Consider the following 56,321-nt stretch of genomic DNA (forward strand, 5'->3'; position numbering starts at 1 on the left):
CCCGCGGCCGCCCCGGCGAATCGCGCACCCCGCGGCGCGCGGGCGGGCTCGCCCGCGGACCGCGCCGCTTCGCGCGGCACGGACACCGGCCGCTCGTCCGTGTCCCCGTGCGCGGGCGCCCCGGCGAACCGGGCGCCCCTCGGCCGCGGTGCGGGTGCCGCGTCCGCGTCCGTACCGCCCGGCGGCTCGGTGGCCGGGAGCACCGCGCCCAGCCGGGCGTGCAGGGCGGTCCGGCGGGCGACGGCCCGTTCCAGGTCGTCCCGGGTCCAGGCGAGGAAGCCCGCGCGGGAGGTGCTCGGCTGCCGGGCGTGCGCGCGGGCGGCGTCGCGGGCGCGGGCTGCGGCGGCTTCGTGCGCGCGTTCGGCGGCGGCGAGCCGCGCGTACAGGCGGGCCCCGGCACCGGGGCGGGCGTCCTCCGCCGCGACGGCGGCGGCGTGCAGGGTGTGGACGCGCCCGACGTCGGCGGGACCGGCGTCGGAGGCCCCGGCGTTGCGTGCGAGATCGCGCAGGATCGTGCGGACGACGTCCCAGGGCGGCACCTCGTGCCCCGTCTCGTGCGCGCGGGCCGCGTCGGGGTCGCGCCGCGCGTACTCCGCGTACCACCCGGGCCGCTCGCCGAGCGCGGCGAGCAGGGAGCGGAAGCAGTGCAGGAATTCCGGTGTCAACAGCTCCTCCGTCGGCCGCCGCGGGGCAATCGGACGCGGCGCGCGTGCCACGGGCCGCGTTCGGACGCAGCACCCGGCGCGCGCGTCGGACACGGCATTGGACACCCGCCGCGTTACGGCACTGCTACGTAGCGTTTTCGTGCGGCGACCGATCGCTCCGGCCGCCCGGACACGGCGCCTTCCGCCCTCACCCGACCAGCGGCGGCCACCGCCGGAAGAGCCCCGCACTCGACAGGCAAACTTGCAAGTTTTCCTGTGCTCCTCCTACCGTGGCCCCGTGAGCAGCCAAGGTGCCGAGACGGCGGACGAGCTGGCCACCGTCGTCGCACGGCTGGGGCGGCGGATGCGGGCGGTCTCCGCGGAGGCCGAGCTGACGCCGTCGCAGCAGTCGGTGATGGGGCGGCTGGCCGCCGAGGGGCCGACGACGACCGCCGCGCTGGCGCGCGGCGAGCTGGTGCGGCCGCAGTCGATGCGGATGACGCTCGCCGCGCTGGAGGAGCGCGGGCTCGTGGCCCGCGCACCGCACCCCACCGACGGCCGGCAGGTCGTCTTCTCGCTGACCGCGGGCGGCAGCGCCCTGCTCGGGTCGGGCCGCGCGGCCCGGCGCGGGTGGCTGGCGGAGGCGATCGACGGCCGGCTCACTCCCGGGGAGCACCGCGCGCTCGCGGCGGCGCTCCCGCTGCTCCGCCGCCTGGCGGAGACCCCGCACGACAGCAACCCCTCAGGAGATGTCCCGCAATGACCGCGACCACTCTCGACCCGCGTACCGCCCTGGTCGTCATCGACCTGCAGAGCGGCATCGTCGGGCTGCCGACCGCGCATCCCGCGGACGGTGTCGTCGCCCGCAGTGCCCGGCTGGCGGCCGGTTTCCGGAAGGCCGGGCTGCCGGTCGTCCTGGTGAACGTCACGGGCGTGGCGCCCGGCCGTACCGACGGCGGTCCGGCGACCGTCACGTCCTTCCCGGCGGAGTGGACGGAGCTGGTGCCCGAGCTGGACCGGCAGCCGGAGGACATCACCGTCTCCAAGCGCCAGTGGGGCGCCTTCTACGGCACCGGCCTGGACATGGAGCTGCGCCGCCGCGGGGTGACGCAGATCGTGCTGTGCGGCATCTCCACCAGCATCGGTGTGGAGTCCACCGCGCGGGACGCGTACGAGCACGGCTACCACGTCACGGTCGCGACCGACTCGGTCACCGACACCGACCTCGCCGCGCACGAGCGCTCGGTCGCGACGATCTTCCCGCGGCTGGGCGAGACGGGCACCGCCGACGAGATCCTGGCGCTGCTCCCCGCCTGACCCGCACGGCGACGGCCGACTACGGCCCGGTCCGGGCCGTAGTCGGCACCAGTCGAACAACGCTACGATGCCGCGCCATGAGCGACGACCTCCGGAACCTGGTCCTGGGCCTGCTCGCCGCCGCCGTGTGCGTCGCGGCCGGCTGGTACGCCCGTACCTATCTGTGGAAGCGCAGGCTGCGGCGCAAGCAGCGTTTCTTCGGGCTGCCGACGGACTCCGAGTGCCTGCTGGTGGTGCCGCGCGACCCGGGCTCGCGGAGCTGGAGCCTGGCCCGGCACGACGCGTTCGCGCTGCTGGAGCTGGCCGCCGTGATCCAGGAGTGCGGGGCGCACACGGAGGTGCTGGCGCACGACACGTCCTGGCAGGGCTTCGGCGCGCGCACCGAGTTCTGCGTCGGCGGGCCGGTGGAGAACTCCCGGCTGGCCGCGCATCTGCGCTCGATGCTGCCCGGTGTGGAGGTCAACACCGACCCCGCGCCCGGCCCCCTGCAAGGGGCGATCACCATCGGCGGCAGCGCGTACGAGATGGAGAAGGGCGCGGTCGAGTACGTGCTCCTGGCGCGGCTCGCGGCGGCCGGTGACACCGGCAACGACCGTCCGGTCTTCCTCTTCTCGGGCCAGCGCGGCATCGCCACCCAGGCGGCGGCGCGCTACCTGGCCCGGCACCATGTCCGGCTGGCGCGCAAGCACGGGGTGGACGGCACTTTCTGCCTGCTGCTCAAGGTGGTGAATTCCCAGTCCTACGGCTCGGACGTCGTGGAGCTGGTGGCGGACGTGTCCAAGCAGGCGACGTCGTCCTCCCGGTCGGCCGCCCGCGCGGCGGCCAAGAAGCTCAGTCAGCGAGACCAATCACCAGCCACATGATGCCCGCCCCGGCGACGGTGCACAGCAGCGTGGAGCTGGAGGGGTGCGGGCTGTGCGCCTCGGGGAGGATGTCCGAGGTCGCCAGGTAGAGCAGGAAGCCCGCGAAGAAGCCCAGGTAGAGGCCGAGCACGCCGGACGGGATGGTGAAGGCCAGCGTCACCGCGGCGCCGACGACGGGGGCGAGCGCGTCCGCGCCGAGCAGCAGTTGGGCACGGCGCTGCCCGTTCCCGTACATCCGGGTGATCGTGTAGGTGTTGAAGCCGTCCGCGAAGTCGTGCGCGACGACGGCGATGGCCACGACGATGCCGACGGTGCTGCCCGCCTGGAAGGCGGCGCCGATCGCGAAGCCGTCCATGACGCTGTGGCCGACCAGGGCCGCGGCGGCGGTGACGCCGATGCCCTTGACGGGGTCGTGGGCGTGCCCGTGGCCGTGCGCGTGCGGGGCGTACTCGCCCTCGTGGGCGCGGTGGATGGCGACCGAGCGCTCGATGACGTGGAGCGCGAGGAAGCCCGCGACGAACATCAGCAGCGCCGCGGGCACCCCGTGGACGACCCGGCGCTGGGTCTCCAGCGCCTCGGGCAGCAGATCGAAACCGACGACACCGAGCATCAGTCCGGCGGCGAGTCCGAGGACGAGGTGGCGGCGGTCTCCGATGCGGTGGGCGACGACTCCGCCGACGAGTGTCATGGCGAAGGCGCACGCGGCTATCAGGACCGGCATGGGTCGATGATCCATGACGCCGCGCGCGCCCGCGACTCAGGGTCGCCTTACCTGCGGTCCAGGTCAGCGGCGGTGCCCGCGGCCGTCCAGGGTGTCCGACAGCGCGGCGGCCATCGCCTGCTCGCCGGCCGCGTTCGGATGCGCGGGAGCGGCGGGCGGAGCGGGGGTCAGCGGCTCGATCCAGCGGTCCGCGGGCGCCTGGCACATGTCGTGGCCGACGGTCGGGCCGTAGGTGTCGGTGTACGAGGCCCCGCCGAGCAGCGCCTCGACCCGCAGCATGGCGTTGAGCTTCTTCTCGGTGGAGCGCAGGTAGGGCACGTCACCGGCGGCGAAGGGCACCGCGGGGAAGCAGCCGGGGCCCTGGTCGGGCAGCAGGTCGGGGTAGCCGACCACGACGACCTTGGCGTGCGGGGCCTGCCGGTGGATCGCGCGCAGCACCTTGGCGACCTCGGGGGCGGTCCGCAGCACGGCGAGGGTGAGCTGGTCGGTGCCGCCCGCGCCGTAGTGGTCCTTGCAGGGGCTGCCGGCCGGGGCGGTGACGCTCAGGCCCGCGCAGGTGGCGATGATCGAGCCGAAGCCGACGTCGTTGCCGCCGATCTGCAGCGTGACCAGGTCGGTGTCGCGGGTGACGGCGGTGAGCTGGGCCGGGTTGGTGCCCTGGGCCTGCCACATCTGGGCGGTGGTGGCGCCGCCGCAGCTGACGTCGGTGAAGCCGCGGTAGTGCCGGGCGGCGGCGACGAGCGAGGGGTAGTTGTGGTCGGAGCGCACGCAGTTCGCGTCGATCTGGGCGGGCACGCCGGGGGCCGAGGTGTAGGAGTCGCCGAGGGCGACGTAGTCGACGGGGGGCGCGCTGTGGGCGGGCGGACGGCCGTGGTGGCCGTGGTGCGGGTCGCCGTGCGCGGCGGCGGGGCTGACGGCGGCGGCGGTGAGCGCGAGGGCCCCGCCGATCGCGGCGGCACCGAGGGCCGCGGCCCGCCGCCCCGAACGTCCGGAGCGTCCGGAACGTCCGGGGGACTCCTCCCCCGCCGTGTCCGCGCTGCCCCTGCCCGTACCGGATATCGCCGCCATGCGGCCCCTCCCCTGCGTCGACGCTGACGTCGAGCAAGGTTTCAGCCGCGCGCGGTGCGCTGTCAATGGGCACGACGCACTTACTCCATGCGGGCGTCACCCGGCGTTCGCAAGGGCCGGGCCCGTACGGGACGCGTACGGGCCCGGCCCTTCGGTCATGCGCTCAGGTCGTGACGAGCTTGCGGGCCGCGGCGGCGATGGAGGAGGCGTGGATGCCCGCGGCGTCGAGCTGCTCGGCGGGGGTCGCCGAGCCCGGCATGGTGAAGACGGCGAGCCGGGTGTGCCGGGGGGCGGGGAATCCGTTGCCGAAGGACTCCATCACGGCGTCGGCGAGGCCGCCCTCGGGGTGGTGGTCCTCGGCGATGACGAACCGCCCGGTGGCCTCGGCGGCGGTGCGCAGCGCCTGGGTGTCGACGGGCTTGACCGAGTAGAGGTCCAGCACGCGGGCCCGGATGCCGTCGGCGACGAGCTGGTCGGCGGCGGCCAGCGCCTCGTGCACGGTGACGCCCGCGCCGATCAGGGTGACCTGGTCGTCGGGGTGGGAGCGCAGCACCTTGCTGCCGCCGACCGGGAAGGCGTCGTCGGGGCCGTAGATGACGGGGGTGTCGCCGCGGGTGGCGCGCAGGTAGCTGATGCCGGGGCGGTCGGCCATGGCGGTCATGAGCTGCACGGTCTGGTTGGCGTCGCAGGGGTAGAGCACGGTGCTGCCGTGCAGCGAGCGCATCATGGCCAGGTCCTCCAGCGCCATCTGGGAGGGGCCGTCCTCGCCGATCGCGACGCCCGCGTGGGTGCCGACGACGTTGATCCGCGAGCGGCTGACCGCGGCCATCCGCAGGAAGTCGTGGGCGCGGGTGAGGAAGGCGGCGAAGGTCGCGGCGAAGGGCGTCCAGCCGCACACCCCGAAGCCGACGGCGGCGCCGATGAGCTGCTGCTCGGCGATGTAGCACTCGAAGTAGCGCTCGGGGTGGTCGGCGGCGAAGAGCTGGGCCTTGGTGGAGTCGCCGACCTCGCCGTCCAGCACCACGACGTCGTCGTGCAGCGAGCCGAGGGCGGCCAGCGTCTCGCCGAAGGCGGTGCGGGTGGCGACGGGCGAGCCGCCGGTGGGGTAGCGGGGCAGCGCGGTGTGCGGGTCGCCGCCGCCGCGCTCGGGCGGTGCGGTGTCCGACGGGGGCTGGACCTCGACCCGCAGGTCGCGGCGGCCGCCCAGCTCGCGGATCGCCTCGTCGGCGTCGGGCACCGGCTTGCCGTGCTTGCCCTCCTGGTTCTCGACGGCGGCCACCCCGCGGCCCTTGCGGGTCCGGGCGATGATCGCGGTGGGGGCGCCGCGGGTGTCCCGGGCCTTGGCCATGGCCTGGTCGATGGCGGCGATGTCGTGGCCGTCGATCTCGACGGTGTGCCAGCCGAAGGCGCGGATCCGCCGGGCGTACGCGTCGAGGTCCCAGCCGTGCCGGGTGGGCCCGCGCTGGCCGAGCCGGTTGACGTCGACGATCAGCGTGAGGTTGTCCAGGCCCTCCATGCCGGCGGCCTCCATGGCCTCCCACACCGAACCCTCGGCCATCTCGCTGTCCCCGCACAGCACCCAGGTGCGGTAGGGCGCCTTGTCCAGGCGGGCGCCCGCGAGGGCGACGCCGACGCCGATGGGCAGGCCCTGGCCGAGCGAGCCGGTGGCCACGTCGACCCAGGGCAGCCGGGGGGTGGGGTGGCCCTCCATGCGGCTGCCGCGCTTGCGGAAGGTCAGCAGCTCGTCGTCGCTGATGGCCCCGGCCGCCTTGTAGGCGGAGTACAGCAGCGGGGAGGCGTGGCCCTTGGAGAGGATCAGATGGTCGTTCCCCGGCCGGTCCGGGTGGGCGAAGTCGTAGTGCAGGTGCCGGGCGAGCAGGACGGCCATCAGGTCGGCGGCCGACATCGACGAGGTGGGGTGCCCGGACCCGGCGGCCGCGGCGGCCCTGACCGAGTCGACACGCAGCTGCTGGCCCAGCTCTGCGAGGTCGGTGTCACTCGTGACGGGGGTGTGGGTGATGGTGTCGTTCATGGCGCCGTCGTCCTCCTCGCGGGGTCGGTCCGTCCCTGCGATGCGGCTGCCCGGGACAGCCCGGGGCAAACCGGGAACGCGTACCGTGCGGCGGCGGCGACCGTGCGTGAGAACCGTCGGCGGCCTCAGATCCCCTGCGGCCTCAGATCTCCTGCGGCAGCTCGGTCCGTACGGGGACGGCCTCGGCCCTGGGGCTGCGCCGCTCGTGCCGGGCGAGCCGGTTGGCGCACCACGACAGCAGCATGCACATGCCGATGTAGATGGGCGCGATCACCATCACGACGGGGATGAAGGGCAGGTCGTAGTCGAGGTTGGTGGCGATGAGCTTCCCGGAGTAGAGGAACTCCTGGTAGGTGATCAGATAGCCGAGCGAGGTGTCCTTGAGGGCCACCACCAGCTGGCTGACGATCGCCGGCAGCATCGCGCGGGCCGCCTGCGGCACGAGGACGTAGGTCATGACCTGCGTCTTGCGCATGCCGAGCGCGTAGGCCGCCTCGCGCTGGCCACGCGGGACGGCGTTGACGCCGGAGCGGAAGACCTCGGCCAGCACCGAGCCGTTGTACAGGGTCAGGCCGATGACCAGCGCGATCATCGGGTCGAACTTCAGGGCGATGAAGATGAAGAAGATCATCACCAGCAGCGGCATGGCCCGGAAGAACTCCACCACCAGCGCGCTCACCCAGCGCACCGCCCGGTGGTCGGACAGCCGCCCGGCGGCGAAGACGACCCCGAAGACGAGCGAGGCCAGCGCCGCCCAGCCGAAGGCCTTGAGGGTGTTCTTCAGCCCCGTGAGCAGCAGCCGCTGGATGCCCTTGTACGTGAACGGCCGCCACTTCACCGCGGAGAACTGCCCGGTCTCGACCAGCTTGTACACGACGAAGCCGACGACCGCGGCCAGCAGCGCCGTGGTGATCCAGGCGTAGAGCCGGTGCCGGGCGAGCGCGCGCGGGCCGGGGATGTCGTAGAGGGCGCTGCTCCCGGACCCGGCGGTCATCGCGGCACCCCGAACTTCCGCTCCAGCACGGCGAAGACGCCCGCCAGCGCGAGGGTGACGACGAGGTAGCCGACCGCGATCCACACGAAGGTCCACACGATCCCGTAGCCCTGTTCGTTGAGCGGTTTGTAGGTGCCGAGCAGTTCGGTGACGGAGAAGGACCCGGCGATCGCGGAGTTCTTGGCCAGCGCGATCAGGGTGGAGCCGATCGGCGAGATCACCGAGCGGGCCGCCTGCGGCAGCACCACCAGCGCGAGGGTCTGGGTGAAGTTCATGCCGAGGCTGCGGGCCGCCTCGCCCTGGCCGAGCGGCACGGTGTTGATCCCGGACCGCACCGCCTCGCAGATGAAGGCCGAGGTGTAGGCGCCGAGCGCCAGGATCGCGAAGAGCTGGAAGGGCAGCACCACCCCGAACCGCGGCAGCCCCAGCAGCACGGCGAAGAACAGCAGCGTCAGCGGCGTGTTGCGCAGTACCGTCACCCACGCCGTGCCGAACGCCCGCAGCGCCTTGACCGGCGAGACCCGGCAGCCCGCGACGAGCACCCCCACCACGAGCGACAGCGCCCCGGCGAGCAGCGTGAGCTGGACGGTGCCCCACAGGCCCTTGCCGTACAGGGAGAAGTTCTGGGTCAGGACGTCCATCAGCCGCCCCCGGGGTAGCGGTCCACCGGTGGCGGCTTCGGCGCGGGCACGCCGGACAGGCCGAGCGTGGCGTCGTAGGCCCGCTTCCAGTCGCCGTTGCGCTCGTGCGCCACGATCGCGTCGTCCAGCGCGAGGCGCAGCGCGGTGTCGGAGCGGCTCACCCCGATCCCGTAGGGCTCCTGCGAGAAGGGCTTGCCGACGACCTTCATCTCCTTGGGCGCCTTGGCCGCGTAGCCCACCAGGATCGCGTCGTCGGTGGTCACCGCGTCGACCTGGAAGGTGAGCAGGTTGTCCACGCACACCGAGTAGGTGTCGTACGTGACCGGGGTGGCGTCCGGGTAGTCGGACTGGATGCGCTGGATGGAGCTGGAACCGGCCGCGGAGCAGACCTTCTTGCCCTTCAGGTCCTGCGGCCCGTGGATGTCGTTCTCGTCCGACCGCACCAGCAGGCTCTGCCCGGCCATGTAGTAGGGCCCGGCGAAGCCGACCTGGCGTTTGCGCAGCGGGTTGATGGTGTAGGTGCCGACGTACATGTCGATCTGGCCGTTGCTCAGTGAGGTCTCCCGGTTCGCGGACGCGATGGCCTTGAAGGTGATGCGGTTCGCCGGGAAGCCCAGGGAGGCGGCCGTCATCCTGGCGATCTCGATGTCGAAGCCCGAGTAGACGCCCGTGGCGGGGTCCTTCTCGCCGAGGTAGGGCTGGTCGTCCTTGACCCCGACGACGAGCCGGCCGCGGCTGTGGGCCCGCTTCCAGGTGGGCGAGGCGGGCAGCGAGAAGGAGCTGTCGACGCGGTAGGAGGGCAGGTCGCCGGGTTTGGGACCCTTGACGGGCGGGCTGCCGGACCGGCCGCAGCCGGCCAGCGGCGCGAGGACGGCGAGTGCGATCAGGACCAGCAGCAGCGGGGCGGCGGTCCGCGGGGTGCGGCGCGGCGTGGCTCTCACGTGACAGGGGTCCCGGCGGGTCGGCGGTGGCAGTGACGTCAGTGGTGTCAGTGGTGTCAGTGGTGGAGGATCTTGGACAGGAAGTCGCGGGCCCGGTCGGTGCGGGGGTCGGTGAAGAACTCCTCTGGCACCCGGTCCTCGACGATCCGCCCGTCGGCCATGAAGACCACGCGGTCCGCGGCCGACCGCGCGAAGCCCATCTCGTGGGTGACCACGACCATCGTCATGCCCTCCTCGGCGAGCTGCTGCATGACCGCCAGCACCTCGTTGATCATCTCCGGGTCGAGGGCGGAGGTCGGCTCGTCGAAGAGCATCACCTTGGGATCCATCGCGAGCGCGCGGGCGATCGCGACGCGCTGCTGCTGCCCGCCGGAGAGCTGGGCGGGCAGCTTGTCGGCGTGGTCCAGCAGGCCGACGCGGTCGAGGAGTTCACGGCCCCGGCGCACCGCGTCGGCCTTGGCGCGGCGGCGCACCTTGAGCGGTGCCAGCGTCACGTTGTCCAGCACGGTGCGGTGCGCGAAGAGGTTGAAGGACTGGAAGACCATGCCGACGTCGGCCCGCAGCCGGGCGAGCGCGCGGCCCTCGGCGGGCAGCGGGCTGCCGTCGACGGTGATGGTGCCGGACTGCACCGGCTCCAGCCGGTTGATCGCCCGGCACAGCGTGGACTTGCCCGAGCCGGAGGGGCCGATGACCACCACGACCTCGCCGCGCGCCACGGTCAGGTCGATGTCCTTGAGCACATGGAGCTGCCCGAAGTGCTTGTTGACGCCGTCGAGGACGATCAGCGGCTCTGCCGGCATACCGCGGGATCAGCCGAGCACGCGGTGGACGAGCGTGTCGCGCTCGGTCTGCGGGATGGCGGTCCACCGCATCCCGCGCAATGCGCCTTCGAGGGCCAGCAGGGTGTGGGTGCAGGCGTCTTCGGGCAGTTCCGGGCGGATCTTCTCGAAGGCCCGCCCGGAGCCCAGCCGGCGCAGTTCGCCCGCGTCGTCGACGCCCGCGCGGCGCAGGCGTTCGGCGAGCACCGCCCCGATGTTCGGCAGCTGCTGTAGGGAGTCCACGTGGTGCCTCCGGTTGCACGGCTGTGAGGTGGGTGTGGAGGAGAGTCGGATCAGGGAACGTGTGCCGCCATCATGCACATATGCCGTGCCGCAGCCGGTCGATCACGCCCTTGACACGCCCTGCCCGTCCCCCGCCACGCCGTGCACGCCACCGTTTCGAGTGACACCGCGGTCACCAGGTGGACGCCGGACGGCGGCCGGCCGTCAGCCGTCCGCCGCGGGCGCGTCCGCCGAGCGCAGCGCTGCGCAGCCGCCGTCCAGGAGGGCGTCGCCGTGCCCGAAGCAGACCACGGCCGCGTCGAGCGCGGCCAGCCGCCGGTAGGAGTCCAGGGCGCGGTCGGGGTCGGTGTGGAAGACGCCGGGCATGACGCGGCCGACGTTGGCGGCGGTGTCGCCGGTGAACAGCACGCCGGGGCCGGGCAGGTGGACGGCGATGCTGCCGTCGGTGTGGCCCGGGGTCCACAGCACCTCGGCGCCGCCGCCGAAGTCCAGGATGTCGCCGTCCTCCAGTTCACGGTCGACGGTGACGGGCGGGGCGGGCGGCAGCGCGGGAACGCTCGCGCGGATCGGCACCTCCCAGTCGCGCAGGACCGGGGGCGGGCCGGGGACGGCGCCGCTGACCACCGGTGCCTCCAGGCGGTGCGCGAGGACGGCGGCGCCGGTCGCCGCGCGCAGCTCGGCGGCGCCGCCGGTGTGGTCCTCGTGGAAGTGGGTGAGCACGATGCGCCGGATGTCGGCGGGGTCGCGGCCCAGTTCGCGGACGGCCGCGGTGATCTCGGCGGCGGCGCCCACGGCGCCGCTGTCGACGAGCGTCAACGCGTCGTCGTCGGACCACAGATAGGCGGATCCCACCGGAAACCGCAGCATGTGCAGGGAGGGGAGCAGCTCGATGACGTCCATGGCGGCGAACGTAACCGCGTCACCGGGCCGCCCGGCGCTTCTTTCGCCGAGAGCGCACGGCCGGTCCGGCGCGGGCCGCCCGGCTCAGACGTCGAGATCGACCACGACGGGCGCGTGGTCGGAGGCGCCCTTGCCCTTGCGCTCCTCGCGGTCGACATACGCGTCCGAGACGGCCTTGGCGAAGGGGGCGTTGCCGTAGACCAGGTCGATGCGCATGCCGCGGTTCTTCGGGAAGGCCAGCTGGCGGTAGTCCCAGTACGTGTACGGGTGGTCGTACTTGAGCGGGCGGGGCATCACGTCGGTCAGGCCCGTGCCGCGCAGGGCGGCCAGCGCCTCGCGCTCGGGGGCGGTGACATGCGTCTGGCCCTCGAAGGGGGCGGTGTCCCAGACGTCCTCGTCGGTGGGCGCCACGTTGTAGTCGCCGAGCACCGCGAAGGGCAGGTCGGCCGCGGCGCCGTCGGCCACGGCCGCGCGCAGCGCCTCGAACCACTCCAGCTTGTACGCGTAGTGCGCGTGGCCGATCTCGCGGCCGTTGGGCACGTAGACCGACCACACACGGACCGCGCCGCCGCAGGTCGCCGACACCGCGCGGGGCTCCTGCACCCCGTCGTAGCCGGGGCCGCCGGGCAGGCCCTTGACCACGTCGGCCAGGCCCACCCGGGAGATGACCGCCACTCCGTTCCACCGCCCGTCGGCGTTGACGGCCGCCTCGTACCCCAGCTCGCGCAGCTCGTCGTACGGGAACTGCGCGTCCGAGCACTTGGTCTCCTGGACGCACAGGACGTCCGTGCCGCTGCTCTCCAGCCAGCCGAGCAGGCGCGGCAGACGGGCGGTGATCGAGTTGATGTTCCAGGTCGCGATGCGCATGTCCCCAACCTAGCGGCTGGGTAGGACAGCCGGTCTCAGGCGCCGGTGTCCTCGCCGGACGCCAGCCGCAGGTGGTCGGCGCCGCTCAGGTTGCCGAGCTGCATGTCGTACATCGGCCGGGCCAGGTCGGCGAGCAGCGCGTCGTGCACGTCGACCGTGCGGCGCGGCTTGACCTCGCGGACGTAGTCGACGACCTCGGAGAGCTTGTTCCAGGGCGCCATGACCGGCAGCAGCAGCGTGTCCACCGGGTGGCCGGGCACGGTGAGGGCGTCGCCGGGGTGGAAGACGGCGCCGTCCACGAGGTAGCCGACGTTGGTGATGCGCGGGATGTCCGGGTGGATCACGGCGTGCAGCTCGCCGTGCACCTGGACGTCGAACCCGGCGGCGGTGAAGGTGTCGCCGTGGCCGACGGTGTGCACGCGCCCGGGGAAGGCCGCCGAGAGCTGGTCCGCGACGCTCGCGAGCGTCCACAGCTCGGCCGCCGGGTCGGCCTCCAGGGCGGCGTGCAGCTTCGCCGGGTCGAAGTGGTCGGGGTGCTCGTGGGTGACGAGGATGACGTCGGCGCCCGCCGCGGCGTCGTCCTCGCTGAAGACGCCGGGGTCGACGACGAGCGTGTGCCCGTCCTTGACCAGCCGGACGCAGGCGTGCCGTTTCTTGGTCAGCTTCACGGAATTCCCATCCTTGCCAGGACATGACGGCGGGACCTTCCGGTCCCTCGGACTCCCCGCCCGGTACGGGCCGGGTCGAACCGGCGGGGCCGCTCGCCGCGGCGCCCGCCTCTGTGCGGACTACGGATGCCCGCCGGTCTCCTCCTCGACGACCGTGCGGGCGGCGCTGATCGCGGCGCGCGCGGCGGGCAGCCCGCAGTAGACCGAGGCGTGCACGAGCACCTCCTCGATCTCGGCAGGGCTCAGCCCGATCCGCAGCGCGCCCCGGACGTGGTCGGCCAGCTCGCCGAGCTGGCCGGTCGCGGTCAGCGCGGTGAGCGTGACGCACGCCCGGGTGCGGCGGTCCAGGCCCGGCCGGGCCCATATCTCGCCCCACGCGTAACGGGTGGCGAAGGCGTCGAAGCCGCTGCCGAAGGCACCGGGGGCGGCGGGCGGCCGGTCGGTGGCCGCGCTGCCGCCGATGACCTCGCCGCGCATCCGCATGCCCGCCGCGAGCTGGTCGGGGGCGGGGGCCGCCGCCCGGGGCGCGGGCACCGGCGAGACGGGCGGCGGGGGCTGCGGCACAGCCGCGCCGGGTTCCTGCCACGCGGTGGCGAAGTGCGTCGCGAGCAGCTCGCCGACCGCGGCGGGCTCCTCGACGGGCGCCAGGTGGCCGGTGGCGGGCACGACGGCGAGCCGCGCGTCGGGGATGCCGGCGATGAGCGCGCGGGCGTCCGCGGGCGGCGTCTCGGTGTCGTCGGCGCCCGCCACGACCAGGGTCGGCACGCTGATGCTGCCGAGCGCGTCGCGGATGTCGAAGGCGGCGAGCGCCTCGCACGCGGCGACGTAGCAGGCCTGGTCGGTGGTGGCGACCATCCGCACGGCCCACTCGGTGATCGCCGGCTGGGTGGCGACGAAGGCCTCGGTGAACCAGCGCTGGAGGTTGGCCTGCGCGGTGCGCTCCAGTCCGTTGGCGCGCACCACGACACCGCGCTGCCGCCACATGTCGGCGGTGTTGAAGCGCGGCGAGGCCGACACCAGGGCGAGGGCCGCGACCCGGTCGGGGCGCAGCAGTGCCAGCCGGGCGCCGATGGCGGCGCCGAGCGCGCAGCCCGCGTAGCCGAAGGTGTCGATGCCCTCGTCGTCCAGGACCGCGAGCAGCCGCCGGGCCAGGTCGTCCACGGAGGACGCGGGCTCGGCGGGCGCGCCGCCGTGGCCGGGCAGCTCGTAGCGCAGCACCCGCCAGGTCTCGCTGAGCGCCGGCAGTTGCCGGTCCCACATGTGCCAGGTGGCGCCCAGGGCCGGCCCGAGGACGATCACGGGTCCGCTCTCGGGGCCGTCGAAGCGGTACTGCAACGGCGGGGCGTCCTCGTAGAGGTCGTCCATCTCTTCGTCCGCGGGCACGGACTCGGCCGGGAGGCCGCCCGCGTAGTCGGCTGCCGCGCCCACGGGCGCCTCGGTCGTCAGCTCGCTCATCGCTTCACGCTACCTACTCCGCCGCGCGCCGGAATCACCCGCCCCCGAAGCCGTGCTGGAAGTTGACGGTGGACACCACGTAGACCTTCGGGACGTCGGCGTTCGTGAGGTCCACGGTGATGTCGTGGTCGGGCTTGTCGCCGACCTGGTGGGTGGACATACCGGCCCAGTAGTGGTCCGGCACGTGGAAGTTCCAGCCGACCCGGGCGGCGTCCTTGTCGGACACCGACACCTTGCCGTCGTGCAGGGCCGCCCGGCTGGTGCCCAGCTGGGCGAGGAAGGTGTCCAGGCCGCCCGCGGTGGTCGTGAACTGGCAGAAGAACTGGCTGGTGTCCCAGGAGTTGGTCTCCAGGTAGCCGTCGTGCACGGTGCCGTCGGGGATCGGCACCTGGTAGATGCGGCGCTGCAGCTCGCTGGGGACGACCCAGGTCAGATGGCGGGCGGCGGCCTGCTTCTGGGAGTCGACGCCCGCGCCGCGGCTCTGCGCCGCGGAGATCAGCACGTAGCCGAGCGGCAGCACGATGAGCAGCGGCACGACGGTCCAGCGCATCCAGCGCGGGATCTCGCGCAGCGGCAGCGCGGTGCTGCCGGAGCCTCCGGGGCCGCCCGCCCCTCCGGAGCCGCCGGAGCCGCCGTCGCCGCTCTTGCCGCGGCCCGCTCCGGAGCCGTCGCCGGGAAGGGCGTCCGGGGCGCCGTCGGGGCCCGTGGCGGGCCCCGCCTCGCGTTCGGGGGTGGTGGTCACTGCTCGGCCTCCTGCCGGCCGTAGATCCGCCCGTAGCGCTCGTAGCGCTCGACGCGGCGGCGGTTGGTGCGGCGGAAGCGGCGGGCGACCAGCCGGGCGAGGTCGGCGGCGCCGACCATGCCGGCCTCCGGGCCCAGCTCGGCCTTGGCGATCCGCGCCTCGGGGCGGTAGCCGCGGCCGGTCAGGGTGCGCCGGAAGGCGTCCCTCGCGGGGGTGATGAGCAGGTCGTCGGCGGCGCTGACGCCACCGCCGATGACGAAGCAGGACGGGTCGAGCGCGGCGGCGAGGTTGGCGATGCCGACGCCCAGCCACTGGCCGATGTCCTGGAACAGCTCGACGCACATCGGGTCGCCGGACCGGGCCAGCTCGGTGATCAGCGGGCCGGTGATGTCGCCGATCGCGCCGCCGACCCGGTCGATGATCCCGTAGGCGACGGGCGAGTCCGCGGCGGCCAGCTCGCGGGCCTCGCGGACCAGGGCGTTTCCGGAGCTGTACTGCTCCCAGCAGCCGCGGTTGCCGCACGGGCAGCGGTGCCCGCCGGGCACCACCTGCATGTGGCCGAACTCCCCCGCGACACCGAAGCGGCCCCGCTTGACCTGGCCGTTCTCCAGGATCGCGCCGCCGATGCCGGTGCCCAGCGTGATCATGACGAGGTCGGCCTCGCCGCGTCCGGCGCCGAAGCGCCACTCGGCCCAGGCGGCGGTGTTGGCGTCGTTGTCGACCATGACCGGGACCAGCAGCCGGTCGGCGAGCCGCTCGCGCAGCGGCTCGTCGCGCCAGGACAGGTGCGGCGCGAAGAGGATGCGCGAGCGGTCGGCGTCGACCCATCCGGCGGCGCCGATGCCGACGGCGTGCACGTCGTGCCGCTCGGACAGGTCGAGCACCAGCTCGACGATGGTGTCCTCGACGACCTTGGGGCTCTTGGACTTGTCGGGCGTCTCGGTGCGCACCTGCTCCAGGATGGTGCCGTCGGCGTCGACGACACCGGCCATCACCTTGGTGCCGCCGATGTCGATGCCGACGGTCGGCACCCGCGGCGCGCTCAGGTGGCTGCGCCGCTCGCGGCGCTCGGCGCCGCTGACATTGCGCCACACGGTCGCTCTGGCGGCGCTGCCGCGGTACACACGTTCACGGTTGGCACTCAAGCGTCGGTCTCCGGGTCGGTGGCGTGCACCGGCTCCGGGGCCGCCGGGGCACGGCTCAGCTCATGCGTCAGCTCGTCCAGCTCGCTGCCCCCTGCCATCTCACGGGTCAGCGCGTCCAGGGTAATCGCCTGCTTGAGGTGGCTGCCGGACATCGCGCCGCGCTTGAGCAGGACGAAACGGTCTCCGACCAGGTAGGCGTGGTGCGGATTGTGCGTGATGAGCACCACACCGAGGCCCGCGTCGCGCGCGGCGGCGACGTAGCGCAGCACCATCCCGGACTGTTTGACGCCGAGCGCGGCGGTCGGTTCGTCCAGGACGAGCACCTTCGCCCCGAAATGCACCGCTCGGGCGATGGCCACGCACTGCCGTTCGCCACCCGACAGGGTGCCGATGGGCTGGTTGACGTCGCGCAGGTCGATGCCGAAGCGCAGCAGGGCCGCCCGGGTGGTGGCGCGCATCGCGGCGGCGTCCAGGCGGCGCAGCGGGCCGCGGCCCTTGGTGGGTTCGGAGCCGAGGAAGAAGTTCCGCCACACGGGCATCAGCGGCACCACGGCGAGGTCCTGGTAGACGGTCGCGATGCCGCGGTCCAGCGCCTGCCGCGGGGAGGTGTGCCGGACCGGCTCGCCCTCGATCTCGTAGCTGCCCGAGTCGTGCGGGTGCAGCCCGGCGATGATCTTGATGAGGGTGGACTTGCCGGCGCCGTTGTCGCCCAGGACGCAGGTGATCTCCCCGGCGTGCACCTCCAGCGAGACCTCGCGCAGTGCGCGCACGTTCCCGTAGGACTTGGAGACGCCGCCGAGGGACACCAGCGGGGCGCCGCCGCCCTCCTTGGTCATGGTGGTCATGCGGTGGCCTCCGCCCGCCTGCGGACCCAGGCGTTGAGCAGGGTGGCGAGCAGCAGCATCGCCCCGAGGAAGAACTTGAACCAGTCCGGGTTCCACTGCGCGTAGACGATGCCCTTGCTCGTCATGCCGAAGATGAACGCGCCGACCGCGGAGCCCACGGCGCTGCCGTAGCCGCCGGTCATCAGGCAGCCGCCGATGACGGCCGCGATGATGTAGAGGAACTCGTTGCCGACGCCCTCGCCGGACTGCACCACGTCGAACGAGAAGAGCAGGTGCTGGCCGGAGATCCAGGCGCAGAAGGCGACGGCCATGTACAGGCCGACCTTGGTGCGCGCCACCGGCACGCCGACCGCGCGGGCCGCGTCGGCGTTGCCGCCCGCCGCGAAGATCCAGTTCCCGGCGCGGGTGCGCAGCAGCACCCAGGTGGCCACGGCGACCAGGCCGAGCCACCACAGGATCGTCACCTGGAGATCGACGCCGCCGACCGTCCAGTGCGAGGCGAAGACGTCCCGGGCGGCCGGGAAGCCCTCCATGTCGCCGATCGACTTGGTGGCCACGGTGCCGCTGATGAGCTTGGTCAGGCCCAGGTTCAGGCCCGTGAGCATCAGGAAGGTGCCCAGCGTGATGATGAAGCTGGGCAGCTTGGTGCGTACCAGCATGATCCCGTTGAAGGCCCCGAGGGCGAGTGTGACCAGCAGCGAGACGCCGATGCCGACCCAGGTGTTGGCGGTCATCTGGTAGCTGACCATCGACGAGACCAGCGCGGAGCTGGTGACCATCACACCGGCCGACAGGTCGAACTCGCCGCCGATCATCAGCAGCGCGACCGGCACCGCCATGATGCCGATCGTCGAGGAGGCGTACAGCACGGTGCCCAGGCTCGACCAGTGCAGGAAGGGGTCGGCCGCGACCGCGAAGAACACGAAGACGGCCACCGCCCCCACGACCGCGCCCAGCTCCGGCCGCCCCAGCAGCCGTCCGGCCAGCGACCGCGGCGCGAGCCGCTCGTCGCCGGCGAGCGCGAGGTCACTCATCGCGTCCCCCGCTTGGCATAGGTCAGCAGCGCGTCCGCGTCGTCCTTGGTGACGATCTGCGGGCCGGTCAGGACCGGCCGGCCGCCGCCGAGGGTGTCGTTGTTGTAGCGGTACAGCCACAGCAGGTCGATCGCCTCGTAGCCCTGGAGGTAGGGCTGCTGGTCGACGGCGAAGCCGATCGTGCCGTTCTTGAGCGAGGTCGCGACCTGCGCGTTGAGGTCGAAGGTGTCGATCTCGGCCTTCGAGCCCGCCTGCTGTCTGGCCTTGGCGGCGGTGTCGGCGAAGGGGGCGCCGAGCGTCACGACGGAGTCGATGGACGTGTCGGACTGCAGCTTGGCCTGGATCGCGGACAGCACGTCGGGCATGTTGGTGCCGTTGACGTAGAGGTTGTCCATCGTGCCGTGGAAGGTGGACTTCGCGCCCGCGCAGCGCTGCTCCAGCCCGACGTTGCCCTGCTCGTGCAGGACGCACAGCGCGTGCTTCTTGCCGCGGGTGTTCAGCTCCTGGCCGACCGCGTTGCCGGCGATCTCCTCGTCCTGGCCGATGTGGGTGAGCGCGCCGAACTGCTGGGACTCGGCCGCCCCGGAGTTGATGGTGATCACCGGGATGCCGGCCTTGACCGCCTTGGCGACGGCCGCCTTCATCGCGTCGGGCTTGGCCAGGGTGACGACGAGGCCGTCCACGTGGCTGTCGATCGCGGCCTGCACCAGCTGCGCCTGCTGGTCGCCCTGGTCGCTGTTGGAGTAGACGAACTTGATGTTGTCCTTGGCGGCGGCCTGCTTCGCCCCGCTCTGCACGATGTCCCAGAACGTGTCGCCCGCCCCGGAGTGGGTGACCATGGCGAAGGTCCAGTGCGGGGTGTTCACGGCCGACCCGTTCGCCGCCAGCCTCTTGGCCCGGTCCTCCGCGCGCTTGCCGCCGGTGCTGCTGCACCCGGCCAGGCCCGCCGCGCCGAGCGCCACCGCGAGGAGCGCACCCAGCGCTTTCGTTCCCGCCCTTGCCATCGCCACGAGGCCCTGCCTTTCCCTGCTGTCCGTGGTGCAGCCGTGATGGATGTGCTGCCCATCGTCTTGAGCGACGACCATCCCGGCGGCCCCAGTATCCGTCAAGAGGTGCGGCGACCCCGCCTCCGGGAGGCGGCAGCGGCCTCCCGGCCTGCGGGATGGGGCTCAGCCGCGGACCAGCAGACGGAATTCGAAGGCGTAGCGCGAGGCCCGGTAGACGTGGGTGCCGTACTCGACGGGACGCCCGCGGTCGTCGTAGCTGATCCGCCGGACGGTGAGCAGCGCCGCGCCCGCCGGTTCGCCGAGCACGGCGCACTCCTCGTCCGTGCCGGTGCGGGCGCCGACCCGCTGCTGGGCGCTGTGCAGGGTGATGCGGCGGGCCCGCAGCAGGGCGTACAGGCCGCCGCGCTCCAGGTCGCCGGTGGACGGCTCCAGCAGATCGGCGGGCAGGTAGTTGCACAGGTACGCGACCGGTTCGCCGCAGCTGAGCCGCAGCCGGTGCAGGACGGCGACCCGCGCGGACTCCGGCAGCCCGAGCGCGGCGGCGACCTCGGGGGGCGGCGGGCCCGCGGTGTTGCGCAGCACCCGGGTCGCGGGCTCCAGGCCGGCGGCGGCCAGGTCGTCGTGCAGGCTGCTCAGCTCCAGCGGGCGGGTCACCCCGGTGTGCACGACCTGGGTGCCGACCCCGCGGCGGCGCACCAGCAGGCCCTTGTCGACGAGCGAGCCGATCGCCTGCCGCACGGTGGGGCGGGACAGGCCGAGCCGGGCGGCCAGCTCCACCTCGTTGCCGAGCAGGGTGCCCGGGGTGAGCGCGCCGTCCTCGATGGCCGTCTCCAGCTGGCGGGCCAGCTGGAAGTACAGCGGTACGTGGCTCGCCCGGTCCACGGCGAGCCGCAGCTGTGCGGGCTCGTGCTTGGGCACGCTGGGAGCGTAGCGGGACGGCATGGTCACGGGAAGTCCGTATGTCCGGACATAGCGTTGACACAGGCCGCGGTGGCGCGGGAGGTTGGGACGGCGCGCACAGCCGTCACGTCTCCTCTTCGGAAGGGGCAGGAGCAGGTATGCGGATCGGACTCATCGGCGCGGGGCGGATCGGGGCCTTCCACGCCGCGACGCTCGCGGCGCACCCCGGCGTCGGCGAACTGCTGGTCGCCGACGCGGAAGCGGCCCGTGCCCGGCAGGTCGCGCTCCGCGCGGGCGCCCGCGCCCTGCCGGTGGACGCGCTCTTCGCCGCCCGGCCCGACGCGCTGGTGATCACCTCCGCGACGGCCGCGCACGCGGGCCTGATCACCCGGGCCGCGCACGCGGGCATCCCGGCCTTCTGCGAGAAGCCGGTCGCGCTGGACCTCACGGGCACGGTCGCCGCCCTCGCGGAGGTGACGGCGGCCGGGGCGGTGCTCCAGGTGGGCTTCCAGCGCCGCTTCGACGCCGGGTACGCCGCGGCGCGGGCCGCGGTGGCCGCCGGGCGGCTCGGCAGGCTGCACACCGTCCGCACGGTCAGCTCCGACGCGGCGCCGCCGCCCGCCGGTTACGTCCCGCTGTCCGGCGGGCTCTACCGGGACTGCCTGATCCACGACTTCGACATACTGCGCTGGGTCACCGGCCGGGAGGTCACCGAGGTCTACGCGGCGGGCGAGAACGTCGGCGCGGACTTCTTCCGGGCCGCGGGCGACGCCGACACCGCCGCGGTGCTGCTCACCCTGGAGGGCGGGCTGCTCGCCACCGCGACCGCGACCCGCTACCACGCCGCCGGGTACGACGTGCGGATGGAGCTGGCCGGCACCGACGACCAGATCACCGTCGGCGTCACCGCCCGCGCCCCGCTGACCTCGGTGGAGCCCGGCGCGGCGGGCGGCCCGCGGGATCCGTGGACCGGGTTCCTGGAACGCTTCGGCTCGGCCTACCGGGCCGAGATGGACGCCTTCCTGCGCGTCGCGCGGGGCGCCGCCGCCAATCCCTGCGAGGGTCGGGAGGCGCTGCGGGCGCTGCTGGTCGCCGAGGCCTGCGAGATCTCCCGGCGCGAGCGGCGCCCGGTGCGGATCGCGGAGGTGGCCGCGGCGGCGCGGGCCGTGGAAGCGGTGGAGGCGGGCGGGGCGGCAGGCACCGCGGGAGCCGAGGGAGCAGTGGCGTGAGGCGGGAGCAGATCGCGGCGGCGCCGATCTCCTGGGGGGTGTGCGAGGTCCCCGGCTGGGGGCACCAGCTCACCCCCGGGCGGGTGCTCGCCGAGATGACCGGGCTCGGGATCGGCGCGAGCGAGTTCGGGCCCGACGGCTTCCTGCCGGGGCCGCTGCTGGCCGCGCACGGCGTCACGGCGGTGGGCGGCTTCGTCCCCGTGGTGCTGCACGACCCGGACCACGACCCGCTGCCCGGCGTACGGGCCGCGCTCGACCGCTTCACCACCGCCGGGGCCCGCACGCTGGTGCTCGCCGCGGCGACCGGGCGGGACGGCTACGACGAGCGCCCGCCGCTGGACGCCGCGGGCTGGCGGACCCTGCTGGCCCGGCTCGACGCCGTCGCGGGGCTCGCGGACTCGCTGGGCGTGACGGCGGCGCTGCACCCGCACGTGGGCACGCTCGTGGAGGGGCCGGACGAGATCGGCCGGGTGCTGGACGGCAGCCGCGTCGGGCTGTGCCTCGACACCGGCCACGTCCTGGTCGGCGGCGGCGATCCGGTCGAGCTGGCCCGCCGGGCCGCCTCGCGCGTCGCGCACGTCCACCTCAAGGACGCCGACGCGGACGCCGCCGCCGCGGTCCGCGCCGGGCGCACACCGTACGGGGCCGCGGTCGCGGCGGGCCTCTACCGCCCGCTGGGCACGGGCGACCTGGACCTGCCGGTGCTGCTCGCCGCGCTGGACGCGGCCGGGTACGCGGGCTGGTACGTGATGGAGCAGGACACCGTGCTGGCCGCCGAACCCCCGCCGGGCGAGGGCCCGCTGGCGGACGTGGCGGCGTCCCTGGACTGGCTGCTGGAGTGGGCGTCGGCGTCATGACGGCTCCCGCGCGGGGCCCGGTCCCGTACGACGTCGTCACCCTCGGGCGGGTCGGGGTGGACCTGTACCCCGAGCAGAGCGGGGTGGGCCTCGCCGAGGTGCGCAGCTTCGCGAAGTACCTCGGCGGAACGGCCGCGAACGTCGCGGTGGCCGGGGCCCGGCTGGGACTGCGGACGGCGCTGCTCAGCGGCGTCGGCCCGGACCCCTTCGGGGGGTACGTGCGCGCGGCGCTCGACGCCTTCGGGGTCGGCACCGGGCTGCTGGCGACCGTGCCGGACACCCAGACGCCCGTCGTCTTCTGCGAACTCTTCCCGCCCGACGACTTCCCGCTGCACTTCTACCGCCGCCCGGTCGCGCCCGACCAGTGCCTGACCCCCGGCATGCTCGCCGAGCCCGCCGCCGAGGCGGCCGTACGGGACGCGCGGGCCCTGTGGATCACCGGCTCCGCGCTGGCCGTCGAACCGACCCGCTCGGCCGTCTTCGCCGCGCTGGACCTGCGGGCGGGACGCGAGGTGTGGTTCGACCTGGACTGGCGGCCCGGCTTCTGGTCCGACCCCGCGCAGGCCCCGGCGCTCTACGCCCGCGCGCTGTCGTACGCCACCCTCGCGGTCGGCAACCGCGAGGAGGTGGAGGTCGCGGTGGGCAGCGCCGACCCGGAGACGGCGGCGGGGCTGCTGCTGGAGCGCGGAGTACGCACCGCCGTCGTCAAGCAGGGCCCGGCGGGCGCCCTGGCCCGCACCGCGGGCGAGCTGTGCGTGGCCCCGCCGGTGCCGGTCAAGGTCGTCAACGGCCTCGGCGCGGGCGACGCGTTCGGCGGCGCCCTGTGCGCGGGCCTGCTCGCGGGCGACCCGCTGGCGGACGTCCTGCGCGCGGCCAACACGGCGGGCGCCCTCGTCGCCTCCCGCCTGGCGTGTGCGGACGCGATGCCGACGCGCGAGGAGATCACGGCGGCGCTGCGCGAACAGGCCGACGCGGGAGGTGCCGCATGACGCACGTGGCAGCCGGGCGGGCGGCCCGCGACGGATGGAACGTCCGCCTCGACCCCGAGGACGCCGGATGGACCTACTCCGGGCTGCGGGTGCTGACCCTGGAGCCGGGCGGGCGGCGGGAGTTCGCGACGGGCGGCAGCGAGTGGGTGCTGCTGCCGCTGGCCGGGGCGTGCGGCGTACAAGTGGACGGGCGGGAGTTCGCCCTGCACGGCCGGACGAGCGTCTTCACGGGCGTCAGCGACTTCGCCTACCTGCCGCGGGACGCCGACGCGGTGGTCACCTCCGCCGCGGGCGGCCGCTTCGCCCTCGCCGGGGCACGCTGCGAACGAAGGCTCCCCGCGCGCTACGGCCCGGCCTCCGCCGTCCCCGTGGAGCTGCGCGGCGCGGCCGGTGCGAGCCGCCAGGTCAACAACTTCGCCGCCGCGGACGTCTTCACGTGCGACCGGCTCATCGCGGTGGAGGTGCTGACACCCGGCGGCAACTGGTCGTCCTACCCGCCGCACAAGCACGACGAGGCGGGCCCGCACGAGTCGCGGCTGGAGGAGATCTACTACTACGAACTGGCCGGCGGCCCCGCCGCGATCGGCTACCAGCGCGTCTACCCCTCGCCGCACGGCGGCACCGACCTGCTGGCCGAGGTCCGCTCCGGCGACGCGGTGCTCATCCCCGACGGCTGGCACGGCCCGAGCATGGCGGTGCCCGGCTACGACATGTACTACCTCAACGTCATGGCCGGCCCGGACCCCGAACGGGCCTGGCGCATCAGCGACGACCCGGCGCACGCGTGGGTGCGCGGCACCTGGCCCGGCCAACGGCCCGACCCGCGGCTGCCGTTGTACGACGCCCCGAAGGAGAACGGATGAGGCTCACTGTCGCCCAGGCGCTGATCCGCTTCCTGGCCGCGCAGTACACCGAACGCGACGGCGTACGGCACCGCACCGTCGCCGGCATGTGGGGCATCTTCGGGCACGGCAACGTCGCCGGGATCGGGCAGGCGCTGCGCGAGGCCGGACCCGCCGTCATGCCCTTCCACCAGGGCCGCAACGAACAGGCGATGGTGCACGCGGCGGTCGGTTACGCCCGTACCACGCACCGCCTCTCGGCCATGGCCTGCACCACCTCCATCGGCCCCGGCGCCACCAACCTCGTCACCGGGGCGGCCCTCGCCACCGTCAACCGGCTGCCCGTCCTGCTGCTGCCCGGCGACGTCTTCGCCACCCGGCCCGCCGACCCGGTGCTCCAGCAGCTCGAAGTGCCGTGGGCGCAGGACGTGTCCGTCAACGACACGCTGCGGCCCGTCTCCCGGCACTTCGACCGCGTCTGGCGGCCCGAGATGCTGCCCGCCGCGCTCCTCCAGGCCATGCGCGTCCTCACCGACCCGGCCGAGACCGGCGCGGTGACCCTCGCCCTGCCGCAGGACGTCCAGACCGAGGCGTACGACTGGCCCGACGAGCTGTTCCGCACCCGCGTCTGGCACGTACGGCGACCCGCCCCCGACGCCGACGCGCTCACCGAGGCCGCGGCCCTGCTGCGGACCGCGCAGCAGCCGCTCCTCGTCGCGGGCGGCGGCGTCCGGCACGCCGAAGCGACCTCGCAGCTCGCCGACTTCGCCGCCGCCACCGGCATCCCCGTCGCCGAGACCCAGGCCGGCAAGGGATCGCTGCGGTGGGACCACCCGCAGGCCCTCGGCGCGATCGGCCACACGGGCACGGCCCCCGCCAACACCGCCGCCCGCGCCGCCGACGTCGTGCTCGGCGTCGGCACCCGCTGGACGGACTTCACCACCGCCTCCGGCTCGCTCTTCGCACCCGGAGCGCGCTTCGTGAACCTCAACGTCGCCCCGTTCGACGGCCACAAGATGGCGGGCCTCGCCCTCACCGGCGACGCCCGCGCCGGACTCACCGCCCTCACCGCCGCACTGGCCGGCCACCGCGCCCCCGCCCACGACCACGGCGTCGCCGACTGGCGGGCCCGCACCGACGCGGTCCTCGGCGCCGACAGCACCCGATGGCCGCCCTCGCAGGGCGAACTCATCGGCGCGCTCGCCGCCGCCCTCGGCGCACGGGACGTCCTGGTCAACGCGGCGGGCTCGCTGCCCGGCGACCTCCACAAGCTGTGGCGGCCCACGGACCCCGACCAGTACCACGTCGAATACGGCTACTCCTGCATGGGCTACGAGATCCCCGCCGCGATCGGCGTCCACCTCGCCGCCCCCGACCGCGAGGTCTTCGCCCTCGTCGGCGACGGCACGTACCTCATGCTCCCCACGGAGATCGTCACCGCCGTGCAGGAGGGCATCCCGGTCAACCTCGTCATCGTCCAGAACCACGGATACGCCTCCATCGGCGGGCTGTCCGCGCAGGTCGGCGCGGAAGGCTTCGGCACGGCCTACCGCTACCCCGGCGCCGACGGCGACCTCACGGGAGCCCCCCTCCCCGTCGACCTCGCGGCGAACGCGGCGAGCCTCGGCCTGGAGGTCTTCACCCCCGGCTCCCCCGGCGAACTGCGCGAAGCACTCACCGCCGCCCGCGCCTCCCGCCGCGCGACCGCGGTCTACGTCGAGACCGACCCCACCTGCCCCACCCTCCCCCCCGACGCCTGGTGGGACGTCCCCGTCGCCCAGACCTCCACCCTCCCCACCACCCGCGCGGCCCACGCCGCCTACACCACCCAAGCCCGCGAAGCGGGCCCCCGCCCCCGCCTCTGACCTCCCGCCGTTCCGCCGCCCCGGGCTGCCTGTTGCGGCAGGCATCGCGATCGTCCCGCCGTCGTGGCTGAGCGCGCAGTTCCCCGCGCCCCTGAAAAACGGGAACCCTCCCCCGCACCCGCGCCCTGCACACACTCACCCCCACCGGCAGGAAGCCGCTGAACCGGCCTGGAGGGGGACGGTGCGGGGTGCCCCCGCAGGAATGCGCTGGGAGGGGCTCGCCCCCTACGTAGAAGGGCGAACGCGCATTCCGAGGAGGTGCCCCGTGGCGGCCCCCGACCCAGCAACGGCGCCGCCGCGAAAGGGGCGCGAGGAACTGCGCGCTCAGCCCCCACCGCAGGGAAGGTCGCACACCGCACCGCAACAAGCCCCCCCGAAGCGCCCCCTCAGCGCGGCGCCAGCCGCAGAAGCACAGCCGCGCCCGGCTCAAGGGAAAGAGCCACCGCGTCCCCCTCCACCGCGGCGTACGCCGCAACCGCCGGGTCGAACCGCGCCACCGCGTACCCCGACCGCACGCTCAACCGCACCGCAGCGCCCCGCGCGAAGGAACGGTTCGCGACCAGCACCCAGCGGACCTCCGCGTCCCCCGGCGAGGGCGCGGAGAAGACGCCGAGCACGACGGCGTCCCCCTCGGCCCCGGCGATCCGCGCGTCCGGCGCGAACGCCGTCGCCCCCGCCGGCAGCGGCGTGTCGTTCGCGTGGACGACGGACTCCGAGACGAGCGGCAGGAGTTCGCGCCCGACCGGCCGCAGCCACCCCACGTTGAGCTGTTTCGCGGCGGCGTGCAGCGGGGTGCGCTCGCCGCCCACGGTGACCAGGCCCTGCGCGGGCACGAAGCCGTCTCCGCGGCTGGGGTCGGGGGTCCAGTACGTGAAGTACTGGACCCCCTTCGCCCCGTACGCGAGGCTCGTGTTGACCTGCCAGGCCAGCTCCGCGGGGGTGGGCAGCCGGTGCCCGGCGTATTCCAGGGACTGGATGAAGACCCATGTGGGGATGCCCGCGCGCAGCCCGGCCGCGCGCACGAGCGCCCAGTTCTGGTGGTAGCCGGGATCTTCCGCGCCGCCGGCGAGCATGGGGTAGCGGTCGAAGGACAGCAGTGAGGGCGCGATCGTGTCGAGCGCCTCCTGGAGGTAGCGGGTGTAGGTGGGAACGTCCATGCCGGGCGTGCCCCACGGGCCGTACGGCTGGCCGAGGCGGCGGAGGTTGAGGTAGGGCAGGCTGCCGGGGGCGAGGTCGCGGGCGGTGGCGACGAGCGAGCCGAGGGTGCCGAAGCGGTTGGCGGCGGGTTCGTCGGCGAAGGTGAATCCGGCGAAGGCGGGCTGGTCCTGGTAGGCGGCGAAGAGCGCGCGCAGCGAGACCTCCGCGTCGCCCGCGGTGATCTTGGGGTGGTAGCCGGTGGGGTCGCCGTCGGCCCAGAAGTTGGCGGTGAGGGCGGACAGCAGCGGGTCGCCCGCGACGAGCACTTTCAGTCCGGCCTGCCGGGCGATGTCGAGGCCGTAGCGGATGCCGGTCTGGTCCCACAGGTAGTTGCCGTTGTGGACGAAGGTGAAGCCCGCGTCGGCGATCTCCTGGTAGCGCTCGGCGGTGACGTACGGGGGTGGCGGCGGCCAGAACGCGCCGACGGGGAAGTCGGGCCCGCCGACGAGCGGGAGGCCCGCGGTGGGCGGGACGTCCCGTCTCCGGCGGGGCGTCTGCGCGCGGGCCTCGTCGCTCGTGGCGCCCACCGCGAGCATGCTCGCGCCCGGCAGGGCGGCGGCTCCCCCGGCCGCGAGCAGCATCCGGCGGCGGCTGAGCGCCGCGCGCGGCGACGCGTTCCGCTGCTCTGCCACGGCACCCTCCACCTGGACGTTCGGCGTCTTCGGTGTGAAGTGTGCCGTATGTCCGGGGGGCTTCCGGGCGGAAAGCGGGGTACGCCACGCCGCGGAGTCGCGGTGCGGCATGGCGCGGCCACGGTCCGTTCCGCCCGGCCGCGGCGGTTACGCGGGCTTGTCCGCGAAGTCGACCTCGGCGGCGGCGAGCGCGAGGGCCTCGCGGCCGGGCGCCCGGTGGAATTTCCAGTACAGGTTGGTGTGGGCGATGACCTGCGCGGGTGGCGGGGCGCCGAACGACGTGAGGTCCTCGGTGGTGTGCGCGTCCGTGACCAACGTCACGTCATAGCCGCGGACGAGGGCGCCGTGCAGGGTGGAGCGGACGCACACGTCGGTCTGCGCGCCGCTCACCACGACGTGGCCCACGCCCCGGGCGGCGAGCACGGATTCCAGCTCGGTGTCCTCGAAGGAGTCGCCGTACTCCTTCTGCACCAGCGGCTCGGACTCGTGCCGCACCAGTTCCGGTACGTAGTTCCAGGCTTCGGTGCCCGCGACGAGTTCGGCGTCGTTGTGCTGCACCCACACCACGTCCGTCCCGGCGGCGCGGGCCTTTTCGACGAGCGAGGCGATGGTGGCGACCACGGCGTCGCGGTCGTGGGCGGCGCTCACCGTCCCGTTCTGCACGTCGATCACGAGCAGGGCGGTGTTCGGACGATTCTCCAGCGTGGTCATGCTGCCTCCCGGGCGTGCGGACGTCGTCGTCGGTTCCTTCCGACCCTAGGGGCACCCTCTGACAACGCCCGGCGCGGGGAGCGGGGCGGCCCCCCTCCGGCCGCCCCGCTCCCCGGGCCGGGCCCGTCCGTCCGGGGTCCGGCGGCGCCGGAGCCCTCAGAAGCCGACGGCCTCCCGCAGCAGCAGGACGGTGCCGCGTCCGGGCAGGTACTCGGCGTTGAGCACGAGCAGCCGGGTGACGGCGCTCGGCCAGCCGTGCGCGGCCATCGTGCGGGCGGTCTCCAGCGGCAGGCAGTGCTCGTGGACGCGGCGCAGCGCGGTGTCCAGGTCGGGCACCACCTTCTGGGCACCGACGACCCAGATCGCACGGGCCGCGCCCCCCGCGTAGCCGGGCAGTTGGCTGCCGCTGCCGGAGGCGATGACCAGCGAGCCGGTCTCGGTGACGGCGTGGACGCTGCCCACGGCGACGTCGGGGGTGGCGCCGAGCCGCCGGATCTCGTCGCCGCGGGTGGCGCGGTCCAGCGCGAGGATGCGCGGCCGGACGGCGTCGTAGCGCCCGCCGGCGTTGACGTCCTCCTCGATGCCGGACAGCCGCAGTGTCTCGCTCGCGCCGGTGAAGACGCTCGCGCCCTCCGGCAGCAGTTCGGCGACGCGGGCGCGGGCGGCGGCGGTGCCGTCGAGGATCTCCACGGTGAAGCCGTGGGCGGTCAGCGCGGCGGCCGCCCGTTCCAGGCGTTCGGCGGATGCCGGGGCGGTGAAGTGGGCCGCCGGGGTGGGGGTGGTGGTCATGGTGCCTCCGTGCTCGCGTTCGCTGTCGGGCGCGGGACGGTGCGCGGCACCGGCCGGTGTGCGCGTCCCAGCGGTTCGACAGCGCAGCGGCGGGGAATGTGAGTGCCGCGCGGCGGCCTGACGTTCCGGGGCGCTGTCTTGTCGTAGGGGTGAGGAGTTCCGCGAGCGAGGGGGCCGTCCGCAGCATGACCACCACCACCCGGTCCGGGTCGGGGCGCGGCAGGCCCGATCCGGGCCTCGACGCGCTGATGGGCGAGCGGCCCCGGCTCGTCGGCGTCGCCTACCGGCTGCTGGGTTCGGCCGCGGAGGCGGAGGACGCCGTGCAGGAGGCCTACGCCCGCTGGTACGCCCTGTCCCCGCGCGAGCGGGCGGCGATCGTCTCGCCGGGCGCCTGGCTCACGACGGTCGCCAGCCGGATCTGCCTCAACGTGCTGGGCTCCGCCCGGGTCCGGCGCGAGACGTATGTGGGCGCGTGGCTGCCCGAGCCGCTGCCGGACGTCACGGAGTGGGTCGCGGGGCGGCCGGGTGCGGCGAGCGCCGATCCGGCCGAACGGGTCGCCCTCGACGAGTCGGTGGACCTGGCGTTCCTGGTCGTGCTGGAGTCGACGTCCCCGGCCGAGCGGGTCGCGTTCGTGCTGCACGACGTCTTCTGCCACTCCTTCGCCGAGATCGCCGAGATCCTCGGGCGCACCCCGGCGGCCTGCCGCCAGCTGGCGTCCTCCGCGCGCCGCCGGATCCGCGCGACCGGGCCCCCGGACCCGGCGGACGCCGGACGGGCCCGTGTGGTGCGGGACTTCAAGCGGGCGTGGGAGGCCAAGGACATCGAGGCCCTGATCGGCCTGCTCGACCCGCACGCCGTCGCGACCGCCGACGGCGGGGGCCTGGCCACGACGTTCCCGAAGCCCATCCGCGGCGGCGGGCAGGTCGCGCGCGCCTGGGCGGAGCTGGCCCGCCGCAGGCCCGCGGCGGTGGCCTTCGCCGAGCACCCGGTCAACGGGCGGCCGGGGCTGGTGGCCCGGGAGGACGGCGCCGTCGTCACGGTGTTCGCGTTCGACGTCACGGGCGGCCGGATCACCCGGATCTGGGTGGTCCGCAACCCCGAGAAGCTGGGCCGCTGGGCCGGTCGCTGAGCCGCGCGCGGCACAGCCCGCGGAGGCACCCTCCTGCTAATGTGACAGTGCTGTCATATTTTCCCCGGCGAGGAAGGCGCGTCCCCCATGCCCGAGCTGTATCCGCCCGCCGAGCCGTACGCACAGGGCATGCTCGACGTCGGCGACGGCAACCGCGTGCACTGGCGGACGTACGGCAACCCGGCGGGCAGGCCCGCGCTCGTGCTGCACGGCGGGCCGGGATCCGGCGCGGGCCCCTTCTGGGCGCGGCTGTTCGACCCGGCGGCCTACCGGATCGTGCTGCTCGACCAGCGCGGCTGCGGGCGCAGCACACCCGACGCGGCCGACCCGGACACCTCGCTCGCCGCCAACACCACGCAGCACCTGATCGCCGACATCGAGCTGCTGCGCGGCCACCTGGGCGTCGGCGCCTGGCTCGTGCTCGGCGGCTCGTGGGGCGTGACCCTCGCCCTGGCGTACGCCGAGGCGCACCCCGGCAGCGTCACCGGGCTGGTGCTCTTCAGCGTCACCAGCACCACCCGGCGCGAAGTGGAATGGGTGACACGGGACATGGGCCGGGTCTTCCCCGAGGAGTGGGCCGCCTTCCGCGACACCGTGCCGGAGGGCGAGCGCGACGGGAACCTCGCCGACGCCTACGCCCGGATGCTCGCCGACCCCGATCCCGCCGTACGGGACCGGGCCGCCCGCGCCTGGTGCCGGTGGGAGGACGTGCACGTCTCGACGTACGCGGGCCACCGGCCCGACCCGCGCTACGACGACCCGCGCTTCCGGATGCGTTTCGCCCGCCTCGTCACGCACTACTGGCGGCACGCCGGTTTCCTGCCGGACGGCGCCCTGCTGCGGGACGCGGGGCGGCTCGCGGGCATCCCCGGCGTCCTCGTCCACGGCCGCCTCGACATCAGCGGCCCCCCGGACATCGCCTGGCACCTGACCCGGGCGTGGCCGGACGCCGAACTCCGGCTCATCGGCGGCGAGGGCCACGGGCTGTCCGGCACCTCCACGACCGAGGCAGTGGTCGCCGCGACCGACCGCTTCCGCGACGCGCCCGCCCCACCGGCCTGACGCCGGGGCGGTCCCTGCCCTCCTGCGCACCGCCACGCCCCGGGATTGTCCCGTGATGGTCACGGGTGGGTACGGGGCCCGGACGGGCGGGGCCGCCGTGCGTACGCTGCTCGCGGAGCCGTGAAGGGGGACGCAGGTGACGGACGCAGCGCAGCGGCACGTGCTCGGCGGCAGATACCGCCTGGGCGGCAGGCTGGGGTCGGGGCCGGAGGGCAACGCGTGGCGGGCCCACGACGAGTGGCTGCGCGTCGAGGTGGCCGTCAAGCGCGTGCTGCCGCCGCCCGCGCCGGACGGCGGCACCGCGGACGCGGCCGAACTGCGGGCGCGGGCGGCGCGCCGGGCGGGGGCGGCGGCGCGGCTGCGCGGGCACCCGCACGTGGTCCCCCTCCTCGACGTCGTCGTCGACGGCGGTGGCACCCCGTGGGCGGTGACGCACCTGGTGGAGGGCCGCTCGCTGGCCGATCACCTGGACGCGCACGGCCCGCTGTCCGCGCCCCGCGCCGTGGACGTCGCCCGCGCGCTGCTCGCGGCGCTGGACGCGGCCTACGCCGCCGACCTCGTCCGCCTCGACGTCAAGGCGTCGAACGTGCTGCTCGCCGCGGACGGCGCGATCCTGCTCACGGACCTGTGCGCGTCCGGCCGCACGCCGGACCCGGTGCTCGCAGGGCTCGGCGTGCCCGCCGGAACGCCGGGCCATGTCGCGCCCGAACTCCTCACGGCCGCGGACGCGGGCGGCGACGGCACGGCGGACGGTCCCGCCGCCGACCTCTTCGCACTGGGCGTGACGCTCTACCGCGCGGTCGAGGGCCGCTTCCCCTTCGACCCGGCGGACCCCTGGGCGACGGCGTCCGGCGAACTCACCGCGCCGGTCCGCGCAGGGCGGCTGGCCCCGCTGCTCACCGCGCTGCTCGCCCGCGACCCCGCGCGCCGCCCGAGCGCCCGCGAGGCGCTGGCCCTGGTGACGGCGGAGGCGCCGTACGACGCGCCGCCGCCCGCGCCCGAGCCCGTACCCGCGGCAGTGCCGGGGCGGGCGCCCGCGCCGGGGGCCGGGGCGGGCGCGTGGTACCGGGCGGGGGCGACGGCGCTGCTCCCCGGCCCCTTCGCGCTGGACGCGCCGGCCGATGTGCACGCCCTCGCGTTCAACCCGGCGGGCACCGTCCTGGTGAGCGTGGGCGACGAGAAGCCCGTCCGGATGTGGGACATCACCGCCGCGCAGGGCGTCTGCGCCGAGCTGTCCGGTCACACCAACTGGTGCCGGGCGGTGGCGTTCAGCCCGGACGGCACGCTGGTGGCGACCGGCGGGTACGACCGGACGGTGCGGCTCTGGGACACCGTGACGGGGCAGAACACCGCGACGCTGACCGGCCACACCGACTGGGTCCGCTCGATCGCCTTCAGCCCGGACGGCCGCACGCTCGCCAGCGCGGGCGACGACAAGGCCGTACGGCTGTGGGACCCGCTCACGGGCGCGTCCCTGGCCACGCTGCCCGGCCATCCGGGCTGGATCCACGCGATCGCCTTCGCCCCGGACGGCCGGACCCTGGTGGCGGGCGGCGGCAAGGAGGTCCGGACGTGGGATCTGGCGACCGCGCGGCGGACGGGTGACCCGCTGCGCCCGGGGCGCAAGGTCCGCGCGGTGGCGTTCAGCCCGGACGGCGCCCTGCTCGCGGTGGGCGGCCGGACGTTCGGCCTCCAGGTCCTCGACGCCGGACAGCGCACCGCGCTGCCCGCGTGGCCCGGCGGGGAGGGCCGCTCCGACGCCCTCGCGTTCAGCCCCGACGGCACGCTGGTCGCCTCGTCCGGGCCGTCCCGCACGATCACCGTGCGGGAGGCGCGGACGGCGAAAGCAGTGACGTCCTGGACCGGCGACGCGATGGCGGCGATCCGCACGATGGCCTTCAGCCCGGACGGGACGGTCCTCGCGGTCGCGGGCGGCCACCGGATCCGGCTGTGGCGGGTGCCGCCCGCGCGGTACACCGACGCCCCGGCCTGACCGGCGGCCTCACGCGGGGGCGTCGAAGGAGATCCAGACGTCGGGCGGCGCGTCCGGCCGACCCGGCACGTCCCGGTGCTCGCACGTCCAGGCACCGGGGGCGACGTCCTCGGCGACGCGCCGCCAGAAGGCGCCCGCGCCCGGGTTGGCGTCCTGGAACGGGATCTGCCACGCGCCCGGGTGCCGCCGGACGACCTCCCGCACCGCCCGCAGCCCGACCCCGCCCCGGCGCGCGCCGCGCACCACGAAGAAGCTGTTGACGACCCGCGCCGCGCCGCCCACCCCGCGGACGAAGGCGAAGCCGACCGGCCGGTCCGCGCACCTGAAGAGGTACGGCACCCAGCCCTGCGCGCGGAAGGCGGCCGCGAGCCGCTCGGCGCGGAACGCCCCGTCGGGACCGGGCAGTTCCCCGGTGAACTCCGACATGTCGTGCCCGAACATCACCCACAGCCTGCCGACGGCCTCCCGCTCGGCCTGCCCCGCGACCGTGACGGCCACCTCGGTGTGCGCATCCCGTGATCCCATGGAAGCAGCCTGCCACCCGGCCCGAATCCCGGATGCGCCGCCGCCGGGCGGACTGAGAGGATCCGGGCATGCCGATCGCCGATGTGTCCCCCGACGTACGCCTCGCCTACGAGACCTTCGGGGATCCGGGGGATCCGCCCGTACTGCTCGTCATGGGCTTCGGGGCGCAACTGCTCGCGTGGGACGAGGGCTTCTGCCGCGCGCTCGCCGACCGGGGGCGGTACGTCGTCCGGTACGACAACCGCGACTGCGGGCTGTCCACCCGTCTCGACGACCACCCCGTCGACCTGGCGCGCTTCATCGCCACCGTCAGCTCAGGGGACGTCGCCGGGGCGCTCGCCATGGTGCCGTACACGCTGGCGGACATGGCCGACGACGGACTGGGGCTGCTCACCGCGCTGGGCATCGAGCGGGCGCACGTCGTCGGGGCCTCGATGGGCGGCATGATCGCGCAAGCCCTGGCCATCGCCCACCCGGAGCGGGTGCTGACGCTGACCTCGATGATGTCCTCGACCGGCGAACCGGAGTACGGGCAGGCGACGCGCGAGGCGCAGGCGGTGCTCTTCCGGGGCCGGCCCGCCGACCGGGAGGGCTACATCGCGGCCGCGGAGCGGGACATGGTGTGGGCGTCGCGGCGGTACGGCGACCCGGCCGCGCTGCGCGACCTCGCCGCGGCCTCCTACGACCGGGCGTACTACCCGGCGGGCATCGGGCGGCAGCTCGGCGCGATGGTGCTCGGCGGCTCGCGGGCCGACGCGCTGCGGAAACTGGACGTGCCGACGCTGGTGATCCACGGCCTCGACGACACGCTCATCGCCCCCAGCGGCGGCGAGCGCACGGCGGAGCTGGTGCCGGGCGCGAAGCTGCTGCTCGTCCCGGACATGGGCCACGACCGGCCGCCCGCGCTGTGGCCCGAGCTGATCGAGGCGCTGGCGGCGCACACCGCCTGAGCCGGGCGCCGCCGCGGCGGTTCAGCCCGGCGGCGCGAGCGTGCGGCGGACCGCGTCGCGCAGCCAGCGGTGGCCGCCGTCGGCGGCGTGCCGCGGGTGCCAGGCCATACCGATCGTGAGCGGCGGCAGCGGCAGCGGCACGTCCAGCAGCCGCAGCCCCAGCGCGGCGGCGGGCCCGCCGAGCGGCGACGGGGCGGCGCCCGGCGGCGCGGCGGGCACGAGGCACACGACGTCGCTCGCGGCGGCGAGGGTCATCGCCGCGAGGTGGCTGGGCAGCACCGCGCCGACCCGCCGGGTCAGCCCGTGCGCGGCGAGGGCGGCGTCCAGCGGGCCGGTGAAGCGGCCGCGGCGGCTGACCGCGACGTGCTCGGCGGCGGCGAGCCGGGCCGGGGTGAGGGCGCCCTCGGCGAGCGGGTGGCCGGGGCGTACGGCGGCGACCATCCGCAGGGTGACCAGCTCCTCCACCCGGGTCTCGGGGTCGGCGTGGTCGATGGCCCCGATCTCCAGGTCGATCCGCCCGTCCCGCAGCGCGGGCCCGGCCTCCAGCTCCTCCGCGCGGATCCGCAGCGAGACGCCGGGTGCCTCGGTGCGGGCGAGCCGCAGCAGCCCGGGGGCGAGGGCGGCGCCGACCAGGTCGGCGGTCTGGAGGGTGAACGTGCCGTGCAGCGCGGCCGGGTCCGCCCCGGCGCCGGGTGCGAGCAGCGCCCCGAGGCGGCGGACCACGGCGGCGGCCTCGTCGCGCAGCTCCTGGGCGCGCGGGGTCGGCACCATGGCCTGCCCGGCGCGCACCAGCAGCGGGTCGTGCAGCAGGCGGCGCAGCCGTCCGAGGGTGCGGCTCATGGCGGCGGGCGAGGTGTGCAGCCGCGCGGCGGCGCGGGTGACGCTCTGCTCGGCGAGCAGCGCGTCGAGGGCGACGGCGAGGTTCGCGTCGATCGCCGGTGCGTCGATTCCGCCGCCCTTGCTCTCGCTCATACCCGCCCACCTGTGTCTTTCCGCCTCAGGCAATGATTGCGTGCCGAAGTTCCCGTTGCGGCAAGACCGTACCGCTCCCGACGATGGGAGGCGTAACGATCCGGTTCGACCGATGAGGTTTTCATGATCGTCGTCACTGCCCCCACCGGGAACATCGGCCGCCGGCTGCTGCCGCTGCTCCTGGACCCCGCACCCGGCGGGGCCACCCGCGAGACCGTCCGCGTCGTCGTGCGCGACCCTGCCCGGCTGCCCGCCGCCGTACGCGACCGCGTCGAGGTCGTCACCGGCTCGCACGGCGACCCGGCGACCGTCGAGCGGGCCTTCGACGGCGCGGACGCCGTCTTCTGGCTCGTGCCCCCGGACGCCCGGCTGACGCCGGAACAGGCCTGGAGCGGCTTCACCCGGCCCGCCGCGAAGGCGCTCGCCGGGAGCGGCGTCGGCCATGTCGTCGGCGTCTCGGCGCTCGGCCGCGGCACCCCGGTCGCCGGGAGCGCCGGGCTGGTGACCGCGTCGCTGGCGATGGACGACCTGCTCGCCGGGAGCGGCGCCGCCTACCGGGCGCTGGCCAACCCGTCCTTCTTCGAGAACCTGCTGGAGGAGGCGGAGTCGATCCGCGACCGGGGCCTCTTCACCGACGCCGCGGACCCCGCCCGCAGGGCCCCGATGGTGGCCGTCGCCGACATCGCCGCGGTGGCCGCGCGGCTGCTGACGGACCGCCGCTGGAGGGGCCACGCGGACGTCCCGGTCCTCGGCCCCGAGGACCTCTCCCCCGACGACCTGGCCCGCGTCATGACCGAGCAGCTCGGCCGCCCCGTCCGCTTCGAACGGCAGGACGCCGGCGAGCTGCGGGCCGCGCTCGTCGGTCACGGGCTGGACCCGGCGTTCGCCTCCGGCGTCGCGGACATGAAGCGCGCCAAGGACGCGGGCCTGGACGCGGGTGTCGCGCGGACGCCGGAGACGGCGTCGCCCACGACCTTCGCCCGGTGGTGCGCCGACGTCCTGCGGCCCGCCGTGCTCGGCTGACGGCCGCCGCCGCGCCACCGGCAGCGCCCCGGCGGGGGCGCGGTGCGCGCGCGGTGAAAACCCTGTGGAGGACGTGTCGGTGCAACCCCCTATCCTGCACCCGTAATCACGCGGACCAGGGGAGGGCGCGGCATGTTCGGCAAGCTGTTCACCAGGGGTGCGGGGGGCCGGGCGGGCGACACGCCCGTCCGGCAGGCCGGCCGCAGGCCGAAGCGGGGGGTGCACGAGGTCCGGGGGCTGGACGACGACCGGGTGCTCGCGCTCACCGCCGCCGCCCGCGCCGGTGACTGGGCGGCGGTGCGGCAGGCCGCCGAGCCCTTCGACCTGGACCGCGACCACCGCGTGCTGAACGAGATCGCGGACACCGAGGGCGTCGAGGAGTGGATCGGACGGGCCGTCGAGCAGAGCGCGGACGACCCGGCGGGCAAGGCGGCGGCGCTGCTCGTCTCCGGCGCCCGGCATGTCAGCTGGGGCTGGGAGGCCCGTACCAGGGCGTCGGCCTCGCAGGTGTCGAAGGAGCAGTGGCAGACCTTCCGCGCGCGGCTGACCGTCGCCGAGGAGCATCTGCTGCAGGCCGCCGAGCTGCGGCCGCAGTGGATCGCCCCGTGGCGGCGGCTGCTGACGTCCGGGCGCGGCATGTCGCTGGGCCCGGCGGTCGTCGAGGCGCGGCGCGACGCCGCGCTGCGCCGCGACCCGCTGGATCTGGAGACCCACCTGGAGTGGGTGACGCAGCTCCAGCCGCGCTGGGGCGGCGAGCCCGGCGAGGCGCTGGCCTTCGCGCGGGAGGCCTTCGCGCGCGCCCCGCTCGGGCAGCGGCTGGGCTGCGTCATCGCCTTCGCGCACATCGAGAACTGGGTGGAGTCCGACGCGCAGGACTTCCTGGAGCGCCCGGCCGTCCGCGACGAGCTGCGCGAGGCCGCCGAGCACAGCGTCCTGCACCCCGGCTACGAGCGCCGTCCGGGCTGGGCCTACGAGTTCAACCTGTTCGCGATGGCGCTGTCGCTGGCCGGCGAGGGCCCCACCGCCCGCCGTGTCTTCCAGGAGCTGGGCGGCGCGTACACCCGGCGGCCCTGGGACTACCTCCCCGATCCGGCCAAGCAGTTCGCCCGCTACCAGAGCCGCGCCTGAGGGCCCGCCGCCGCGTGCGCACCGCAACCGTCCGCGCGGCCGGCCGCCCGGCCCGTCCGCGTCCCGTGCCCGGCACGGCCCCCACGCCCCGCCCGCCCTTCCCGCTCCCTGACTTCCGGACTGCCCGATGACCCAGCACGACACCGCGACCGCCGGCGCCGCCGACCGCACCTTCCAGGTGGATCTGCGCGGCCTGGTCGACCTCCTGTCCCACCACCTCTACTCCAGCCCCCGGGTCTACCTGCGCGAACTGCTGCAGAACGCGGTGGACGCGCTGACCGCCCGGCGGGCGCTCGAACCCGGCGCGCCCGCGGACGCGTTCGGCATCCGGCTGTACGCCGACGGCGCGGTGGTCCGCGTCGAGGACGACGGTGTCGGCCTCACCGAGGCGGACGTGCACAGCTTCCTCGCCACGATCGGCCGCAGCAGCAAGCGGGCCGAGCGGATCGCCGAGCAGCGGGCCGACTTCATCGGCCAGTTCGGCATCGGCCTGCTGTCCTGCTTCCTGGTCGCGGACGAGATCCTCGTCGTCAGCCGCTCCGCCCGCACGCCCGAAGCGCCCGCCGTGGAGTGGCGCGGCCGCGGCGACGGCAGCTACTCGGTGCGCACCCTGCCCGCCTCCGCCCGCCCGCAGCCGGGCACGACGGTGTCGCTCACCCCGCGCGCGGACGCCGCCGAGTGGACGAAGCCGGCCCAGGTCCGGGCGCTGGCCCGGCACTTCGGCTCGCTGCTGCGGCACCCGGTCACCTTCTCGGACGGCGCCGCGCCCGCGCCCGTCAACCCCGAGCCCGCGCCCTGGGCGCAGTCCTACCCGACGCCGGGGGCCCGGCAGCGCGCGCTGGCCGCGTACGGGGCGGACGTCTTCGGCTTCACGCCGCTGGACACGATCGAGCTGGATCTGCCCGCGGTGGGCCTGCGGGGCATCGCGTGCGTGCTGCCCGAGGCGGTGCCCGCCGGGCGGCGGCACGGCCACCGGGTGCACGTCAAGGGCATGCTGCTGTCGGAGCAGGCCGAGGAGATCCTCCCGGAGTGGGCGTTCTTCGTCCGCTGCGTGGTGGACGCCGAGAGCCTGCGCCCGACGGCGTCGCGCGAGTCGCTGTACGAGGACGACACGCTCGCGGCGGTGCGGGACGCGCTCGCCGAGCGGCTGCGCGCCTGGATGGCGCGGGCGGCGGCGAGCGACCCGGAGCTGCTGGGCCGCTTCCTCCAGGCCCACCACCTGGCCGTCAAGTCGCTCGCGGTGCACGACGACGAGATCCTGCGGATGCTGCTGCCGTGGCTGCCGTTCGAGACGACCGACGGCAACACCACGCTGGACGAGTTCGCCCGCAGCCACGCCACCGTGCTCGTGACGTCCAGCGTCGAGGAGTTCCGGCAGGTCGCGGCCATCGCCTCGGCGGCCGGCCTCGGCGTCGTCAACGGCGGCTACACCTACGACCGGGCGCTGGTGCACCGGCTGCCGGAGATCCGGCCGGAGGCGAGCGTCGCCGATCTCGACCCGGCGACGCTCACCGCGCATCTGGACCCGGTGGACCGCGAGACGGAGCTGGCCGCCGCCTCCTACCTGGCGCTGGCCCGCGAGGCGCTCGCCGTCTTCGACTGCGACGTGGCGCTGCGCACCTTCCAGCCGGCCTCCGCGCCCGCGCTGCTGCTCGACAGCCGCGAGGCGCGGCACGAGCGCACCCGCTCGCAGCTGGCCCGCGAGCAGGAGGGCGGCCTGTGGGGCGACATCCTCGGCGCGCTGCGCCAGGAGGCGCCCAAGGCGCAGCTGATCCTCAACCAGCTCAACCCGCTGGTGCGCGCCGCGGTCGCGATCGCCGAGCCGGAACTGGCCCGCACCAGCGCCGAGGCGCTCTACGGGCAGGCCGCGCTGCTGTCCCGGCGCCCGCTCAGGCCCGCCGAGTCGAGCCTGATCAACCGCTCCTTCCTCGACCTCCTCGCCCACGCCCTCCGCAAGGACAGCTGACGATGCCGACCGCACCCCAGACCACCGACGAGCTGTACGAGGCGCTGCGGGAGAACGACGAGCGCCCCTACGGCCGTGCCCGCACCGTGATCGCCGAGGAACTGGTCGACGCCGCCGAGCAGTTCGCCGAGACCGCCGCGCTCGTGGACGCGCTGCTGGAGCTCCAGGAGGCGTACACGTACGGCTCCGAGCCGCGCAAGTCGCCCGTCGTCTTCGCCCGGCTGCTCCAGCTCTTCGACGAGCAGCCCGACGTCTTCGACGAGCGGCTGCGGCACCACATGTACTGGCGTTTCAAGTGGGTGGCGAGCGCCCTGCTCTCGGTGCCCGAGATGCCGCTGACCAGCCTGCGCCAGTGGCTGGCGGAGATGCGCGACCGCTACGAGAAGGCCGGGCTCGGCCTCCAGCCGTACTACGGGCAGGCCTACCACCTGGCCGCGCACGTCGGTGAGAGCCCGGAGGCCACCGCGCTGGCCTACGAGCTGTGGGCGGGCCGGACGCGCACCCAGTACAGCGACTGCGAGGCGTGCGAGATCCGCGGCCGCGCCCTGTACCACCTGACCGCGGGTGACGACGAGCGCGCGCTGGACATCTGGGAGCCGGTACTGGCCGGCAAGGAGTCCTGCCAGGAGGAGCCCGCCACCTCGATCTCGCACGCGCTGCTGCCGCTGGTCCGCACCGGCCGCACCGACGACGCCCGGCACGCGCACCTGTTCGGCTACCGGGGCTGCCGCCGGAACCCCTCGATGGCCCCGGACGTCGGGCGGCACCTGGAGTTCTGCGCGCTCACCGGCAACGAGGCGCGCGGCCTGGAACTGCTCGCCGAGAACCGCACCCTCTTCGCCGAGGTCGACTCGCCGAGCGACATGCTGACCTTCCTCACCGGTGTGGAGGTGCTGCTCCGCCGGGTCGAGGCGCTCGGCCACGGCGAGCTGCCCGCCGCCGGGTTCTCCGGCCGGACGTGGACGGTCGCCTCGCTGCGCGCCGAGGTGACGGCCCGCGCCGACGACCTCGCCGCGCGCTTCGACGCCCGCAACGGCACGAGCGCGCACACCGACCGGCGCCGGGTCCGGCTGGAGCGCGCCCCGCTGCTGGAGACTCTGGAGCTGACGCTCCGTCCGCGCACCCTCGACGACGTGGCTCCGGCCGCCGCCCCCGCCGTCCCGGCCCGCCCGGCGGCCGCAGCGCTGCCCGAGTCGGTCGCCGAACTCGTGGCGCGCGCGAGGGAGCTGGACGAGGTGGGCCACCCGGACGCGGAGGCGTGCTGGAAGCGGCTGGCCGCGCTCGTCGCCGAGCCCGGCTACGTCCACCCCGACGACCCGGCCGTGGGCCCGCTCGACCAGTTGCGCGCGGACCTGCTGGACGAGCAGGGCGCCGAGGCGCGCGAGCGCAGCGACCTGGCCGGGGCCGCCGCACGGTACGCGGAGTCCGCCGACCTCTACACGCGGGCCGGGCTGCCCGGACACGCCGCCGTGGCCCGCGCCTGCGCGCTGCTCGCCGCAGCGGAAGTACCGGAGTCGGAACCGGCGGAGGCGCTGTCCGACGAGGCCCGCGCCGAGGCGAAGGCCGCCGCGATGACCGCGGCCCACACCGCACTGACCCGCCTCCAGGCGGAGGCCGAAGACCTCGCGCCCTACCAGGAGGCCCGGCTGCTGCGGCTGCGCTCGACCGCGCTGGGCATGCGGCTGGAGGCGCAGCCGACGCAGGAGCACACCGAGGCGGCCTTCGGCGAGGTCGAGCTGCTGCACGACTTCGCCGTCGCGCACGAGCTGGACGGCCAGGTGTGCCGGGCGGTGCTGCTGCGCGCCAGCACATACGCGATCAGCGGCGACCTGAACGCCGCGAGCCGCGAGCTGGACGGGCTGCTGACCCGGCTGCGCGCGCAGGGGCCCGCCTGGCACCTGCCGCACGCGCTGGGCCTGCGCGGCCGGGTCCACCTGGGCCTGCGGGACGCGGACGGGGCCCACGCCGATCTGTCCGAAGGGCTGCGGGAGGCCCGCAAGTGGCCCGCCTACACCGCGTACTGCGGGACGCTGCACGGCGAACTGGCGCGGGCCTGCCTGGGCCGGGGCCACCACGACGAGGCGCTGCGCCACCTGACGCGCTCGGCGGAGGTGGAGATGCGGCACGGCAGCCGGGTGGACGCGTTCTGCACGTACAGCAACGCGGCCCGGCTCGGCCTCGACATGGGCCGTGTCGAGGACTGCATCGCGCTGCTGGACTCGCTGCTGGCCGAACCCGACGTCACCTCCGGGGAGCTGGACGACCGGCTGGTCGCCCAGCTGCGGCTGACCCGTGCGCGGGCGCTGCGCGCCGGGGAGGACGGCAAGGCCGCGCTGGCCGAATTCCTGGAGCTGGCCGCGGAGTCGGCGACCTGGGCGGACGACCCGGGCTCGCATGTGATGATCGCGGCGGAGACGGCCGTACTGCTGGCCGAGAGCGGCGAGTTCGGCCGCGCCAGGGAAGCCGTCGACCAGGCGCTCACCGCGCACGAGAGGGCGCCGCGCTTCGAGCAGCTGAGCAGCTGCCTGCGGGAGGTCGCCCGGCTCCAGGCCCAGCAGCAGGGCCCGGAGGGGCTCGACGGCGCCCGCGCCTTCCTCGCCGACGCGGGCCGGATCGCCGACGACGCCCGCTCGGAGGGTTACCGGGCCGAAGGCCGCCCGCTGGACGCCGCGCTGGCGTACGAGCACGGGCGCGTCAACGCCTACGCCGGGGAGTACGAGGAGGCGCTCGCCGCCCTGGAGGAGGCCCTGATGCACCTCGGCCCGCCCGGGGAGGACGCGGCCGTGGCCGGTGAGTGGGCCGAGGCGGTGCGGCTCATGGGCGTCGTGGAGGGGGCGTACCTCAAGCGCCCGGAGCAGGCCCTGCGGTCGCTGGACTCGTCGGTCTCCCGCCTGACGGCCCTGGGCCACGAGGAGGCCGCGGCGCCGCTGAGGTCGCTGGCGTCCAGCCTGCGCGACGAGACCTGAGACGGCGGGTGCCGGGCGGTCCGCCGCCCGGCACCCGCGCGGCTCAGGCGTTCGCCACGACGACGCCCACGAAGAGGCCCGCGCTGACGACCAGGGCCAGGATCACGCCCCACCACTGCGGGGAGATCCGCTGCCGCAGCGTGGGCGGCGGCGGGAAGCGGTCGGCCGGGTCGGTGCTCGCCTCCCACCACCGCACGACCCGGTGGAAGTCGCCGTCGAAGTCGGCGTCGGGGTAGACGCTGCTCGTGGCGAGGGCGGGCAGGGAGCGGTGCCGCCCGTCCGCGAGGATCATCCGGGCCGTGCGCCCGCCCGCCTGCGCGCCGGTGCCCTGCCAGACGTAGAGTTGGCGGATGTCGTGCCAGGCGTACGTCCGCCCGGCCCCGAAGCCCCAGCCGACGGTGATCCCGGCGGCTCCGACGTCGGTCGTGCAGCGTCTGGCCATGAAGAGGCAGACGGCGACGACCGCGACCGTCCCGCCGCACAGCAGGTACAGTCCCGTCAGCCCGAGCTGGAACCAGGCCAGCAGCGCCTCGACCACCAGCCCGGCGACCGCGCCCGCGGCGTGCGGCCACGCCAAGCGATACCGATCTTTCCCCCGGAAGCTCAGTTCGTCCATCCCGCGCACACTACCGGCCGGGTCCGACAGCCCCGGAGCCGGTCAGAAGGAGTCGCCATACCAGTGGACGGCCCCGGGCGCGGTGACCGTCGCCGTCACTTCCGCCGGGGAGGCGAGCAGCGGGCGGGCCATGCCGTACGCGGTGGTGCCCGCCGTGACGTCGGCGAGCAGCCCCGGCAGCGCGGCCGGCACGTCCGGATCCGCGGGCAGGTGGACGCTCGCGGTGGTCGCGCCCGTGGCGCGGGCGTGGCCGGCGGCGGCCCGCAGCAGGGCCGCCGTTGCTTCCGGCCCCCGGCCCGGGGCGGGCGCGATCTCCGCGACCGCGGCCTCGGCGGGGCCCGCCGGGCGCACCACGACGAAGCCCAGCGGGGTGCGGTCCCCGCCGCTGCCCGCCTCCTCGGCCAGCAGGATCGCGGCCGGGGGGCCGTACCAGACCGGGATCCGCCGCCGCCAGTCCTCCGGGCTGCGGACCGTGGTGAGCGGCCGGCCGGCGTCGTAGGCGTCGCGCAGCGCGCGCAGCACGGGGACGTCGGCCTGGGTGGCGCGCCGCACGGTCACCTCGGGGGCGGCGGCGCCGGGGGCGGCGAGCGGGCCGGACAGCACGGGGGCGGTGAAGGACTGCCAGCCCGCGCCGCGGTAGACGTCCGGGGTGCCGGTGAACAGCAGCGACCAGGCGCACGCGTCCGCCGTCATCGCCTCGGCCGCCGCGGCGAGCAGGCGGCGGACGTGCCCACGGCCGCGCGCGTCGGGATGGGTGGCGACGCTGCCGAGGCAGCCGACGCGCTGCGGGCCGCCGTCGGCCGAGCGGATCGGGCGCGGCTGGTAGTGGAGGACGGACACCGGCCGCCCGCCGTCCTCGGCGAGGAACGTGCGGGCGTGCCGGCCGGGGTCACGGCCCCACAGCAGCGCGACGGTTCCGGCGCTGTCGGGGAAGGCCGCCGCCCACAGGGCGTGCAGGGCCGGTTCGTCCGCCGGGGTGGCGGTGCGGTAGCGCGGCATGCGGCGGCCTTCCCCCTTCTTCCTCATGGTCGTGCGCGGCCTGCGGGTGCCGGACGCGGTGCGGGACGCGGCGCTCAGAGCACCAGGTTGCCGGTGGTGGCGCTGACCCGCGCGCCGTCCGGCGGCAGCCCGTCGCGGGTGACGTCCTCCTCGGTGCACGAGGTGTGCAGCAAGGAGGAGGCGCCGGTGAAGGCCGCGGCGGCGAGGTCCAGCCGGCCGCCGGTGAGCCGGGCGCCGACCGCGGTGTAGCGGTTGGTGCCGTCGGGGACGCGGACGTGCGCGGTGCCGTCGCCCACGGCGGTGCTGCGCAGCGCGCCGAGGTCCCAGGTGACGGTGGCGGTGCTGCCCGCGGCCCGGGAGAGCAGCGCGCCCGCGGAGTTGGTGCCGGTCAGCGTCACGTCGCCGCCGACGGCGAGCCGCTGGTCGCGCACCGCGCTGAGCGCGACGCCGGTGTTCGTCAGGCTGCCGCCGTCGATCACCACCTCCGCGGCGCCGACCGAGACCGGGGCGGCCTTCGGGTCGCCGACCAGCGTGCAGTCGGTGAAGCGGACCGGTCCGCTGCCGCGCAGCACCGTGCCGTCCAGGCCCTTGAACGTGGTGCGCACGAAGTGCACGGGCGTGCTGACGGGGGTCTGTACGAGGACCTGTCCGGCGGGCAGGTCGAAGGCGCAGTCGGTGACGGTCGTCGGCCGGGACGAGCGCGCGGAGCGCTGTGCGACGGCGAACAGGGCGGCGGTGCAGCCGTGCAACTGGGCGCCGTCCGCGTTGATCACCAGCGTCCCGGACGGGTCGAAAGTGGGCCGCGGGACGACGTGGACGTTCTCCAGCGTCAGATCGGTGATGAGGGTGTTGGCCGTGAACCACGAGCAGACGTGGTTGCGCACGGTGATGCGCTTGGCCGCGTTGCCCCACTGGGCACCGGAGTTGGCGATGTCCATGAGCCCGGAGTTGCCGTCGAAGAGCAGGTCGTGCTCGTACTGGCCGTGCGTGGTGAAGGGGTTGCCGCCCTCGTCGTCGCCGTCGCCGTGGCAGTTGACGACCTGGCAGTAGGCCGACGCCGTCAGGTCGTTGAGGTGCCGGACGTTGCTGGTGGTGCAGTCGGCGACATGGCCGTAGAGGCAGTAGATCTGCTGGGTGAGGTAGCCCGCGCCGCCGTACATGACGGTGGGCGGGTTCTTCAGGCCGCAGCCGATCGTGCGGTAACGGGTGCACCAGCGGCGCATGATCACCGGCCAGAAGGTGCCGGTGGCCTGGATGCCGGAGACATGGCAGTCGACGGCGTACTCGTACGCCACCGGGTGCGAGCCGGTGTACTCGTCGTCGACCGCGCCGGTGTCCTGCCCCGCGCCGAGGAAGACCAGGTTGTGCACCTCGGCGCCGACGACGGGCTCGACCCGGCGCCAGGTGACGGTGCGGCCCGCGGCGAGCGGCCAGCCGTTGAGGTAGCCGACGCGTATGTGCGTGCCGTCGATGATCTCGGTGACCTCGACCATCTTCTGCAGCTCGCGCTCGTCGCTGCCGCCGCCCGCGACCTCGTCGCTCTGCACCGCCCACCACTGGCCGACCCGGAAGGCACCGGAGTCGGGCACCGGGAAGGCGTCGGTGCGCTCGATGACCTCGGCGGGGAGCGGGTGGCTGACGGTGTCCGAGGTGACGGTGCCCTGGAAGAACAGCACCGCGCCGAACGGGTTGTCGTGGGTGTTGCGCTCGATGCCGCCGGTGTGGACGGTGTGCCCGCCGAAGTCCAGCACCAGGTGCGAGCGGTGGTAGGTGTGGCGGCGGCGGAAGAGCAGGTCGGTGTGGGCCTCGACGCGGTGCACGGCGGGGTCGCCGACCATCGCGTCGAGCGCGTCGTCGGCGGGGTGGGAGGCGTCGAAATGGCCGAAGCCGCGGAAGTCCAGGACCCCGTCGTGCACCCGCAGCCAGCGACCGCGCGCGGGCTTGTCGGCGGGCCGCAGCACGGTGCCGCCGTTGGCCGCGGCGGTGGCGCGCGCGTCCCAGCGGGTGAGCATCCCGCCGCCGTCGCCGGAGGCGCGGTAACCGGCGACGACGGCCAGCGTGCCGTCGCGCAGCGTCTTCGCGGGCAGGGCCAGCAGCGCGGCGACGGTGGGCAGCGCGAGGGGCGCCGACGTGCCCTTGCCCGTCCGGTCGTCGTGGCCCTGGTCGTTGCCGTCGGCGGCGGACGCCGGGGCCGCCGCGAGGGTGCCGCCCGCGAGGACGGCGGCGCCGAGGCCGCCGGCCCGCAGCAGGTGTCTGCGGCTGGTGGGGCCCGCGGCGGCGGGCGGGTCGGTGAAGCCGGCAGATGACGTCATGGGGTGGTGCCGTCCTTCGTCGGAGGCCGCAGCGTGCTGCGGTAGGCAGGCATGAAGGCGGTGCGGGGCATCTGGTCGGCGAGCACTCCGCCGTCCACCACGATCCGGCTCCCCGTCAGGTAGGCGCCCTCGTCGCTGGCGAGCAGCAGCAGCGCGCCCGTGCACTCCTCGGGGCTCGCGTAGCGGCCGAGCGGGATACGGGCCCGGTAGGCGGTTTCGAACGCCTCGCGGTCGAAGGGGAATTCGCCGTCGATGGGGGTCTCGACCATGCCGGGGGCGAGGCTGTTGACGGTGATGCCGTGCGGTGCGAGTTCGATCGCCAGGGTCTGGGTGAGCAGGTCCACGGCGGCCTTGGAGGCGTTGTAGTGGGCCAGGCCCGCCTCGGCGACCAGGGCGTTCTTGGAGGTGACGGACACGATCCGGCCGGGCACCGCGTCCGCGATCATGTGCTCGGCGATCCGCTGGGTGAGGAAGAAGACCGCGTCGAGGTTGACCCGCATGACGCGGTACCAGCTCTCGGGCGTGATCTCGTTGAAGCGCTCCAGGGCCGCGGTGCCCGCGTTGTTGACGAGGATGTGCAGCGGCCCGGCCGCGGCCCGCACCCGGTCGGCGAAGGCGTGCAGCGCGCCGGTGTCGGCGAGGTCCTGCTCCTCGACGCGCGCGGTGCGGCCGTGGCCGCGGACCAGGTCCGCGGTCTTGGTGAGGCCCGCCGCCCCCGGCAGGTCGGTGAGCACCAGGTCGGCGCCCGCCTGGGCGAGGGCGACGGCGAAGGCCCGGCCGAGCCCGCCCGCGGCGCCGGTGACCAGCGCGGTACGGCCGGTGAGGTCGAACCGGCCGCGTGCGCCGGGGGGTTGCGGGCTCACGGCTGCTCCAGCCCGAGCAGTTCCAGCGAGGGGCGGTGGATCAGCGCCTCGACGGCGTCCTGGTCGAGCGGGTCCAGGCCGGGGATGCCGGGGATGCGGGCGATCCGGCGCAGGCCCTCGACCGATTCATCGACGGTCGTGAAGGGGTAGTCGCTGCCGAACAGCAGCTTGTCCCACACCCCGTAGTCCTGCACCAGGCGCAGGCTGTGCCACAGCTGGAAGGGCCGGTAGTGCAGGGCGCTGATGTCGGCGTAGACGTGCCGGTGCTTGCGGATCACCGCGATGCACTCGCCCTCGAAGGGGTGGCTGAGGTGTGCGAGCACCATCCGCAGCTCGGGGTGGCGCATGGCCACCCAGTCCAGGTGCCGCGGCATGGCGTACTCCAGCGGCGCCTGCGAGACGAAGGTGGTTCCGGTGTGCACCAGCAGCGGCAGGCCGTGGCGTTCGGCGTAGGAGTACAGCTCGTCGTAGGCCTCGTCGGCGGGCGCGAACCCGGCGTACATCGGCATGAGTTTGATGCCGCGCAGGCCGAGTTCCTGGTGCCCGTAGCGCATCTCGTCCTGCCAGCCGGGCTGCGTCGGGTCGAGCGCGAGGTAGCCGATGAGCCGGTCGGGGTGCTGCGCCACGTAGGCGGCCACGGCCGCGTCGTCGACCCACAGCCCGCTGCGGCGGGCCTTGCCGCCGACGACGATCGTGCGGGTGCCGTCGGGGGCGGTGGCCGCGTAGTCCTCGTACCGCACGGTGAGGTCGACCTCGCCGGCGTGGGCGCGGGCGGACTCGGCGCGGAAGGTGGCGTCGAAGTCGTGGCTGTGCCGGAAGAGATGGGAGTGCACATCGGTGATCATGTGCGGTTCCTCTTCTCCCAGCCGTCCGCGAACATGTTCCAGAAGCGGTGGCTCGGCGGGTGCTCCTCGAAGACCTCGTCCGCCAGCTCGACGCCGAGTCCGGGCGCGGTCGGCAGCGGCACGTACCCGTCCGCGACGGGCAGCACACCGCGCAGCGCGTCGAAGACGTACGGCTCCAGCAGCGCGTCGAAGGTCTCCAGGATCTTCAGGTTGGTCAGGCCGAACGCTGCGTGCGCCGACGCCGTGGTGCACAGCGGCGAGTTGGAGTTGTGCGGGGCGACGAGCATGCCGTGCGCGTCGGCCTGCGCGGCGATCTTGCGCAGCTCGGTGAAGCCGCCGGCCATCGACAGGTCCGGCTGCACGATGTCCACCGCCTCGGTGGCGAAGAGCTGCTTGTACTCGTAGCGGTTGTGGAAGTGCTCGCCGCCGGAGATCGGGAACGTCGCGATGCGGCGCAGCTCGGCGTAGCGCTCGATGTGCGTCCAGGGCATCGGCTCCTCGAACCAGCCGATGTCGTACGGCGCCAGCTCGTGCACCAGCCGCCGCGCGGTCGCGGTGCCGAAGCGGGCGTGCCCCTCGATGAAGAGGTCGATGTCCGGTCCGACGGCCTCGCGCACCGCCTCGACCAGCGCGAGGGAGCGCTTCAGCTCGGGGCGCTCCAGCTCGTGCAGGCCCGCGCCGAACGGGTCGAACTTCAGCGCGGAAAAGCCCCTGCCCACGGCCTCCTTGGCCTTCGCGGCGAACTCCTCCGGGACGCGTTCGCCGGTGTACCAGCCGTTGGCGTAGACCCGGACGCGGTCGCGCACGGCGCCGCCGGTCAGCCGGTAGACGGGCACGCCCAGCGCCTTGCCCATGATGTCGTGCAGGGCCTGGTCCACGCCGGAGACGACGACACCGCCGACGTCGCCGCCGCGCAGGAAGTCGCCCTGGTACATCCGCAGCCAGATCTCCTCGACGTCGAACGGGTCGGCGCCGAGCAGATGGCGGCGGGCCATGGCCTCGGTGAGCCGGCACGTCTCGTCCACCCGGTAGGGGTGGGTGATCTCGCCGATGCCGCTCAGGCCCTCGTCGGTGTGGATCCGGACGTAGCCGAAGTCGCGCCAGGCGGTGCCCAGTTGCAGCGTCTCCACGCGGCTGATGCGGCCGGCCGGACCGGCCGGGCGGGTGGTGTTGACGGTCAGCATCAGCGTGCTGTCCCTTCCGCGGCGGCGCCGCCCATGGTGCTGGCGTGCGCGAGGTCGTCCGGGCCGCCCTCGCTCAGGGTGCGGGTGACGGCCGCCTCGGTCGCGGCGAGCAGCCGGTCCACGTCGTCGTCGGTGTGGGCGTAGGAGATGTGGCTGCGCTTGAGGTTGAGCGGCAGCTCGAAGATGCCGTGGTCGACGAGGTTGCGGCGGTAGCCGACGAACAGCGCGGTGTCGTTGGCGAGCAGGTCGTCGTAGGTGAGCGGCGCGGGTCCCGGCATGAAGTAGGTGACGAAGACCGAGCCGTAGCCGGTGACGACCGCGGGCACGCCGAGCCGCCGGTAGAGCGCGTCCAGTCCGCCGCGGACCCGCTCGCCGAGCCGGAAGACGTGCTCGTGCACGGGCTCCTCGCGCAGCTTGCGCAGTGTCGCGAGCGCGGCGGCGACGGTGGCCGGGTGGCCGTTGTAGGTGCCGGCGAAGAAGACGGGGCCGCCGGGGCGGCTGCTGAAGTGCTGCATGAGGTCGGCCCGGCCGCCCAGCGCGCCGAGCGGGGCGCCGTTGGCGATGGCCTTGCCGAGGGTGGTGAGGTCGGGGGTGACCCCGGCGATCGACTGGTAGCCGCCGAGGGCGTGCCGGAAACCGGTGATGACCTCGTCGAAGACCAGGACGCTGCCGGCCCTGGTGCACTCCTCGCGCAGGGTGCGCAGGAATTCGTCGGTGGGCAGCAGCGCCCCGACGTTGTGCGGGACGGGCTCGACGATGACCGCGGCGATGTCGGCGCCGTGCTCGGCGAACGCCTGCCGGACGGCCGCCGGGTCGTTGAAGCGCAGCACCAGCGTGGCGTCCAGCACCTCGGGCAGGATCCCGGTGGACGTCGGGTCGTGGCGGCCGACGCGGTCCGGCGCGGAGATCACGTTGAGGCTCACCGCGTCGTGCCAGCCGTGGTAGCAGCCCTGGAACTTGACGACCAGCCGCCGCCCGGTGACCGCGCGGGCCAGCCGCAGCGCGTGGAAGGTGGCCTCGCTGCCGGTGCTGGTGAGCAGCACCTGCTCCACGGAGGGGATCAGCTCCACGAGCTGCTCGGCGAGCAGCACCTCGCCCTCGGTGACGGCCACGCCGGTCAGGCCGAGGCGCTGTCCGGCCGCGGCGGTCGCCGCGGCGACGTCCGGGTCGTTGTGGCCGAGCAGCGGCGGCCCGAAGGCGGCGTGGTAGTCGGTGAACTCCCGGCCTTCCGCGTCCCAGAACCGGGAGCCCTCGGTGCGCGTGACGACCAGACCGGTGAGGCCGGGAATGCTGCGCTGGCCGCTGTTGACCCCGCCCGGTATCACCCGGCGGGCCCGCTCGGCGAGCGTCATGTGGTGCTCCTCGCGTCGATGCTGTGGGTGACGGTCTGGACCCTGCCCGGCCCGGACCGCGGGGCCATCCGCCCGGCAAGTCGTCGCAGGAATCGTTCGCTGCGGTGCTGAGACGATGCAGAAACGATTTTCAAGAACACTGTTCCGAATAGCAGAACAGTACGGATCCTAGGTCGGCGAAACCGCGCCGGTCAAGGGGTCCCCAGTGGTAAAGTGTTTCGATATGCAGAACAGTGGTGCGAACGCACCCGTCAGCGGGGGCGGCGGCGGGTTCGGCGACGGCCCCGCACGGGGCCCGGAACCCGATCCGAAGTACCTGGTCAAGACGGTCGCCAGAGCCGCGGAAGTGCTGGAGGTGCTCGCCGCCGGCGGCCCCGGAGCGGGACTGAGCGTGACCGAGGTCGCCCAGCGGGCGGGAGTCTCCAAGAGCGCCGCCTTCGGCCTGCTCCAGACCCTGCGCCACTACGGCCTGGTCGCCGACGAGGGCGAGGGCATGAACCGCCGCTACCGCCTCGGCATGGGCCTGGCCCGGCTCGGCGACCGCGCCCAGGCCCAGGTCTCGCTGCGCGACGTCGCCCGTCCGCTGCTGGTCGAACTCACCGCGGCCACCGGCATGGCCTCCCGCGTCGCCGTACCGCAGGACGGCCAGGCGGTCATCATCGACCAGGTCGACACCAACGGCGGCCTGCGGCTGGACCTGCGGATGGGCGCCCGCGAGCTGCCGCACTGCACCGGCATCGGCAAGGCGCTGCTGGCCGCGATGCCCGAGAGCCAGGCCCGCGAGCTGGTCGCCCGCACCGGGCTGCCGCGCCGCACCTCGCGCACCATCACCGACGAGGCCACGCTCTTCCAGCACCTCGCCGACGTCCGCGCCACCGGCTACGCGCTGGACGACGAGGAGGACGCGGACGGGATCTTCTGCATCGGCAGCGTCGTCCGCGACCACCGCGGCGACTGCGCCGGGGCGATCAGCATCACCGGCCTCAAGCTCGATCTGCCCGGCTGGCGCTTCCGCGAACTGGGCCTCCAGGTAAGGGACGTGGCCGACCGGATCAGTCTCAGCCTCGGCTTCGGCGCCCCCGCCGGGGCGTGATCCGGCGCGGCAGGGGCTTGACCGGAGCGCGGGAGCAGGCTTAACGTCTCCGCTCATCGACCGGTGCCGCGCTCGCACCCTGCCTCTGGTCAGCGCTTTTTCCGCACCCGGCCGATACGGCCATCCGTCCGACGACAAGCGTCACGGGATTCGTCCTCGCCCTTAGGCCCACCGAAGGCGGAGGCACCCCCGTGAACCACACCCCTGGCTCCGTGCCGGACACCGACAGATCGACCCGCACCACCCCCGACCCGCGCCCCGACTCCTCCCGCCGCAGCCTGCTGCGCGCCGGCGGCATCGGCGGCCTGCTGGTCGCAGCGACCGGCACCGCGGTCGCCGCCGGATCCGGCACCGCGCACGCCGACAGCGCCCCGAAGAGCGCCCCGCTCACCGCGGGCACCGTCGCCGCGCTGCTCGCCCTCGACCCGAAGAAGCTCGCCGACGGCGTGCTCGCCCTGGTCGCCGGCTACCGCGCGCCCGGCGACGGCGGCGGCATGCTCGTCCGCTGGGACGCCGCCTCGACGGCCGCCGCCGACGGCGGCACGGTCCTGGCCCCGGGGAATCCGAAGCACGCGGCCAAGGGCCGCTGGCGGATGGTCCACGACGGTGTCCTGGACTTCCGGCAGTTCGGCCTGTTCGACGGCTCGGCCCCGGCCGACGCGGCGCTGGACGCCATGATGGGCGACCCCTCGGTGCACCGGATCGAGGCGCACACCGACCTGAACTTCACCAAGCGCCACACCTTCTCCCGCTCCCGGGTCGAACTGGACTTCGGCGGCAACCGGGTCACGACCGTGGGGATCGAGAAGAACGCCTACAACAACCCCTTCGGCGCCGTCCTGTACTTCCTGGGCAAGGTCACCGACACCACCGTGAAGTCGAAGCTGTCGGCCGCGATGCCCGACCTCGCGGACATCTTCGAGGTGCCGGACTCCAAGGCCTTCGCGCTGGGCCAGTGGTGGAGCGTGGAGATCGACGCCGCCGCGGGCACGGGTCTGTACGAGAAGGAGGTGCAAAAGCTCGTCCAGGTCACCGAGATCGTGGACGGCACGCACATCCGGGTCAACTACAAGATCGGCTGGGACCTGGCGGCCGGGCGCACCTTCACCTGGACCCGGGTGGAGCCCGTCGAGCGCGTCCACGTGCGCAACATGGTCTTCGAGGGCGTGCCCGGCGTCGCCGACAACGACACCGAGACCGGCTCGCACCCGATCGCGTACGAGTACGCCGTCTCCTGCGACGTGTCCGGCATCGACGCCACCGGCACCTTCTGGCCGGTCGTGATGCGCCGCTGGTGCACGTACTTCCGCACCTCCGAGTGCCAGCTGAAGAACCCGGCCTCGGTCACGTACGGCGGCGCGGGCTACCTCACCCAGCAGATCTACTGCCTGTACGGGCACGTCGAGGACTGCCACGTCGCCAACGCCCGGCACCTGAACGACTGGACGGCCTCGGCGTACGGCTACGTCACCAACTGCCACGGCGACGGCGACGACCAGGGCCCCTTCGTCACCCACGGCCAGTTCGAGCACGACCTGACCTTCACCGGCAACTCCGGCCTGATGACCTTCGCCAACTCCGGCGCGGCCTGGGGCGGCGCGGCCAAGCGCGTCACCGTACGGCGGCACGCCTGCTCGTGGTTCGTGGCCAGGACGAACATCACCGACCTGACGCTGGAGGACATGCTCGTCATCGGCAACGCCCAGCCCGGCTCCGGGATGATCTGGGTCAACGCCGACGGCGCCCAGCTGCGCGGCTGCGTCGCGTCCGGCCCGCTGGTGATATCGCAGTCCTCGCACCGCGCCCAGCGCCCCACCGTGATCGCCGACTCGGCCTTCACCCAGGGCAAGGCGTCCGAGATCACCGCGGCCAACGTCAGTGCGGACGTGCATCTGCTGCGCGTCCGGCTGGAGGGCCTGGACGGCGCGCAGTTCAACGGCACCGGCGGTCTCGTGCTGGACCACTGCACCTTCGACGGCGCGGGGGACGGCGCGGCGCCCAGCACGGTCGCGCACGCCGACACCGCGGTCCACGGCGGCACGTTCACCGGCACCGGCCTGCGGCTGAACTCCGCCAAGGACCAGCGGCTGTGGATCGACGGCGGCGCCCGCTTCACCGGCGGCAACAGCGCGGCGGCCTACCTCGCCCGCGACACCGCCGGGCGCACCGTCACCTGGCAGCTGGACGGCGCCGACTTCCGGGCCCCCGACGCGAAGACCGCGCACATCCTGCTGACCGACGGCGTCAACCGCTACCGGGCCACCGGCACCGCCTTCACCGGCGGCAGCCTGCGGCTCGCGCCGGCCGCCTTCGCGGGCGACAGCCACCTGCTGCACACCGGCTGCACCGAGGACGGCGTGGCGCGCACCGCCATGCCGGACGAGGGCGCCCGCGTGCAGCACACCGCGGGCAACCTGCTGCTGCCCGCCTGACGCACCGCCCCACCCCCCCTTTCCCGTTACCGCACGGGCCGGCCCCCGGCCTGCCCGTCCACCCACCACCGTGAGGGAGACATGGCCACCGACTTCGCCACCAGCGCCGTCACCGGCGGCCCGGCAGGGGACCGGCCCGTGCGGATCGCCCTGGTGGGCGCCGGCAACCGCGGGCTGACCTACGCCTCGTGGATCCGCGACCACCCCGAACGCGCCCGTCTCACCGCCGTCGCCGATCCGCGGCCCGAGGCGCGTGCCCTCGTCCCCGGGGCCACCGGGTACGACGGCTGGCGCGAGCTGCTCGCCGCCACCGCGGCGAACGGCGGACCGCTGGCCGACGGCGTGATCGTGGCCACCCAGGACCGTGATCACGCCGAACCGGTGCTCGCCCTCGCCCAGGCCGGGTACGCGATCATGACCGAGAAGCCGCTCGCCCCGACCGAGGACGAGTGCCGGGCGATCGTGGAGGGCGTCGAGGCGACCGGCGTGCCCTTCGCCGTCTGCCATGTGATGCGCTACACGCCCTACACCGACCTGGTCAAGAGCGTCGTGGACAGCGGCGTGCTCGGCACGGTCACCGGCCTGGACCACCTGGAGCCGGTCGGCTGGTGGCACTACGCGCACTCCTACGTCCGCGGGCCGTGGCGCCGCGAGGACCTGTCGTCGCCGATGATCCTCGCCAAGTCCTGCCACGACCTGGACTGGATCGCGTACGTCACCGGCCGCCGCATCGAGACGGTCGCGAGCTTTGGCTCGCTCCAGCACTTCCGCCCCGAGAACGCCCCCGCGGACGCCGGCGAGAACTGCCTGTCCTGCGCGGCGGAACCGGGCTGCCCCTACTCCGCGCCCAAGCTCTACTACCCGGCGCTGCGCCGCACCGGCGGCGCCTGGCCCATCGACCACGTCACCTCCGCCGCCACCGGCCCGGACGACGAGGACGTGCTCACCGAGGCGCTGCGCACCGGCCGCTACGGGCGGTGCGTCTACCGATCCGACAACGACGTGGTCGACAACCAGGTCGTCGCGATGAAGCTGTCCGGCGGCCCCACCGCCGTCTTCACGATGACCGCCTTCACCGAGCAGACCCACCGGCAGACCCGGATCTTCGGCAGCCACGGCTGGCTGCGCGGCGACGGCGAGCGTGTCGTCGTCCACGACTTCCGGGACGACTCCACGGTGGTCCGCGACATCGGCGACCTCGGCTCCAACGCCGCGGACGGCCACGGCGGCGGCGACACCGCCCTCGTCGAGGCCTTCGTCACCGCGCTCGCCACCGGCGACCGCTCCCACATCCGTTCCGGCCCCGCCGACTCGCTCGGCAGCCACCTCGCGGCCTTCGCCGCCGAGCGCTCCCGGCACCACGGCACCGTCGAGACCGTGCCGTCCCGGTGAGCGCGCCCCTCCAGGACTCGAACCCGCAGTATCCGCACCCGAAAGCGAGACACCCCGTGAGACGCCGCACCACCGCCGCCATCGCCACCGCCGCCGCCCTGTGCGCCACCGCCGCCCTCGCCGGCTGCGGCTCCGGCAGCGGCTCCGGCTCGTCCTCGAAGAAGACCGTCAGCACCTGGGTCTACCCGGTGATCAACGACCCGAAGGCCAACGACGCCTACTGGAACGGCCTGGTCAAGGGCTTCGAGAAGGCCAACCCCGGGATCACCGTGAAGGTCTCCACCTACCCCTGGGCCAACCGCGACACCGCGCTGACCACCGCGCTCGCGGCCGGCAAGGGCCCGGACGTGGCGTACCTGATCCCCGACCAGCTGCCCGCCTACCAGCGCAACCTGATATCCGCCGACCAGTGGATGACGGCGAAGGACAAGGCGGCGCTGCGCCCCTCCGCGCTCAAGGCCGTGACCGTGGACGGCAAGCCGTACGCGGCTCCCGTGCTGATGTCGACCTACCCCCTGCTGTGCGACAAGAAGGTCTTCGACGCGATCGGCGAGACCACCTA

At 74.5% G+C, this 56,321-nt stretch carries 50 protein-coding genes and 1 pseudogene (1 of these 51 running past the window's edge); 20 read left to right on the top strand and 31 right to left on the bottom strand.

The features are described 5' to 3' along the window. A pseudogene (locus tag ACWERV_RS25685) lies at window positions 1–665 on the bottom strand (hypothetical protein); the annotation flags it as partial. Between the two features lie 277 nt (window positions 666–942). Here ACWERV_RS25685 and ACWERV_RS25690 point away from each other — a divergent pair. The 3 genes from ACWERV_RS25690 to ACWERV_RS25700 all read left to right on the top strand — a co-directional run bounded on the left by ACWERV_RS25690 (window position 943) and on the right by ACWERV_RS25700 (window position 2,824). After that, window positions 943–1,407: a MarR family winged helix-turn-helix transcriptional regulator gene (locus ACWERV_RS25690; RefSeq protein WP_452937155.1), complete on the top strand. Its 465-nt coding sequence runs from the start codon at window positions 943–945 to the stop codon at window positions 1,405–1,407. Next, a complete protein-coding gene (locus tag ACWERV_RS25695; RefSeq protein ID WP_398178782.1) occupies window positions 1,404–1,961 on the top strand; it encodes an isochorismatase family protein in 558 nt (185 codons plus the stop codon). The genes ACWERV_RS25690 and ACWERV_RS25695 overlap by 4 nt, the downstream gene beginning before the upstream one ends. 77 nt (window positions 1,962–2,038) lie before the next feature. Continuing rightward, complete coding sequence (locus ACWERV_RS25700; RefSeq protein ID WP_398178779.1) at window positions 2,039–2,824, top strand: hypothetical protein; 786 nt, start codon at window positions 2,039–2,041, stop codon at window positions 2,822–2,824. Here the strand turns inward: ACWERV_RS25700 and ACWERV_RS25705 are convergent. From ACWERV_RS25705 to ACWERV_RS25790, 18 genes are all read right to left on the bottom strand, one after another. Next, window positions 2,793–3,545: a ZIP family metal transporter gene (locus ACWERV_RS25705; protein WP_452937160.1), complete on the bottom strand. Its 753-nt coding sequence runs from the start codon at window positions 3,543–3,545 to the stop codon at window positions 2,793–2,795. The two genes, ACWERV_RS25700 and ACWERV_RS25705, sit on opposite strands and share 32 nt — an antisense overlap. 63 nt (window positions 3,546–3,608) lie before the next feature. After that, on the bottom strand, window positions 3,609–4,613 hold the full coding sequence (locus ACWERV_RS25710; protein ID WP_452937163.1) for an SGNH/GDSL hydrolase family protein: 1,005 nt from the start codon (window positions 4,611–4,613) through the stop codon (window positions 3,609–3,611). A 163-nt stretch (window positions 4,614–4,776) separates the two neighbouring features. Then, window positions 4,777–6,645: a transketolase gene (locus tag ACWERV_RS25715; RefSeq protein WP_452937165.1), complete on the bottom strand. Its 1,869-nt coding sequence runs from the start codon at window positions 6,643–6,645 to the stop codon at window positions 4,777–4,779. A gap of 142 nt (window positions 6,646–6,787) precedes the next feature. Beyond that, window positions 6,788–7,639 (bottom strand): amino acid ABC transporter permease, encoded by an 852-nt coding sequence (locus ACWERV_RS25720; RefSeq protein WP_452937168.1) that lies wholly within the window; start codon window positions 7,637–7,639, stop codon window positions 6,788–6,790. After that, a complete protein-coding gene (locus ACWERV_RS25725) occupies window positions 7,636–8,280 on the bottom strand; it encodes an amino acid ABC transporter permease (protein ID WP_398178764.1) in 645 nt (214 codons plus the stop codon). Before ACWERV_RS25725 ends, ACWERV_RS25720 begins: the two co-directional genes overlap by 4 nt. After that, window positions 8,280–9,221 (bottom strand): glutamate ABC transporter substrate-binding protein, encoded by a 942-nt coding sequence (locus tag ACWERV_RS25730; protein ID WP_452937171.1) that lies wholly within the window; start codon window positions 9,219–9,221, stop codon window positions 8,280–8,282. The genes ACWERV_RS25725 and ACWERV_RS25730 overlap by 1 nt, the downstream gene beginning before the upstream one ends. A 56-nt stretch (window positions 9,222–9,277) precedes the next feature. Next, on the bottom strand, window positions 9,278–10,021 hold the full coding sequence (locus ACWERV_RS25735) for an amino acid ABC transporter ATP-binding protein (protein WP_398178759.1): 744 nt from the start codon (window positions 10,019–10,021) through the stop codon (window positions 9,278–9,280). Window positions 10,022–10,030: 9 nt separating this feature from the next. After that, a complete protein-coding gene (locus ACWERV_RS25740) occupies window positions 10,031–10,282 on the bottom strand; it encodes a TfoX/Sxy family DNA transformation protein (protein WP_031515493.1) in 252 nt (83 codons plus the stop codon). A 204-nt stretch (window positions 10,283–10,486) separates the two neighbouring features. Continuing rightward, window positions 10,487–11,182, bottom strand: coding sequence for an MBL fold metallo-hydrolase (locus ACWERV_RS25745; RefSeq protein ID WP_452937176.1), 696 nt, complete (start codon window positions 11,180–11,182; stop codon window positions 10,487–10,489). A gap of 84 nt (window positions 11,183–11,266) precedes the next feature. Continuing rightward, on the bottom strand, window positions 11,267–12,049 hold the full coding sequence (locus ACWERV_RS25750; RefSeq protein ID WP_452937178.1) for an exodeoxyribonuclease III: 783 nt from the start codon (window positions 12,047–12,049) through the stop codon (window positions 11,267–11,269). Window positions 12,050–12,084: 35 nt separating this feature from the next. Further along, a complete protein-coding gene (locus tag ACWERV_RS25755) occupies window positions 12,085–12,717 on the bottom strand; it encodes an MBL fold metallo-hydrolase (RefSeq protein ID WP_398178750.1) in 633 nt (210 codons plus the stop codon). Window positions 12,718–12,837: 120 nt separating this feature from the next. Next, window positions 12,838–14,082: a bifunctional 3-oxoadipate enol-lactonase/4-carboxymuconolactone decarboxylase PcaDC gene (gene pcaDC / locus ACWERV_RS25760; RefSeq protein ID WP_452937296.1), complete on the bottom strand. Its 1,245-nt coding sequence runs from the start codon at window positions 14,080–14,082 to the stop codon at window positions 12,838–12,840. A gap of 124 nt (window positions 14,083–14,206) precedes the next feature. Beyond that, window positions 14,207–14,914 carry a hypothetical protein gene (locus tag ACWERV_RS25765; RefSeq protein ID WP_452937181.1) on the bottom strand — a complete coding sequence of 236 codons (708 nt, stop codon included), beginning with the start codon at window positions 14,912–14,914 and terminating at the stop codon, window positions 14,207–14,209. Continuing rightward, the gene (locus ACWERV_RS25770) at window positions 14,911–16,059 is read right to left on the bottom strand and encodes an ROK family glucokinase (RefSeq protein ID WP_398178744.1); all 1,149 of its coding nucleotides are present in this window, start codon (window positions 16,057–16,059) and stop codon (window positions 14,911–14,913) included. Before ACWERV_RS25770 ends, ACWERV_RS25765 begins: the two co-directional genes overlap by 4 nt. Further along, window positions 16,056–16,904 (bottom strand): ATP-binding cassette domain-containing protein, encoded by an 849-nt coding sequence (locus tag ACWERV_RS25775; RefSeq protein WP_452937185.1) that lies wholly within the window; start codon window positions 16,902–16,904, stop codon window positions 16,056–16,058. The genes ACWERV_RS25770 and ACWERV_RS25775 overlap by 4 nt, the downstream gene beginning before the upstream one ends. After that, window positions 16,901–17,938: an ABC transporter permease gene (locus ACWERV_RS25780; RefSeq protein ID WP_452937188.1), complete on the bottom strand. Its 1,038-nt coding sequence runs from the start codon at window positions 17,936–17,938 to the stop codon at window positions 16,901–16,903. Before ACWERV_RS25780 ends, ACWERV_RS25775 begins: the two co-directional genes overlap by 4 nt. Beyond that, entirely contained in the window at window positions 17,935–18,942 is a 1,008-nt protein-coding gene (locus ACWERV_RS25785; RefSeq protein WP_452937299.1) for a sugar ABC transporter substrate-binding protein, read from the bottom strand. The genes ACWERV_RS25780 and ACWERV_RS25785 overlap by 4 nt, the downstream gene beginning before the upstream one ends. Window positions 18,943–19,107: 165 nt before the next feature. Then, the gene (locus ACWERV_RS25790; protein WP_452937302.1) at window positions 19,108–19,887 is read right to left on the bottom strand and encodes a GntR family transcriptional regulator; all 780 of its coding nucleotides are present in this window, start codon (window positions 19,885–19,887) and stop codon (window positions 19,108–19,110) included. 116 nt (window positions 19,888–20,003) lie between these two features. On the opposite strand from ACWERV_RS25790, the gene ACWERV_RS25795 reads away from it, so the two are divergent. From ACWERV_RS25795 to iolD, 5 genes are read left to right on the top strand one after another with little or no spacing between them, the layout of a single operon-like run. Then, complete coding sequence (locus ACWERV_RS25795; protein ID WP_452937190.1) at window positions 20,004–21,074, top strand: Gfo/Idh/MocA family protein; 1,071 nt, start codon at window positions 20,004–20,006, stop codon at window positions 21,072–21,074. Further along, a complete protein-coding gene (locus ACWERV_RS25800; protein WP_452937193.1) occupies window positions 21,071–21,931 on the top strand; it encodes a TIM barrel protein in 861 nt (286 codons plus the stop codon). Before ACWERV_RS25795 ends, ACWERV_RS25800 begins: the two co-directional genes overlap by 4 nt. Beyond that, on the top strand, window positions 21,928–22,920 hold the full coding sequence (iolC, locus tag ACWERV_RS25805) for a 5-dehydro-2-deoxygluconokinase (RefSeq protein ID WP_452937196.1): 993 nt from the start codon (window positions 21,928–21,930) through the stop codon (window positions 22,918–22,920). The genes ACWERV_RS25800 and iolC overlap by 4 nt, the downstream gene beginning before the upstream one ends. Continuing rightward, a complete protein-coding gene (iolB, locus tag ACWERV_RS25810) occupies window positions 22,917–23,783 on the top strand; it encodes a 5-deoxy-glucuronate isomerase (protein WP_452937198.1) in 867 nt (288 codons plus the stop codon). Before iolC ends, iolB begins: the two co-directional genes overlap by 4 nt. Then, window positions 23,780–25,627, top strand: a complete 1,848-nt coding sequence (iolD, locus tag ACWERV_RS25815; protein ID WP_452937201.1) for a 3D-(3,5/4)-trihydroxycyclohexane-1,2-dione acylhydrolase (decyclizing) — start codon at window positions 23,780–23,782, stop codon at window positions 25,625–25,627. The genes iolB and iolD overlap by 4 nt, the downstream gene beginning before the upstream one ends. Before the next feature lie 386 nt (window positions 25,628–26,013). Here the strand turns inward: iolD and ACWERV_RS25820 are convergent, their stop codons facing one another. The 3 genes from ACWERV_RS25820 to ACWERV_RS25830 all read right to left on the bottom strand — a co-directional run bounded on the left by ACWERV_RS25820 (window position 26,014) and on the right by ACWERV_RS25830 (window position 28,956). Further along, window positions 26,014–27,456: a hypothetical protein gene (locus ACWERV_RS25820; RefSeq protein WP_452937204.1), complete on the bottom strand. Its 1,443-nt coding sequence runs from the start codon at window positions 27,454–27,456 to the stop codon at window positions 26,014–26,016. A 147-nt stretch (window positions 27,457–27,603) separates the two neighbouring features. Next, window positions 27,604–28,167 carry an isochorismatase family protein gene (locus tag ACWERV_RS25825; RefSeq protein WP_452937207.1) on the bottom strand — a complete coding sequence of 188 codons (564 nt, stop codon included), beginning with the start codon at window positions 28,165–28,167 and terminating at the stop codon, window positions 27,604–27,606. 156 nt (window positions 28,168–28,323) lie between these two features. Beyond that, complete coding sequence (locus ACWERV_RS25830) at window positions 28,324–28,956, bottom strand: LUD domain-containing protein (RefSeq protein ID WP_452937210.1); 633 nt, start codon at window positions 28,954–28,956, stop codon at window positions 28,324–28,326. A 185-nt stretch (window positions 28,957–29,141) separates the two neighbouring features. Between ACWERV_RS25830 and sigJ the strand changes: the two genes are divergently transcribed. From sigJ to ACWERV_RS25845, 3 genes are all read left to right on the top strand, one after another. After that, a complete protein-coding gene (gene sigJ, locus ACWERV_RS25835; RefSeq protein WP_452937212.1) occupies window positions 29,142–30,086 on the top strand; it encodes an RNA polymerase sigma factor SigJ in 945 nt (314 codons plus the stop codon). 87 nt (window positions 30,087–30,173) lie between these two features. After that, on the top strand, window positions 30,174–31,148 hold the full coding sequence (pip, locus tag ACWERV_RS25840; RefSeq protein ID WP_452937215.1) for a prolyl aminopeptidase: 975 nt from the start codon (window positions 30,174–30,176) through the stop codon (window positions 31,146–31,148). A gap of 136 nt (window positions 31,149–31,284) precedes the next feature. Beyond that, the gene (locus ACWERV_RS25845) at window positions 31,285–33,141 is read left to right on the top strand and encodes a protein kinase family protein (protein ID WP_452937218.1); all 1,857 of its coding nucleotides are present in this window, start codon (window positions 31,285–31,287) and stop codon (window positions 33,139–33,141) included. A 9-nt stretch (window positions 33,142–33,150) separates the two neighbouring features. Here ACWERV_RS25845 and ACWERV_RS25850 read toward each other — a convergent pair whose 3' ends face one another. Next, on the bottom strand, window positions 33,151–33,666 hold the full coding sequence (locus tag ACWERV_RS25850) for a GNAT family N-acetyltransferase (protein ID WP_452937221.1): 516 nt from the start codon (window positions 33,664–33,666) through the stop codon (window positions 33,151–33,153). A gap of 68 nt (window positions 33,667–33,734) precedes the next feature. On the opposite strand from ACWERV_RS25850, the gene ACWERV_RS25855 reads away from it, so the two are divergent. After that, window positions 33,735–34,616, top strand: coding sequence for an alpha/beta fold hydrolase (locus ACWERV_RS25855; protein WP_398178701.1), 882 nt, complete (start codon window positions 33,735–33,737; stop codon window positions 34,614–34,616). Between the two features lie 21 nt (window positions 34,617–34,637). Here the strand turns inward: ACWERV_RS25855 and ACWERV_RS25860 are convergent, their stop codons facing one another. Next, window positions 34,638–35,588 (bottom strand): LysR substrate-binding domain-containing protein, encoded by a 951-nt coding sequence (locus tag ACWERV_RS25860; protein ID WP_452937225.1) that lies wholly within the window; start codon window positions 35,586–35,588, stop codon window positions 34,638–34,640. A 123-nt stretch (window positions 35,589–35,711) separates the two neighbouring features. Here ACWERV_RS25860 and ACWERV_RS25865 point away from each other — a divergent pair, with 123 nt between their 5' ends. From ACWERV_RS25865 to ACWERV_RS25880, 4 genes are all read left to right on the top strand, one after another. Next, window positions 35,712–36,611 (top strand): NAD(P)H-binding protein, encoded by a 900-nt coding sequence (locus tag ACWERV_RS25865; protein ID WP_452937228.1) that lies wholly within the window; start codon window positions 35,712–35,714, stop codon window positions 36,609–36,611. A gap of 132 nt (window positions 36,612–36,743) precedes the next feature. Then, window positions 36,744–37,739 carry a hypothetical protein gene (locus ACWERV_RS25870; RefSeq protein WP_452937231.1) on the top strand — a complete coding sequence of 332 codons (996 nt, stop codon included), beginning with the start codon at window positions 36,744–36,746 and terminating at the stop codon, window positions 37,737–37,739. 127 nt (window positions 37,740–37,866) lie between these two features. After that, window positions 37,867–39,705 (top strand): HSP90 family protein, encoded by a 1,839-nt coding sequence (locus ACWERV_RS25875; protein ID WP_452937234.1) that lies wholly within the window; start codon window positions 37,867–37,869, stop codon window positions 39,703–39,705. Between the two features lie 2 nt (window positions 39,706–39,707). Next, on the top strand, window positions 39,708–42,671 hold the full coding sequence (locus tag ACWERV_RS25880) for a hypothetical protein (RefSeq protein ID WP_452937236.1): 2,964 nt from the start codon (window positions 39,708–39,710) through the stop codon (window positions 42,669–42,671). A 43-nt stretch (window positions 42,672–42,714) separates the two neighbouring features. Here the strand turns inward: ACWERV_RS25880 and ACWERV_RS25885 are convergent, their stop codons facing one another. The 7 genes from ACWERV_RS25885 to ACWERV_RS25915 form a co-directional block, all read right to left on the bottom strand. Further along, on the bottom strand, window positions 42,715–43,248 hold the full coding sequence (locus ACWERV_RS25885) for a PH domain-containing protein (RefSeq protein ID WP_452937239.1): 534 nt from the start codon (window positions 43,246–43,248) through the stop codon (window positions 42,715–42,717). Between the two features lie 81 nt (window positions 43,249–43,329). Further along, a complete protein-coding gene (locus ACWERV_RS25890) occupies window positions 43,330–44,286 on the bottom strand; it encodes a GNAT family N-acetyltransferase (RefSeq protein WP_452937242.1) in 957 nt (318 codons plus the stop codon). A 74-nt stretch (window positions 44,287–44,360) separates the two neighbouring features. Beyond that, window positions 44,361–46,598 (bottom strand): peptidase C14, encoded by a 2,238-nt coding sequence (locus ACWERV_RS25895; RefSeq protein WP_452937245.1) that lies wholly within the window; start codon window positions 46,596–46,598, stop codon window positions 44,361–44,363. Next, window positions 46,595–47,461 (bottom strand): SDR family NAD(P)-dependent oxidoreductase, encoded by an 867-nt coding sequence (locus tag ACWERV_RS25900; RefSeq protein ID WP_452937247.1) that lies wholly within the window; start codon window positions 47,459–47,461, stop codon window positions 46,595–46,597. The genes ACWERV_RS25895 and ACWERV_RS25900 overlap by 4 nt, the downstream gene beginning before the upstream one ends. Continuing rightward, on the bottom strand, window positions 47,458–48,306 hold the full coding sequence (locus ACWERV_RS25905) for an amidohydrolase family protein (RefSeq protein WP_398178679.1): 849 nt from the start codon (window positions 48,304–48,306) through the stop codon (window positions 47,458–47,460). The genes ACWERV_RS25900 and ACWERV_RS25905 overlap by 4 nt, the downstream gene beginning before the upstream one ends. Then, on the bottom strand, window positions 48,303–49,490 hold the full coding sequence (locus ACWERV_RS25910; protein ID WP_452937251.1) for a mandelate racemase/muconate lactonizing enzyme family protein: 1,188 nt from the start codon (window positions 49,488–49,490) through the stop codon (window positions 48,303–48,305). The genes ACWERV_RS25905 and ACWERV_RS25910 overlap by 4 nt, the downstream gene beginning before the upstream one ends. Next, window positions 49,490–50,842: an aspartate aminotransferase family protein gene (locus tag ACWERV_RS25915; protein WP_398178673.1), complete on the bottom strand. Its 1,353-nt coding sequence runs from the start codon at window positions 50,840–50,842 to the stop codon at window positions 49,490–49,492. The genes ACWERV_RS25910 and ACWERV_RS25915 overlap by 1 nt, the downstream gene beginning before the upstream one ends. 223 nt (window positions 50,843–51,065) lie before the next feature. Between ACWERV_RS25915 and ACWERV_RS25920 the strand changes: the two genes are divergently transcribed. The 4 genes from ACWERV_RS25920 to ACWERV_RS25935 form a co-directional block, all read left to right on the top strand. Then, window positions 51,066–51,935, top strand: a complete 870-nt coding sequence (locus tag ACWERV_RS25920) for an IclR family transcriptional regulator (protein WP_398178669.1) — start codon at window positions 51,066–51,068, stop codon at window positions 51,933–51,935. Between the two features lie 494 nt (window positions 51,936–52,429). Then, the gene (locus ACWERV_RS25925) at window positions 52,430–54,367 is read left to right on the top strand and encodes a peptidase C14 (protein WP_452937305.1); all 1,938 of its coding nucleotides are present in this window, start codon (window positions 52,430–52,432) and stop codon (window positions 54,365–54,367) included. Between the two features lie 81 nt (window positions 54,368–54,448). Beyond that, complete coding sequence (locus tag ACWERV_RS25930) at window positions 54,449–55,759, top strand: Gfo/Idh/MocA family protein (protein WP_452937255.1); 1,311 nt, start codon at window positions 54,449–54,451, stop codon at window positions 55,757–55,759. Between the two features lie 56 nt (window positions 55,760–55,815). Next, window positions 55,816–56,321, top strand: partial view of an extracellular solute-binding protein gene (locus ACWERV_RS25935; protein WP_398178663.1) — the start only. 748 nt of this gene lie beyond the right edge of the window; only the first 506 of its 1,254 coding nucleotides appear in the window; it begins with the start codon at window positions 55,816–55,818; the stop codon falls past the right edge of the window.

It is taken from the genome of Streptomyces sp. NPDC004031 (assembly GCF_053604375.1).

Excerpts from the sequence above, each read along its gene's own strand:
- ACWERV_RS25855 (WP_398178701.1), top strand. The coding sequence starts at position 33,735 with ATGCCGATCGCCGATGTGTCCCCCGACGTACGCCTCGCCTACGAGACC.
- ACWERV_RS25930 (WP_452937255.1), top strand. The coding sequence starts at position 54,449 with ATGGCCACCGACTTCGCCACCAGCGCCGTCACCGGCGGCCCGGCAGGG.
- ACWERV_RS25905 (WP_398178679.1), bottom strand. The coding sequence starts at position 48,306 with ATGATCACCGATGTGCACTCCCATCTCTTCCGGCACAGCCACGACTTC.
- iolD (WP_452937201.1), top strand. The coding sequence starts at position 23,780 with ATGAGGCTCACTGTCGCCCAGGCGCTGATCCGCTTCCTGGCCGCGCAG.
- iolB (WP_452937198.1), top strand. The coding sequence starts at position 22,917 with ATGACGCACGTGGCAGCCGGGCGGGCGGCCCGCGACGGATGGAACGTC.
- ACWERV_RS25715 (WP_452937165.1), bottom strand. The coding sequence starts at position 6,645 with ATGAACGACACCATCACCCACACCCCCGTCACGAGTGACACCGACCTC.
- ACWERV_RS25865 (WP_452937228.1), top strand. The coding sequence starts at position 35,712 with ATGATCGTCGTCACTGCCCCCACCGGGAACATCGGCCGCCGGCTGCTG.
- ACWERV_RS25915 (WP_398178673.1), bottom strand. The coding sequence starts at position 50,842 with ATGACGCTCGCCGAGCGGGCCCGCCGGGTGATACCGGGCGGGGTCAAC.
- ACWERV_RS25910 (WP_452937251.1), bottom strand. The coding sequence starts at position 49,490 with ATGCTGACCGTCAACACCACCCGCCCGGCCGGTCCGGCCGGCCGCATC.
- ACWERV_RS25850 (WP_452937221.1), bottom strand. The coding sequence starts at position 33,666 with ATGGGATCACGGGATGCGCACACCGAGGTGGCCGTCACGGTCGCGGGG.
- ACWERV_RS25925 (WP_452937305.1), top strand. The coding sequence starts at position 52,430 with ATGCTCGTCCGCTGGGACGCCGCCTCGACGGCCGCCGCCGACGGCGGC.
- pip (WP_452937215.1), top strand. The coding sequence starts at position 30,174 with ATGCCCGAGCTGTATCCGCCCGCCGAGCCGTACGCACAGGGCATGCTC.
- ACWERV_RS25795 (WP_452937190.1), top strand. The coding sequence starts at position 20,004 with ATGCGGATCGGACTCATCGGCGCGGGGCGGATCGGGGCCTTCCACGCC.
- ACWERV_RS25710 (WP_452937163.1), bottom strand. The coding sequence starts at position 4,613 with ATGGCGGCGATATCCGGTACGGGCAGGGGCAGCGCGGACACGGCGGGG.
- ACWERV_RS25785 (WP_452937299.1), bottom strand. The coding sequence starts at position 18,942 with ATGGCAAGGGCGGGAACGAAAGCGCTGGGTGCGCTCCTCGCGGTGGCG.
- ACWERV_RS25860 (WP_452937225.1), bottom strand. The coding sequence starts at position 35,588 with ATGAGCGAGAGCAAGGGCGGCGGAATCGACGCACCGGCGATCGACGCG.
- ACWERV_RS25920 (WP_398178669.1), top strand. The coding sequence starts at position 51,066 with ATGCAGAACAGTGGTGCGAACGCACCCGTCAGCGGGGGCGGCGGCGGG.
- ACWERV_RS25745 (WP_452937176.1), bottom strand. The coding sequence starts at position 11,182 with ATGGACGTCATCGAGCTGCTCCCCTCCCTGCACATGCTGCGGTTTCCG.
- ACWERV_RS25875 (WP_452937234.1), top strand. The coding sequence starts at position 37,867 with ATGACCCAGCACGACACCGCGACCGCCGGCGCCGCCGACCGCACCTTC.
- ACWERV_RS25775 (WP_452937185.1), bottom strand. The coding sequence starts at position 16,904 with ATGACCACCATGACCAAGGAGGGCGGCGGCGCCCCGCTGGTGTCCCTC.
- sigJ (WP_452937212.1), top strand. The coding sequence starts at position 29,142 with ATGACCACCACCACCCGGTCCGGGTCGGGGCGCGGCAGGCCCGATCCG.
- iolC (WP_452937196.1), top strand. The coding sequence starts at position 21,928 with ATGACGGCTCCCGCGCGGGGCCCGGTCCCGTACGACGTCGTCACCCTC.
- ACWERV_RS25735 (WP_398178759.1), bottom strand. The coding sequence starts at position 10,021 with ATGCCGGCAGAGCCGCTGATCGTCCTCGACGGCGTCAACAAGCACTTC.
- ACWERV_RS25750 (WP_452937178.1), bottom strand. The coding sequence starts at position 12,049 with ATGCGCATCGCGACCTGGAACATCAACTCGATCACCGCCCGTCTGCCG.
- pcaDC (WP_452937296.1), bottom strand. The coding sequence starts at position 14,082 with ATGGACGACCTCTACGAGGACGCCCCGCCGTTGCAGTACCGCTTCGAC.
- ACWERV_RS25780 (WP_452937188.1), bottom strand. The coding sequence starts at position 17,938 with ATGAGTGACCTCGCGCTCGCCGGCGACGAGCGGCTCGCGCCGCGGTCG.
- ACWERV_RS25695 (WP_398178782.1), top strand. The coding sequence starts at position 1,404 with ATGACCGCGACCACTCTCGACCCGCGTACCGCCCTGGTCGTCATCGAC.
- ACWERV_RS25870 (WP_452937231.1), top strand. The coding sequence starts at position 36,744 with ATGTTCGGCAAGCTGTTCACCAGGGGTGCGGGGGGCCGGGCGGGCGAC.
- ACWERV_RS25720 (WP_452937168.1), bottom strand. The coding sequence starts at position 7,639 with ATGACCGCCGGGTCCGGGAGCAGCGCCCTCTACGACATCCCCGGCCCG.
- ACWERV_RS25830 (WP_452937210.1), bottom strand. The coding sequence starts at position 28,956 with ATGACCACCACCCCCACCCCGGCGGCCCACTTCACCGCCCCGGCATCC.
- ACWERV_RS25725 (WP_398178764.1), bottom strand. The coding sequence starts at position 8,280 with ATGGACGTCCTGACCCAGAACTTCTCCCTGTACGGCAAGGGCCTGTGG.
- ACWERV_RS25895 (WP_452937245.1), bottom strand. The coding sequence starts at position 46,598 with ATGACGTCATCTGCCGGCTTCACCGACCCGCCCGCCGCCGCGGGCCCC.
- ACWERV_RS25700 (WP_398178779.1), top strand. The coding sequence starts at position 2,039 with ATGAGCGACGACCTCCGGAACCTGGTCCTGGGCCTGCTCGCCGCCGCC.
- ACWERV_RS25880 (WP_452937236.1), top strand. The coding sequence starts at position 39,708 with ATGCCGACCGCACCCCAGACCACCGACGAGCTGTACGAGGCGCTGCGG.
- ACWERV_RS25825 (WP_452937207.1), bottom strand. The coding sequence starts at position 28,167 with ATGACCACGCTGGAGAATCGTCCGAACACCGCCCTGCTCGTGATCGAC.
- ACWERV_RS25790 (WP_452937302.1), bottom strand. The coding sequence starts at position 19,887 with ATGCCGTCCCGCTACGCTCCCAGCGTGCCCAAGCACGAGCCCGCACAG.
- ACWERV_RS25705 (WP_452937160.1), bottom strand. The coding sequence starts at position 3,545 with ATGCCGGTCCTGATAGCCGCGTGCGCCTTCGCCATGACACTCGTCGGC.
- ACWERV_RS25890 (WP_452937242.1), bottom strand. The coding sequence starts at position 44,286 with ATGCCGCGCTACCGCACCGCCACCCCGGCGGACGAACCGGCCCTGCAC.